51 protein-coding genes (2 of these 51 cut by a window edge) are annotated in these 57671 nt (G+C 56.5%); 40 read left to right on the forward strand and 11 right to left on the reverse strand.

Going from position 1 to position 57671, the window contains the following annotated elements:
• A protein-coding gene (locus EQV97_RS23045) for an MFS transporter (RefSeq protein WP_240890122.1) crosses the window boundary here: on the forward strand, positions 1-458 show its end. Its footprint begins 1417 nt before the window's first position; the window shows 458 of its 1875 coding nt (coding positions 1418-1875); its start codon lies beyond the left edge, outside the window; the stop codon is at positions 456-458.
• Positions 459-502: 44 nt separating this feature from the next.
• Here the strand turns inward: EQV97_RS23045 and EQV97_RS23050 are convergent, their stop codons facing one another.
• From EQV97_RS23050 to EQV97_RS23070, 5 genes are all read right to left on the reverse strand, one after another.
• Complete coding sequence (locus EQV97_RS23050) at positions 503-1429, reverse strand: GGDEF domain-containing protein (protein WP_240890123.1); 927 nt, start codon at positions 1427-1429, stop codon at positions 503-505.
• A gap of 375 nt (positions 1430-1804) precedes the next feature.
• Positions 1805-2545, reverse strand: a complete 741-nt coding sequence (locus EQV97_RS23055; protein WP_225569105.1) for a YciK family oxidoreductase — start codon at positions 2543-2545, stop codon at positions 1805-1807.
• Positions 2546-2722: 177 nt separating this feature from the next.
• Positions 2723-3394, reverse strand: a complete 672-nt coding sequence (gene mupP, locus EQV97_RS23060; protein WP_122838019.1) for an N-acetylmuramic acid 6-phosphate phosphatase MupP — start codon at positions 3392-3394, stop codon at positions 2723-2725.
• A 4-nt stretch (positions 3395-3398) separates the two neighbouring features.
• Positions 3399-4097, reverse strand: a complete 699-nt coding sequence (gene ubiG, locus EQV97_RS23065; RefSeq protein WP_045060585.1) for a bifunctional 2-polyprenyl-6-hydroxyphenol methylase/3-demethylubiquinol 3-O-methyltransferase UbiG — start codon at positions 4095-4097, stop codon at positions 3399-3401.
• A gap of 56 nt (positions 4098-4153) precedes the next feature.
• Positions 4154-5488: a TRZ/ATZ family hydrolase gene (locus EQV97_RS23070; RefSeq protein ID WP_240890124.1), complete on the reverse strand. Its 1335-nt coding sequence runs from the start codon at positions 5486-5488 to the stop codon at positions 4154-4156.
• A gap of 107 nt (positions 5489-5595) precedes the next feature.
• Between EQV97_RS23070 and mtnA the strand changes: the two genes are divergently transcribed.
• From mtnA to EQV97_RS23200, 26 genes are all read left to right on the forward strand, one after another.
• The gene (mtnA, locus tag EQV97_RS23075; RefSeq protein ID WP_122838021.1) at positions 5596-6672 is read left to right on the forward strand and encodes an S-methyl-5-thioribose-1-phosphate isomerase; all 1077 of its coding nucleotides are present in this window, start codon (positions 5596-5598) and stop codon (positions 6670-6672) included.
• A 587-nt stretch (positions 6673-7259) separates the two neighbouring features.
• Positions 7260-9917: a DNA gyrase subunit A gene (gyrA, locus tag EQV97_RS23080; RefSeq protein ID WP_045060588.1), complete on the forward strand. Its 2658-nt coding sequence runs from the start codon at positions 7260-7262 to the stop codon at positions 9915-9917.
• Positions 9918-10163: 246 nt separating this feature from the next.
• Positions 10164-11249 carry a 3-phosphoserine/phosphohydroxythreonine transaminase gene (serC, locus tag EQV97_RS23085; RefSeq protein ID WP_240890125.1) on the forward strand — a complete coding sequence of 362 codons (1086 nt, stop codon included), beginning with the start codon at positions 10164-10166 and terminating at the stop codon, positions 11247-11249.
• Positions 11249-12343, forward strand: coding sequence for a prephenate dehydratase (gene pheA, locus EQV97_RS23090; RefSeq protein ID WP_007908404.1), 1095 nt, complete (start codon positions 11249-11251; stop codon positions 12341-12343). Before serC ends, pheA begins: the two co-directional genes overlap by 1 nt.
• Before the next feature lie 12 nt (positions 12344-12355).
• On the forward strand, positions 12356-13468 hold the full coding sequence (hisC, locus tag EQV97_RS23095; RefSeq protein ID WP_122838022.1) for a histidinol-phosphate transaminase: 1113 nt from the start codon (positions 12356-12358) through the stop codon (positions 13466-13468).
• A 28-nt stretch (positions 13469-13496) separates the two neighbouring features.
• The gene (locus EQV97_RS23100; RefSeq protein WP_240890207.1) at positions 13497-15704 is read left to right on the forward strand and encodes a bifunctional prephenate dehydrogenase/3-phosphoshikimate 1-carboxyvinyltransferase; all 2208 of its coding nucleotides are present in this window, start codon (positions 13497-13499) and stop codon (positions 15702-15704) included.
• Positions 15701-16390 carry a (d)CMP kinase gene (gene cmk / locus EQV97_RS23105; RefSeq protein ID WP_045060592.1) on the forward strand — a complete coding sequence of 230 codons (690 nt, stop codon included), beginning with the start codon at positions 15701-15703 and terminating at the stop codon, positions 16388-16390. The genes EQV97_RS23100 and cmk overlap by 4 nt, the downstream gene beginning before the upstream one ends.
• 119 nt (positions 16391-16509) lie before the next feature.
• The gene (gene rpsA / locus EQV97_RS23110) at positions 16510-18204 is read left to right on the forward strand and encodes a 30S ribosomal protein S1 (protein WP_045060593.1); all 1695 of its coding nucleotides are present in this window, start codon (positions 16510-16512) and stop codon (positions 18202-18204) included.
• Positions 18205-18544: 340 nt separating this feature from the next.
• Positions 18545-18823 (forward strand): hypothetical protein, encoded by a 279-nt coding sequence (locus EQV97_RS23115; RefSeq protein WP_045060271.1) that lies wholly within the window; start codon positions 18545-18547, stop codon positions 18821-18823.
• 151 nt (positions 18824-18974) lie between these two features.
• Entirely contained in the window at positions 18975-19271 is a 297-nt protein-coding gene (ihfB, locus tag EQV97_RS23120) for an integration host factor subunit beta (RefSeq protein WP_003218804.1), read from the forward strand.
• 27 nt (positions 19272-19298) lie between these two features.
• Positions 19299-19535 (forward strand): LapA family protein, encoded by a 237-nt coding sequence (locus EQV97_RS23125; protein ID WP_045060269.1) that lies wholly within the window; start codon positions 19299-19301, stop codon positions 19533-19535.
• 228 nt (positions 19536-19763) lie between these two features.
• Positions 19764-20840, forward strand: coding sequence for a dTDP-glucose 4,6-dehydratase (gene rfbB / locus EQV97_RS23130; protein ID WP_225569109.1), 1077 nt, complete (start codon positions 19764-19766; stop codon positions 20838-20840).
• The gene (rfbD, locus tag EQV97_RS23135; protein ID WP_225569110.1) at positions 20837-21730 is read left to right on the forward strand and encodes a dTDP-4-dehydrorhamnose reductase; all 894 of its coding nucleotides are present in this window, start codon (positions 20837-20839) and stop codon (positions 21728-21730) included. Before rfbB ends, rfbD begins: the two co-directional genes overlap by 4 nt.
• On the forward strand, positions 21727-22617 hold the full coding sequence (gene rfbA, locus EQV97_RS23140; RefSeq protein ID WP_225569111.1) for a glucose-1-phosphate thymidylyltransferase RfbA: 891 nt from the start codon (positions 21727-21729) through the stop codon (positions 22615-22617). Before rfbD ends, rfbA begins: the two co-directional genes overlap by 4 nt.
• Before the next feature lie 383 nt (positions 22618-23000).
• On the forward strand, positions 23001-24047 hold the full coding sequence (locus EQV97_RS23145; protein ID WP_225569112.1) for a Wzz/FepE/Etk N-terminal domain-containing protein: 1047 nt from the start codon (positions 23001-23003) through the stop codon (positions 24045-24047).
• Positions 24048-24271: 224 nt separating this feature from the next.
• On the forward strand, positions 24272-25573 hold the full coding sequence (locus EQV97_RS23150) for a flippase (protein WP_240890126.1): 1302 nt from the start codon (positions 24272-24274) through the stop codon (positions 25571-25573).
• Complete coding sequence (locus tag EQV97_RS23155; protein ID WP_225569114.1) at positions 25558-26373, forward strand: glycosyltransferase; 816 nt, start codon at positions 25558-25560, stop codon at positions 26371-26373. Before EQV97_RS23150 ends, EQV97_RS23155 begins: the two co-directional genes overlap by 16 nt.
• Positions 26366-27583: a putative nucleotide-diphospho-sugar transferase gene (locus EQV97_RS23160; RefSeq protein WP_240890127.1), complete on the forward strand. Its 1218-nt coding sequence runs from the start codon at positions 26366-26368 to the stop codon at positions 27581-27583. Before EQV97_RS23155 ends, EQV97_RS23160 begins: the two co-directional genes overlap by 8 nt.
• Before the next feature lie 146 nt (positions 27584-27729).
• Positions 27730-28998 (forward strand): hypothetical protein, encoded by a 1269-nt coding sequence (locus EQV97_RS23165; RefSeq protein ID WP_225569116.1) that lies wholly within the window; start codon positions 27730-27732, stop codon positions 28996-28998.
• Positions 28999-29035: 37 nt separating this feature from the next.
• Positions 29036-30070, forward strand: a complete 1035-nt coding sequence (locus EQV97_RS23170; protein ID WP_045060273.1) for a polysaccharide biosynthesis protein — start codon at positions 29036-29038, stop codon at positions 30068-30070.
• Positions 30071-30073: 3 nt separating this feature from the next.
• The gene (locus EQV97_RS23175) at positions 30074-31192 is read left to right on the forward strand and encodes an NAD-dependent epimerase/dehydratase family protein (protein ID WP_225569117.1); all 1119 of its coding nucleotides are present in this window, start codon (positions 30074-30076) and stop codon (positions 31190-31192) included.
• 21 nt (positions 31193-31213) lie between these two features.
• On the forward strand, positions 31214-32344 hold the full coding sequence (gene wecB, locus EQV97_RS23180) for a UDP-N-acetylglucosamine 2-epimerase (non-hydrolyzing) (protein WP_240890128.1): 1131 nt from the start codon (positions 31214-31216) through the stop codon (positions 32342-32344).
• 14 nt (positions 32345-32358) lie between these two features.
• Positions 32359-33612 carry a glycosyltransferase family 4 protein gene (locus tag EQV97_RS23185; RefSeq protein ID WP_240890129.1) on the forward strand — a complete coding sequence of 418 codons (1254 nt, stop codon included), beginning with the start codon at positions 32359-32361 and terminating at the stop codon, positions 33610-33612.
• A complete protein-coding gene (locus tag EQV97_RS23190; protein WP_240890130.1) occupies positions 33612-34580 on the forward strand; it encodes an SDR family oxidoreductase in 969 nt (322 codons plus the stop codon). The genes EQV97_RS23185 and EQV97_RS23190 overlap by 1 nt, the downstream gene beginning before the upstream one ends.
• Positions 34577-35611 (forward strand): glycosyltransferase family 4 protein, encoded by a 1035-nt coding sequence (locus EQV97_RS23195; protein WP_240890131.1) that lies wholly within the window; start codon positions 34577-34579, stop codon positions 35609-35611. Before EQV97_RS23190 ends, EQV97_RS23195 begins: the two co-directional genes overlap by 4 nt.
• A gap of 99 nt (positions 35612-35710) precedes the next feature.
• Positions 35711-37705 carry a nucleoside-diphosphate sugar epimerase/dehydratase gene (locus EQV97_RS23200; RefSeq protein ID WP_240890208.1) on the forward strand — a complete coding sequence of 665 codons (1995 nt, stop codon included), beginning with the start codon at positions 35711-35713 and terminating at the stop codon, positions 37703-37705.
• A gap of 127 nt (positions 37706-37832) precedes the next feature.
• On the opposite strand, the gene rfbC is transcribed toward EQV97_RS23200, so the two are convergent.
• Positions 37833-38378, reverse strand: a complete 546-nt coding sequence (gene rfbC, locus EQV97_RS23205) for a dTDP-4-dehydrorhamnose 3,5-epimerase (RefSeq protein WP_225569122.1) — start codon at positions 38376-38378, stop codon at positions 37833-37835.
• A gap of 314 nt (positions 38379-38692) precedes the next feature.
• Complete coding sequence (locus EQV97_RS23210; RefSeq protein ID WP_240890132.1) at positions 38693-39796, reverse strand: acyltransferase; 1104 nt, start codon at positions 39794-39796, stop codon at positions 38693-38695.
• A 500-nt stretch (positions 39797-40296) separates the two neighbouring features.
• Between EQV97_RS23210 and EQV97_RS23215 the strand changes: the two genes are divergently transcribed.
• The 3 genes from EQV97_RS23215 (at position 40297) to fabF (ending at position 42926) form a co-directional block, all read left to right on the forward strand.
• Positions 40297-40632, forward strand: coding sequence for a helix-hairpin-helix domain-containing protein (locus EQV97_RS23215; RefSeq protein ID WP_240890133.1), 336 nt, complete (start codon positions 40297-40299; stop codon positions 40630-40632).
• 202 nt (positions 40633-40834) lie between these two features.
• On the forward strand, positions 40835-41629 hold the full coding sequence (locus EQV97_RS23220; RefSeq protein ID WP_240890134.1) for an SDR family oxidoreductase: 795 nt from the start codon (positions 40835-40837) through the stop codon (positions 41627-41629).
• Between the two features lie 22 nt (positions 41630-41651).
• Positions 41652-42926, forward strand: a complete 1275-nt coding sequence (fabF, locus tag EQV97_RS23225; RefSeq protein WP_122838044.1) for a beta-ketoacyl-ACP synthase II — start codon at positions 41652-41654, stop codon at positions 42924-42926.
• Here the strand turns inward: fabF and EQV97_RS23230 are convergent.
• Complete coding sequence (locus EQV97_RS23230) at positions 42923-43480, reverse strand: TetR/AcrR family transcriptional regulator (RefSeq protein WP_122838045.1); 558 nt, start codon at positions 43478-43480, stop codon at positions 42923-42925. The genes fabF and EQV97_RS23230 overlap by 4 nt on opposite strands.
• A 187-nt stretch (positions 43481-43667) precedes the next feature.
• On the opposite strand from EQV97_RS23230, the gene EQV97_RS23235 reads away from it, so the two are divergent.
• Positions 43668-44519 (forward strand): DUF1989 domain-containing protein, encoded by an 852-nt coding sequence (locus EQV97_RS23235; RefSeq protein WP_240890135.1) that lies wholly within the window; start codon positions 43668-43670, stop codon positions 44517-44519.
• Between the two features lie 57 nt (positions 44520-44576).
• Here the strand turns inward: EQV97_RS23235 and EQV97_RS23240 are convergent, their stop codons facing one another.
• Both EQV97_RS23240 and eat read right to left on the reverse strand, forming a co-directional pair.
• Positions 44577-44744: a DUF2897 family protein gene (locus EQV97_RS23240; protein ID WP_122838047.1), complete on the reverse strand. Its 168-nt coding sequence runs from the start codon at positions 44742-44744 to the stop codon at positions 44577-44579.
• A gap of 229 nt (positions 44745-44973) precedes the next feature.
• Positions 44974-46338, reverse strand: coding sequence for an ethanolamine permease (eat, locus tag EQV97_RS23245; protein ID WP_240890136.1), 1365 nt, complete (start codon positions 46336-46338; stop codon positions 44974-44976).
• Between the two features lie 405 nt (positions 46339-46743).
• On the opposite strand from eat, the gene kdpF reads away from it, so the two are divergent.
• From kdpF to EQV97_RS23275, 6 genes are all read left to right on the forward strand, one after another.
• Positions 46744-46833 carry a K(+)-transporting ATPase subunit F gene (gene kdpF, locus EQV97_RS23250; protein ID WP_007899818.1) on the forward strand — a complete coding sequence of 30 codons (90 nt, stop codon included), beginning with the start codon at positions 46744-46746 and terminating at the stop codon, positions 46831-46833.
• A gap of 8 nt (positions 46834-46841) precedes the next feature.
• Complete coding sequence (kdpA, locus tag EQV97_RS23255) at positions 46842-48536, forward strand: potassium-transporting ATPase subunit KdpA (RefSeq protein WP_122838049.1); 1695 nt, start codon at positions 46842-46844, stop codon at positions 48534-48536.
• A 10-nt stretch (positions 48537-48546) separates the two neighbouring features.
• Positions 48547-50604: a potassium-transporting ATPase subunit KdpB gene (gene kdpB, locus EQV97_RS23260; protein WP_240890137.1), complete on the forward strand. Its 2058-nt coding sequence runs from the start codon at positions 48547-48549 to the stop codon at positions 50602-50604.
• Positions 50605-50766: 162 nt separating this feature from the next.
• Positions 50767-51312, forward strand: coding sequence for a potassium-transporting ATPase subunit KdpC (gene kdpC / locus EQV97_RS23265; RefSeq protein WP_122838051.1), 546 nt, complete (start codon positions 50767-50769; stop codon positions 51310-51312).
• A 122-nt stretch (positions 51313-51434) separates the two neighbouring features.
• Positions 51435-54086, forward strand: coding sequence for a sensor histidine kinase KdpD (locus tag EQV97_RS23270; protein ID WP_240890138.1), 2652 nt, complete (start codon positions 51435-51437; stop codon positions 54084-54086).
• A 36-nt stretch (positions 54087-54122) separates the two neighbouring features.
• Positions 54123-54821: a response regulator gene (locus tag EQV97_RS23275; protein ID WP_122838620.1), complete on the forward strand. Its 699-nt coding sequence runs from the start codon at positions 54123-54125 to the stop codon at positions 54819-54821.
• A 143-nt stretch (positions 54822-54964) separates the two neighbouring features.
• Here the strand turns inward: EQV97_RS23275 and EQV97_RS23280 are convergent, their stop codons facing one another.
• The gene (locus EQV97_RS23280; RefSeq protein ID WP_240890139.1) at positions 54965-56011 is read right to left on the reverse strand and encodes a patatin-like phospholipase family protein; all 1047 of its coding nucleotides are present in this window, start codon (positions 56009-56011) and stop codon (positions 54965-54967) included.
• Positions 56012-56234: 223 nt separating this feature from the next.
• Between EQV97_RS23280 and EQV97_RS23285 the strand changes: the two genes are divergently transcribed.
• The 3 genes from EQV97_RS23285 to EQV97_RS23295 all read left to right on the forward strand — a co-directional run.
• Complete coding sequence (locus tag EQV97_RS23285; protein ID WP_045058957.1) at positions 56235-56513, forward strand: hypothetical protein; 279 nt, start codon at positions 56235-56237, stop codon at positions 56511-56513.
• Between the two features lie 45 nt (positions 56514-56558).
• Positions 56559-57326: a CHAD domain-containing protein gene (locus EQV97_RS23290; protein WP_240890140.1), complete on the forward strand. Its 768-nt coding sequence runs from the start codon at positions 56559-56561 to the stop codon at positions 57324-57326.
• 281 nt (positions 57327-57607) lie between these two features.
• A protein-coding gene (locus tag EQV97_RS23295) for an acyl-CoA thioesterase domain-containing protein (RefSeq protein ID WP_225569132.1) crosses the window boundary here: on the forward strand, positions 57608-57671 show its 5' end (the start). It continues 734 nt past the right edge of the window; only the first 64 of its 798 coding nucleotides appear in the window; the start codon lies at positions 57608-57610; its stop codon lies beyond the right edge, outside the window.

Genomic DNA, 57671 nt, shown 5'->3' on the forward strand with positions numbered 1-57671 from the left:
GCGGGGCGGTACGGCGGCCGATTCGTTTTGTGATGTACTACAAGATCTACAACCTGCCGGTGCTCAATTTCATCTTTCGCACAGCCGGGACGATCCCGATCGCCGGGCGCCAGGAAGATATCCAGATCTACGAGAAGGCCTTCACGCGCATTGCTCAATACCTGAAGGAGGGCGAGCTGGTGTGCATCTTTCCGGAAGGCAAGCTGACCGTCGATGGCGAAATCAACGAGTTCAGGGGCGGTTTGACGCGCATACTCGAAGAAACGCCGGTGCCGGTGATTCCGCTGGCGTTGCAGGGGTTGTGGGGGAGTTTCTTCAGCCGCGATCCGGGCAAGGGGTTATTTCGTCGATTGTGGTCGAGGGTGACCCTGGTGGCCGGGGCCGCAGTGCCCGTCGAGGACGCCGAGCCGGCCAAGCTGCAACACCTGGTGGGCGAGCTGCGTGGTGCGGTGCGCTGAATCAGTCGCCGCGGGCCGCGTGATCAGCGTGCCCGCAGGCGAACTCAGCCGGCCATGGCCAGCCGGTTACGGCCTTCGCGCTTGGCCACGTACAGCGCGCTATCGGCCCGGCGCAACAGGCTCTCGGCGGATTCGCCGGGCAGCAAGGTCGAACAGCCGAGGCTCACCGTCAATTCAATGGATTTACCGTCCGCCAGGTACTCCTTGGCCTGGGTGGCAAAACGCAGGCGCTCGCCGACCATGGCCGCCGCTTCACGGCCGGTGTTGGACAGCAGAATCAGAAACTCCTCGCCGCCGTAGCGGAACACCATGTCCACATTGCGCAACTGGCCCTTGATCGAGGCAGCAACGGCCTTGAGCACTTCATCACCCGCACTGTGCCCGTGAGTGTCGTTGATGCGCTTGAAATGGTCGATGTCCAGCATCAATAGCGACAGCGGCTGCAAATGCCGGCGCGACATGTCGATTTCCCGCTGCAGCGTCTGGTCCATGGCGACACGGTTGCCGGTGTCTGTCAGTGGATCACGCAAGGCGCTCTGCGTGGCCACGCGGTAGAGCAGGGCGTTGCGCATCGGAAACAGCAGTGCAGACAACAGTGATTCGAGGTTGCCCTGCTCCTGTTCGGTGAAGCGCTGATTGCGGCGGAACGTCAGCTCGCCCAGATGTTCGCCCTCATGGCTCAGGCTGTAGCTGATGGAGTGGTGGCCGCGCTGGCCGAATTCCAGGCGCAGGTCGCTGGCCTTGTGCTGGTAGCTCAAGGCATCGAGCGGTACGAGTCGCTGGATCTCCCGGAAGAAGAGCCCGAGTATGCGCTGTGGCTCCAGGCTGGTTTGCAGTTGCAACACCAGTTGCTGGCGTACTTGCGCAAGACTGATGGGCCTTTCCAGAATCCGTGGCTGTTGACCAAAGCCCAGGCGTTGCAATTTGGCACTGTCGAAGTCCATTGCGTTGGTCTGGGAAGGTGATTTCATATTGCATGCGCCCCTGAGCAGTAAGACTGTCTTACAAGCTGGGTGAGAGCGGCTTGTGGGCTGCGCGTCATACTGATCCGTCAGTCCCGTAGGACATCTGTGCCAAGTCTAGTCCGCTTTGCCGACGATTAGTAACCTATCGACTGGAGCCCTGCCCCTATCTGCTATCACTCGCGTGTCTGAGCAAAATTAGAGCGAAACTCATGCCATTCGGTTCATTTGAATAAAAATTACTTTAAATCAACAGGTTGTCCGCTGGCTAAGGCGTTTGGTCAGGAACCGGCGACGGATGTTTGACTTAAAATAGGCTCAGTTGCGTGGCCCGACAGGTGCCGCGGCGAAAAGCCGGCGCGGCACGCAAGGCGACGTGCGGTATCACTGGGCGTTAAAGGCCTGCCCGTTGATACCCGAACTGTCCGGCCCCATCAGGTAGAGATAGACCGGCATGATCTCCTCGGGGGTCGGGTTGTTCAGCGGGTTTTCCCCAGGATAAGCCTGGGCGCGCATGCTGGTGCGGGTTGCGCCCGGGTTGATGCTGTTGGAACGCACCGGTGCAACGGTATCGACCTCGTCGGCCAGCGTTTGCATCAGGCCTTCGGTGGCGAACTTGGACACACCGTAAGCGCCCCAGTACGCCCGGCCCTTGCGCCCGACGCTGCTGGAGGTGAACACCACCGAGGCGTCCTGGGACAGCTTGAGCAGCGGCAGCAGGGTGCTGGTAAGCATGAACATGGCATTGACGTTGACTTGCATGACGCGCATGAAGTTTTCGCCCGACAGCTGTTCGATCGGCGTACGCGGGCCAATGATCGAGGCGTTGTGCAGCAGGCCGTCGAGGTGGCCGAACTCGGTTTCGATCATCGCCGCCAGTTCATCGTATTGATGGGGCAGGGCGGTTTCGAGGTTGAACGGGATGACGGCCGGTTGCGGGTGGCCAGCGGCTTCGATCTCGTCGTAGACCTGGGTCAGGTTGGCTTCGGTCTTGCCCAGCAGCAGTACGGTTGCGCCATGGGCTGCGTAGGTTTTCGCAGCCGCAGCGCCAATGCCGCGCCCTGCACCGGTGACCAGAATGACCCGGTCCTTGAGCAATTCAGGGCGGGCGGAATAATCAAACATAAAAAACCTCGACTAAAACAAAAACAGATCGCGGCGCGGCCATCGCGGGCAAGCCCTCTCCCACAAGGATTGAAGGTGGCCACACATTTCGTATCCACCAACAAAAACCTGTGGGAGCGGGCTTGCCCGCGAAGGCGTCAGCATTCACACCACATCCCCAGAGTCTGGAACCAGCTTTCAACAGCTGCAGAGGGCGCTATCAAGTACCTTGCGCAACTCCAGCGGATGATCCACCACCACATCCGCACCCCAGTGCCGCGGGTTGTCGTCTGGATGAATGTAGCCGTAGGTGACTGCTGCGGTGCGGGTCCCGGCATCACGGCCGGACTCGATATCGCGCAGGTCATCGCCCACGAACAGCACGCTGGCCGGGTCCAGGTCGAGCATCTTGCACGCAAGGATCAACGGCTCCGGGTCCGGCTTGCTGTTCTTCACGTGATCCGGGCAGATCAGCAGTGCCGAACGCTCGGCCAGGCCCAGCTGCTGCATGATCGGCTCGGCGAAGCGCACCGGCTTGTTGGTGACCACGCCCCAGATCAGGTTGGCTTTCTCGATGTCGGCCAGCAGCTCGCCCATGCCGTCGAACAGCTTGCTGTGCACCGCACATCCCTTGAGGTAGCGCTCGAGGAATTCCAGGCGCAGCGCTTCGAAGCCGGGCGCCTCCGGGTCCATGGCAAAGGTCGCTGCGACCATCGCCTTGGCGCCACCGGAGATTTCGTCGCGGATGTACTTGTCATTGATGGCCGGCAGGCCGCGCTCGGCGAGCATGGCCTGGCAAATGGCAATGAAGTCCGGCGCGGTGTCGAGCAGCGTGCCATCCATGTCGAAAAGGACCGCTCTGATACGCATCGGCTTACTCCTCGCGCAGGGTCTGGATCATGTAGTTGACGTCCACGTCGGAAGCCAGTTTGTAGTGCTTGGTCAGCGGGTTGTAGGTCAGGCCGATGATGTCCTTGACCGTCAGGCCGGCCATGCGGCTCCAGGCACCCAGTTCCGAGGGGCGAATGAATTTCTTGAAGTCATGGGTGCCGCGAGGCAGCAGCTTCATGATGTATTCGGCGCCGACGATGGCGAACAGGTAGGCCTTGGGATTGCGGTTGATGGTGGAGAAGAACACCTGGCCGCCGGGCTTGACCATGCGGTAGCAGGCGCGGATCACCGACGACGGATCCGGTACGTGCTCGAGCATTTCCAGGCAGGTAACGACGTCGAACTGCTCGGGCATTTCTTCGGCCAGGGCTTCGGCAGTGATCTGCCGGTATTCGACGGTGACACCCGATTCCAGCTGGTGCAATTGAGCGACTGCCAGCGGGGCTTCGCCCATGTCGATGCCCATGACCGTCGCGCCGCGCTGGGCCATGGCCTCACTGAGAATGCCGCCGCCGCAACCGACGTCGAGGACTTTCTTGCCGGCCAGGTTGACACGTTCGTCAATCCAGTTGACCCGCAGCGGGTTGATATCGTGCAGCGGCTTGAACTCGCTCTCGCGGTCCCACCAGCGATGGGCCAGGGCTTCGAATTTGGCGATTTCGGCGTAGTCGACGTTGCTCATGGTTCAATCCTCTAAACTTGAAAAATCCTGTTGCCCCGGAATCTGTTCCGGGGGGCTTACGATTCGGTGCGGCCGCTGATGCGCTGGCCCCAGGCCTTGGCGGTGGCACACAGGTGCTCTTCGTCAAGGCGGGTCAGGCGACGGTCGTCGAGCAATTGCTTGCCGGCGACCCACAGGTGTTTCACGCAGTCGCGACCGGTGGCATATATAAGCTGCGAAACCGGGTCATACACGGGTTGTTGCGCCAGCCCGGACAGATCGAACGCCACGATGTCCGCCGCCTTGCCGACTTCCAGCGAACCCACTTCGGCATCGATCCCCAGCGCCCGGGCGCCGTTGAGCGTGGCCATGCGCAGCGCACGATGGGCATCCAGGGCGGTGGCCGAGCCGGCGACCGCCTTGGCCAGCAACGCAGCGGTGCGGGTCTCGCCGAGCAGATCCAGGTCATTGTTGCTGGCGGCACCATCGGTACCCACGGCGACATTGACCCCCGCCTGCCATAAACGCTCCACCGGGCAGAATCCGCTGGCCAGCTTGAGGTTCGACTCGGGGCAGTGAATAACGTTGGTATTGCTTTCTACCAGCAGTTGCAGGTCTTCATCGCTGATCTGGGTCATGTGCACCGCCTGGAAGCGCGGCCCCAGCAGTCCCAGGCGAGCGAGCCGGGCCAGCGGGCGTTCGCCGCGCTGTTCTACCGACTGCTGCACTTCAAAAGCTGTCTCATGCACGTGCATGTGAATGGAGGCATCGAGCTCTTCGGCGATCACGCGGATTTTCTCCAGGTTTTCGTCGCCCACCGTGTAGGGTGCATGGGGGCCGAAGGTGATCCTGATGCGCTCATGGTGCTTGAGGTCGCCAAACAGCTCCACGCCCTGACGAATGGCTTCGTCCGCCGTGCTGGCGCCGGGAATGGGGAAGTCGAGGATCGGAATGGCAATTTGCGCGCGAATACCGCTGTTGTGCACGCGCTCGCTGGCAACCTTGGGGAAGAAGTACATGTCAGAGAAGCAGGTGATGCCGCCTTTGATCTGTTCGGCGATTGCCAGGTCGGTGCCGTCACGCACGAAGTCTTCATCGACCCACTTGGCTTCGGCGGGCCAGATGTGGTTTTCAAGCCACGTCATCAGGGGCAGGTCATCGGCCAGGCCACGGAACAGCGTCATGGCCGCATGGCCGTGGGCATTGATCAGGCCCGGGCTGAGCAGCATGTCCGGCAATTCCCGTACTTCGCGGGCCTCAAGCTTCAATGCTGCGCTGCGTGGGCCGATAAATACGATGCGCCCTTCGCGGATGCCGATGGCGTGCTCCTTGAGGACTACGCCAGCGGGTTCGACGGGTACCAGCCAGGTCGGCAGCAATAACAGGTCGAGCGCAGCGGCAGTGTTCGGCATCGAGGATCGGTTCCAGGGCTTTTGTAAAGGATGGCGAAGTATACCCGAGCGTCTTGGCGGGGGGATCGCTATAATCGGCGGCTTTGTTTCTGAGTGCGGGGTGAATAATGCGCGATCGACTGTTGGCTGCGGAGAAAGTGAAGGCCATCGATTGGCGCGATGGCGCCCTGTACCTGCTGGATCAGCGTGTTCTGCCGTTCGAGGAAACCTGGATCGCCTATACCGACGCCGCCGGTGTCGCCGAGGCCATTCGATCGATGGTGGTGCGTGGCGCTCCGGCGATTGGCATCAGTGCGGCCTATGGCATCGTGCTGGCGGCGCGCGCCCGGGTTGCCCAAGGCGGCGACTGGTATGCGGCGCTGGAAGAGGATTTTGCCCTGCTGGCCGACTCTCGACCTACTGCGGTCAACCTGTTCTGGGCCCTGGGGCGCATGCATGACCGGCTTGATCGCGTGAAGAGTCAGGCTGACCCGCTGGCGGCACTGGAAGCTGAAGCCATTGCCATTCACGAAAGTGATCGCGAAGCCAACCTGACCATGGCGCAACTGGGTGTGGACCTGATCCGCAAGCACCAAGGTAACGCCCAGGCGATCCTCACCCATTGCAACACCGGCGCGCTGGCCACTGGCGGGTTCGGCACGGCGCTGGGGGTGATCCGCGGTGCGTTCATCGAAGGCATGGTCGAGCGCGTCTATGCCGACGAAACCCGGCCATGGCTGCAGGGCTCCCGGCTGACGGCCTGGGAGCTGGCCAATGAAGGCATCCCGGTGACGGTCAATGCCGACTCGGCGGCAGCGCATATCATGAAGACCAAGGGCATTACCTGGGTCATCGTCGGCGCTGACCGGATCACGGCCAATGGCGATGTGGCGAACAAGATCGGCACCTATCAGCTGGCGGTCAATGCCATGCACCACGGCGTGCGCTTCATGGTGGTGGCGCCGAGTTCGACCATCGACATGCAACTGGCGAGCGGCGACGACATTCCGATCGAGGAGCGTGACGGGCGCGAGTTGCTGGAAGTCGGCGGCAAGCGGGTCGGGGCCGATGTCGATGCGTTCAACCCGGTGTTTGACGTGACGCCTGCGGACCTGATCGATGCGATCGTGACTGAAAAAGGCATTGTCGAGCGTCCGGACACCGCGAAGATGGCGCAGTTGATGTGCCGCAAGCGTCTGCATTGATTATTCGTGGCGTTCCACGGGACGCCATCGCCAGCAGGCTGGCTCCCACAGGGTTTGTGATCGATTCAGATCAGTGCGGGGCCAGCCTGCTGGCGACTAGGGTTTGAAAGTCAGTAAGGCTGGTTCTCACAGGGTTTGTGATCGATTCAGATCAGTGCGGGGCCAGCCTGCTGGCGACTAGGGTTTGAAAGTCAGTAAGGCTGGTTCTCACAGGGTTTGTGATCGATTCAGATCAATGTGGGAGCCAGCCTGCTGGCGATTAGGGTCTGAAAGTCAGTAAACCTTCGTAATTCGGCGCCTGATTCTGCATTTTCAGCAGCTCTGAGCCTCTCTCGTCTCCTTCAAGCCCGCCACCAGTCAACTAACTACACTCCATGCGCATCAGGGGGATAGGTGCGTGGCGGCTCTTGTGATAACATTCGGCGGTTTCCAAGGTAGCCCGATGCGGCTGCCTTTACTGCGCAGATCCATGTCATAACTCGTGATTTGTCGTAAGTCGGTGCATGGCACTCAGCCTGCAGCGGCGAGCTTCGTTCGTCCCATATGGATGTGACGAGGTTTCACCAGAAAAAGGAATCAGGCTTCTCATGGGCGAACTGGCCAAAGAAATCCTCCCGGTCAATATCGAAGACGAGCTGAAGCAGTCCTACCTCGACTACGCAATGAGCGTAATTGTCGGGCGGGCACTGCCGGATGCGCGCGATGGCTTGAAGCCCGTGCACCGGCGTGTGCTGTTCGCGATGAGCGAGCTGGGCAACGACTTCAACAAGCCGTACAAGAAATCTGCCCGTGTTGTCGGTGACGTGATCGGTAAGTATCACCCGCACGGTGATACCGCGGTGTACGACACCATCGTTCGGATGGCGCAGCCATTCTCGCTGCGCTACCTGCTGGTAGACGGCCAGGGCAACTTCGGTTCGGTGGACGGCGACAACGCCGCGGCCATGCGATATACCGAAGTGCGCATGACCAAGCTGGCGCACGAGCTGCTGGCTGACCTGCATAAAGAAACCGTGGACTGGGTGCCGAACTACGACGGCACCGAAATGATCCCGGCGGTCATGCCAACCCGTATTCCCAACCTGCTGGTCAACGGCTCCAGCGGTATCGCCGTGGGCATGGCGACCAACATCCCGCCACACAACCTCGGTGAAGTCATCGACGGTTGCCTGGCCCTCATCGACAACCCTGAGTTGACCATCGATGAGCTGATGCAATACATCCCAGGTCCGGACTTCCCGACCGCCGCGATCATCAACGGTCGCGCCGGCATCATCGAAGCCTACCGTACCGGTCGCGGGCGCATCTACATGCGTGCCCGCTCCACGATCGAAGACATCGACAAGGTCGGTGGTCGCCAGCAGATCGTCATCACCGAACTGCCCTACCAGCTGAACAAGGCCCGCCTGATCGAGAAGATCGCCGAGCTGGTCAAAGAGAAGAAGCTCGAAGGCATCACCGAACTGCGCGACGAGTCCGACAAGGACGGTATGCGCGTCGTGATCGAGCTGCGTCGCGGCGAAGTGCCTGAGGTGATCCTTAACAACCTCTACGCGCAGACCCAGCTGCAAGCAGTGTTCGGTATCAACATCGTCGCGCTGATCGACGGCCGCCCGCGGATCCTGAACCTCAAGGACCTGCTGGAAGCCTTCGTTCGTCACCGTCGCGAAGTCGTTACCCGTCGTACCGTGTTCGAGCTGCGTAAAGCCCGCGAACGTGGTCACATCCTGGAAGGTCAAGCGGTTGCCCTGTCGAACATCGACCCGGTCATCGCCCTGATCAAGGCTTCGCCGACACCATCGGAAGCCAAGGAAGCCCTGATCAAAACTGCGTGGGAATCTTCCGCCGTGGTTGCGATGGTCGAACGCGCCGGTGCTGACTCTTGCCGTCCAGAGACCCTGGACCCGCAATACGGCCTGCGCGAAGGCAAGTACTTCCTGTCGCCAGAGCAGGCGCAAGCCATCCTGGAACTGCGCCTGCACCGCCTGACCGGTCTGGAGCACGAGAAGCTGCTGGCCGAATACCAGGAGATTCTCAACCAGATCGGCGAGCTGATCCGCATCCTCAACAGCGCCACGCGCCTGATGGAAGTGATCCGCGAAGAGCTGGAAGTGATTCGCGCCGAATACGGCGACGTGCGTCGCACCGAAATCCTCGATGCCCGTCTCGACCTGACCCTGGGTGACATGATCCCGGAAGAAGAACGTGTCGTGACCATCTCCCATGGTGGCTATGCCAAGACCCAGCCATTGGCTGCGTACCAGGCCCAGCGTCGTGGCGGTAAAGGCAAGTCGGCCACCGGCGTCAAGGATGAGGACTACATCGCTCACCTGCTGGTTGCCAACAGCCACACCACGCTCCTCCTGTTCTCCAGCAAAGGCAAGGTGTACTGGCTCAAAACCTACGAAATCCCGGAAGCGTCCCGCGCTGCCCGTGGTCGTCCGCTGGTCAACCTGCTGCCGCTGGACAGTGATGAATACATCACCACCATGCTGCCGGTCGAGGAATACACCGAAGGTCACTTCATCTTCATGGCGACTGCCAAAGGCACCGTGAAGAAGACCCCGCTGGAATCCTTCAGCCGTCAACGCAGCGTTGGCCTGATCGCGCTGGAGCTGGACGAAGGCGACGTATTGATCAGCGCCGCGATCACCGACGGCGAGCGTGAAGTCATGCTGTTCTCCGACGGCGGCAAGGTCACTCGCTTCAAGGAATCCGACGTACGTGCCATGGGCCGTACAGCCCGCGGCGTGCGCGGCATGCGCCTGCCAGAAGGGCAGAAGCTGATTTCGATGCTGATCCCTGAAGAAGGCAGCCAGATCCTCACCGCTTCGGCGCGTGGTTACGGCAAGCGCACGGCGATTTCCGAGTTCCCTGAGTACAAGCGTGGTGGTCAGGGCGTCATCGCCATGGTCAGCAACGATCGCAACGGCCGCCTGGTTGGCGCGGTTCAGGTGCTCGATGGCGAGGAGATCATGCTGATTTCCGACCAGGGCACCCTGGTTCGTACCCGAGTCGACGAAGTATCCAGCCTGGGTCGTAACACCCAGGGCGTGACCCTGATCAAGCTGGCCAGCGACGAAACGCTGGTAGGCCTGGAGCGGGTTCAGGAGCCGTCGGAAGTCGAGGGCGAAGAACTGGAAGAAGGTGAAGAAGGTGCAGTGTTCGACGGTGAAGTCGTGATCGACGACGCTGGTGAAGACCAGCAACTCGATGCCGCTGCTGACGAAGAACCGCAGGAATAAGCGGGCACACAGGGGGGCGGATGAAAATTCGCCCCCTTGTTGTTTGTCTCTCTGGAATTAATGATGCCTGTAGGAGCGAGCTTGCTCGCGATGGACGTCAACGATGACGCGGGTTTTCTGATTAAACCCGGCGTCTTCGAATCCATCGCGAGCAAGCTCGCTCCTACAGTTGATCGCGCCAGCCATTCGCGGGACGATCACACCGTACTATTGCGTGACTACCACCAAATCAGAGCGAGATTGGATGTGAGCAAGAGAGCCTATAACTTCTGTGCCGGTCCTGCGGCGCTTCCTGAAGCTGTCCTGAAGCGCGCTCAGGGTGAACTCCTTGATTGGCATGGCAAGGGCCTGTCGGTCATGGAAATGAGCCATCGCAGCGATGAGTTCGTGTCCATCGCCACCAAGGCCGAGCAGGATCTGCGTGATCTGCTCAATATCCCCTCCAACTACAAAGTGCTGTTCCTGCAGGGGGGCGCCAGCCAGCAATTCGCCCAGATTCCGCTGAACCTGCTGCCGGAAAGCGGCTCTGCCGACTACATCGACACCGGTATCTGGTCGCAAAAAGCCATCGAAGAAGCTTCGCGCTACGGTCACGTCAACGTTGCCGGTACTGCCAAGCCCTACGACTACTTCGCCATTCCTGGCCAGAACGAGTGGCAGCTGTCCAAAGACGCGGCCTACGTTCACTACGCCCCGAACGAAACCATCGGCGGCCTGGAATTCCAGTGGATCCCGGAAACCGGCGACGTCCCACTGGTTGCCGACATGTCCTCGGACATCCTCTCGCGTCCAATCGATGTGTCGCGCTTCGGCATGATCTACGCCGGCGCCCAGAAGAACATCGGCCCGAGCGGTATCGTGGTCAACATCGTTCGCGAAGACCTGCTCGGGCGCGCCCGTTCCCTGTGCCCGACCATGCTCAACTACAAGGTCGCTGCCGACAACGGCTCGATGTACAACACCCCGCCGACTCTGGCCTGGTACCTGTCCGGCCTGGTGTTCGAATGGCTCAAGGAGCAGGGCGGCGTCGAGGCCATCGGCAAGCTCAACGAAGTGAAGCAGCGCACGCTGTATGACTTCATCGATGCCAGCGGTCTGTACAGCAACCCGATCAACAAATCCGACCGCTCGTGGATGAACGTGCCGTTCCGCCTGGCGGACGACCGTCTCGACAAGCCGTTCCTGGCCGGTGCCGACGAACGTGGCCTGCTGAACCTCAAGGGCCATCGTTCCGTGGGCGGCATGCGCGCCTCCATCTATAACGCCGTCGATATCGTTGCGGTCAACGCACTGATTTCGTACATGGCAGAGTTCGAGAAGGAACACGGCTAATGTCTGAGCAAGAACTCAAGGCACTGCGCGTTCGCATTGACGCCCTGGACACCAAGGTCATGGAGCTGATCAGCGAGCGTGCACGGTGTGCCCAGGAAGTTGCGCGAGTAAAGATGGCCTCCCTGGCCGAAGGCGAAGTGCCGGTGTTCTATCGTCCTGAGCGTGAAGCCCAGGTGCTCAAGCGCGTGATGGAGCGTAACCAGGGGCCGCTGGGCAACGAAGAGATGGCGCGGTTGTTTCGCGAAATCATGTCCTCGTGCCTGGCCCTCGAGCAGCCGCTGAAAGTGGCCTACCTCGGCCCTGAGGGTACGTTCACCCAGGCAGCTGCCATGAAACACTTCGGCCACGCAGTGATCAGCAAGCCGATGGCGGCGATCGATGAAGTGTTCCGGGAAGTGGCGGCGGGGGCGGTGAATTTTGGCGTGGTGCCGGTGGAAAACTCCACCGAAGGCGCGGTCAACCACACCCTTGACAGCTTCCTGGAACACGACATGGTGATCTGTGGCGAAGTCGAGCTGCGCATCCACCACCACCTGCTGGTCGGTGAAAACACCAAGACCGACAGTATCAGCCGCATCTATTCCCATGCCCAGTCCCTGGCCCAGTGCCGCAAGTGGCTTGATGCGCACTACCCGAACGTTGAGCGCGTGGCGGTTTCCAGCAACGCCGAAGCGGCCAAGCGGGTCAAGGGCGAGTGGAACTCGGCGGCGATTGCCGGTGACATGGCCGCAGGCCTGTACGGGCTGACGCGCCTGGCTGAGAAAATCGAGGATCGCCCGGACAACTCCACGCGATTCCTGATGATCGGCAACCAGGAAGTGCCGCCGACCGGTGATGACAAGACCTCGATCATCGTTTCCATGAGCAACAAGCCGGGCGCGCTCCACGAGCTGCTGGTGCCTTTCCACGACAATGGCATCGACCTGACTCGAATCGAGACGCGTCCTTCGCGCAGTGGTAAATGGACCTATGTGTTCTTTATCGACTTCGTCGGCCATCACCGTGATCCGTTGATCAAGGGTGTACTGGAAAAGATCAGTCAGGAAGCCGTGGCGCTTAAAGTGCTGGGCTCCTACCCCAAAGCAGTTCTCTAAGGGCGATAGCACATGAGTGGTAACTTCCTCGCTCTGGCACAGCCGGGCGTGCAACAACTTTCGCCTTACGTTCCGGGCAAGCCCGTGGACGAACTGGCACGCGAGCTGGACATCGATCCGGCCAGCATCGTCAAACTGGCGAGCAACGAAAACCCGCTGGGCGCCAGTCCCAAGGTCCTGGCCGCGATCCGCGAAGCGCTGGCCGAGCTGACCCGCTATCCGGACGGCAACGGTTTTGCCCTCAAGACCCTGCTGGCCCAACAGTGCCGCGTCGAACTGGATCAGGTGACCCTGGGCAACGGTTCCAACGACATCCTCGAACTGGTTGCGCGGGCTTACCTGGCGCCGGGCCTGAACGCGATATTCAGCGAGCACGCGTTTGCCGTTTATCCGATCGTGACCCAGGCCGTTGGCGCCGAGGCGCGAGTGATCCCGGCGAAAGACTGGGGGCACGACCTGACGGCCATGCTGGCGGCGATCGATGCCAATACCCGAGTGATTTTCATCGCCAACCCGAACAACCCGACCGGCACCTGGTTCGGCGCCGAAGCCCTGGATGAATTCCTCCAGGACGTTCCGGAGCATGTGCTGGTCGTGCTGGACGAGGCCTACATCGAATACGCCGAAGGCAGCGACCTGCCGGACGGCCTCGACTACCTGGCGGCTTACCCGAACCTGCTGGTGTCGCGTACCTTCTCCAAGGCCTATGGCCTGGCGGCGCTGCGCGTTGGCTACGGGTTGTCTACCGCCGTAGTGGCCGATGTGCTCAATCGGGTGCGCCAGCCATTCAACGTCAACAGCCTCGCCCTCGCCGCGGCCTGTGCGGCGTTGCAGGACAGCGACTACCTGGCTGAAAGCCGACGCCTGAACGAAGCCGGCATGCAGCAGCTGGAAGCGGGTTTCCGTGAGCTGGGACTGAGCTGGATCCCGTCCAAAGGCAACTTCATCTGCGTGGACCTGGGTCGCGTCGCGGCGCCGGTCTTCCAGGGGTTGCTGCGTGAAGGCGTGATCGTGCGGCCGGTGGCCAACTACGGCATGCCGAACCACCTGCGCATCACCATCGGCTTGCCTGCCGAAAACAGCCGCTTCCTCGAGGCGCTGACCAAGGTTCTGGCCCGTGGTTGATGTCACTGCACTGCAACCTGCGGCGCCTATGATCGGGCGCCTGGTGGTGGTCGGCCTGGGCTTGATCGGTGGTTCCTTTGCCAAGGGGCTGCGCGAAAGTGGCCTGTGCCGTGAAGTGGTGGGGGTCGATCTTGATCCGCAGTCGCGCAAACTGGCGGTTGAGCTGGGTGTGGTGGATCGCTGCGAAGAAGACCTGGCGCTGGCCTGTCAGGGCGCCGACGTGATCCAGCTCGCCGTGCCGATCCTGGCCATGGAGAAAATGCTCGTCCGGTTGGCCGGCATGGACCTGGGCCAGGCGATCCTGACCGATGTCGGCAGCGCCAAGGGCAACGTGGTGCGTGCGGCCACCGAGGCGTTCGGCGGCATGCCGTCGCACTTCGTGCCGGGGCATCCGATTGCCGGTTCCGAGCAGAGCGGGGTGGAAGCCTCCAATGCCGAGCTGTTCCGTCGTCATAAAGTCATCCTGACGCCGCTTGCGCAAACGGATCCGGCCGCTTTGGCGGTGGTCGATCGCCTGTGGCGCGAACTGGGTGCCGATGTCGAGCATATGCAGGTCGAGCGTCACGATGAAGTATTGGCGGCTACCAGCCATTTGCCGCACCTGCTCGCATTCGGTTTGGTCGATTCATTGGCCAAGCGCAATGAAAATCTTGAGATCTTCCGTTACGCTGCCGGCGGTTTCCGCGATTTCACGAGAATCGCGGGCAGCGACCCGGTCATGTGGCACGACATCTTCCTCGCCAACCGCGAAGCTGTCCTGCGCACACTCGATACATTTCGCAGCGACCTCGACGCCTTGCGCGACGCGGTCGATGCAGGGGATGGGCACCAATTGTTGGGCGTATTCACTCGCGCCCGGGTTGCCCGCGAACATTTCAGTAAAATCCTGGCCCGCCGGGCTTATGTGGACGCTATGAACTCCAACGACCTGATTTTCCTGGCACAACCTGGTGGCCGCCTGACTGGGCGGATTCGAGTACCAGGCGACAAATCGATTTCCCACCGTTCGATCATGCTCGGCTCCCTCGCCGAAGGCGTCACCGAAGTGGAAGGTTTTCTCGAGGGTGAAGATGCCCTGGCGACCTTGCAAGCCTTCCGTGACATGGGCGTCGTGATTGAAGGTCCGCACCATGGGCGCGTGACCATCCATGGCGTCGGCCTGCATGGCCTCAAGCCTGCACCAGGCCCGATCTACCTGGGTAACTCCGGTACTTCGATGCGCCTGTTGTCCGGCCTGCTGGCTGCGCAGGACTTCGACAGCACCCTGACCGGCGATGCCTCGCTGTCCAAGCGCCCGATGAACCGCGTCGCCAACCCGCTGCGCGAAATGGGCGCAGTGATCGAGACGGCGGCTGAAGGTCGTCCGCCGATGGTCATTCGCGGTGGCAACAAGCTCAAAGGCCTGACCTACACCATGCCAATGGCCAGTGCCCAGGTTAAATCCTGCCTGCTGCTCGCTGGTCTGTACGCCGAAGGCAAGACCACCGTCACCGAGCCGGCACCGACTCGCGACCATACCGAGCGCATGCTGCGTGGCTTCGGCTACCCGGTCAGCGTCGAGGGTGCTACCGCGTCGGTCGAATCCGGGCACAAACTGACCGCTACCCACATTGAAGTGCCGGGCGATATCTCGTCTTCGGCGTTCTTCCTGGTGGCAGCGTCGATCGCTGAGGGCTCTGAGCTGGTGCTCGAGCACGTCGGCATCAACCCGACCCGTACCGGCGTGATCGACATCCTGCGCCTGATGGGCGCCGACATCACCCTGGAGAACCAGCGTGAAGTGGGCGGCGAGCCGGTGGCGGACCTGCGCGTTCGTGCAGCTAAGCTCAAGGGTATCGAGATTCCGGAAGCGCTGGTTCCACTGGCGATCGACGAGTTCCCCGTATTGTTCGTCGCAGCTGCGTGCGCCGAAGGTCGGACCATCCTGCGTGGCGCCGAAGAACTGCGGGTCAAGGAGTCGGACCGCATCCAGGTCATGGCCGACGGCCTGTTGGCGCTGGGCGTGAAATGCGAACCGACCCCGGACGGCATTATCATCGACGGCGGCCTGATTGGCGGCGGCGAAGTGCACGGTCACGGCGACCACCGGATCGCCATGGCCTTCAGCGTTGCGTCGCTGCGCGCCACCGCGCCGATTCGCATCCATGATTGCGCGAACGTCGCGACCTCGTTCCCCAACTTCCTCGCGCTGTGCGCGCAGGTCGGCATCCGCGTTGCTCAAGAGGCTCAGTCGTGAACATCAAGCCACCGGTCATTACCATCGACGGCCCAAGCGGGTCGGGCAAGGGCACCATCGCCGGCATACTGGCCAAGCGCCTGGGCTGGTGCCTGCTGGATTCCGGTGCGCTGTACCGCCTGTTGGCTTTTGCCGCACGCAATCACGGTGTCGACCTGACCAATGAAGAGTCGCTGAAGCTGCTGGCCGCTCATCTGGACGTGCAGTTCGTCGGCGCAACCGAGGGTCATCCACAGCGCATCATCCTCGAAGGTGACGATGTGACCGATGACTTGCGCAACGAACAGGTCGGCGCCTGGGCTTCCCAAGTGGCCGCCTTGCCGGCCGTGCGCGATGCCCTGCTGCAGCGCCAGCGGGCTTTTCAGGAAGCGCCGGGGCTGGTAGCCGATGGCCGCGACATGGGTACGGTGGTTTTTCCGGACGCGCCATTGAAGATTTTCCTCACCGCCAGTGCCGAGGAGCGTGCGCGCCGTCGATACTTGCAGTTGAAGGGGAAAGTCGATGGTGTTAGTCTGTCGAGTCTGCTAGATGAGATACGTGTCCGCGACGAGCGTGACACCCAGCGAGCGGTAGCCCCGCTCAAGCCGGCGGCTGACGCCATACAGCTGGATTCCACGGAATTATCCATCGACCAGGTGCTGCAACGCATCATGAGCGAGATCGCCATTCGCGATATCGCCGGGTGACCAAGAAGCGCAACAGGGGACCAGTCATAGTCCTGCAGTGCTTCTTTAAATGAACGTAACCCACGTCGTCTGGGATGTGGAGATGGGCGTATTCTTCGCCCTTATACTCAGGAATTAAAATGAGCGAAAGCTTTGCGGAACTCTTTGAAGAAAGCCTAAAAACCCTGAACCTTCAGGCAGGCTCCATCATCACCGGTGTTATCGTTGATATCGATTACCAAGCTCGCTGGGTAACCGTTCACGCTGGCCTGAAGTCTGAAGCACTCATCCCGCTTGAGCAGTTCTACAACGACGCTGGCGATCTGACTATCAATGTCGGTGACGAAGTTCACGTTGCTCTGGACTCGGTAGAAGACGGTTTCGGTGAAACCAAGCTGTCCCGTGAAAAAGCCAAGCGCGCCGAGTGCTGGATCGTTCTGGAAGCAGCCTTCGCAGCTGAGGAAGTGGTCAAGGGCGTTATCAACGGTAAGGTTAAAGGCGGCTTCACTGTCGACGTTAACGGCATCCGTGCGTTCCTGCCAGGTTCCCTGGTTGACGTCCGTCCTGTGCGCGATACCACGCACCTGGAAGGCAAAGAGCTGGAATTCAAGGTCATCAAGCTTGACCAGAAACGCAACAACGTTGTCGTTTCCCGTCGTAGCGTCCTCGAAGCCGAGAACTCCGCTGAGCGTGAAGCTCTGCTGGAATCCCTGCAGGAAGGCCAACAAGTCAAAGGTATCGTCAAGAACCTCACCGATTACGGCGCATTCGTCGATCTGGGTGGCGTCGATGGCCTGCTGCACATTACCGACATGGCTTGGAAACGCATCAAGCATCCATCGGAAATCGTCAACGTTGGCGACGAGATCGATGTCAAGGTTCTGAAGTACGATCGCGAACGCAATCGTGTTTCCCTGGGCCTGAAGCAGCTGGGCGAAGATCCATGGGTTGCTATCAAAGCCCGTTACCCAGAAAGCACTCGCGTTACCGCTCGTGTAACCAACCTGACCGACTACGGCTGCTTCGCTGAGCTGGAAGAAGGCGTTGAAGGCCTGGTACACGTTTCCGAAATGGACTGGACCAACAAGAACATCCACCCTTCGAAAGTCGTACAAGTCGGCGACGAAGTGGAAGTTATGGTTCTGGACATCGACGAAGAGCGTCGTCGTATCTCCCTCGGCATCAAGCAGTGCAAATCTAACCCATGGGAAGATTTCTCTGGCCAGTTCAACAAGGGCGATAAAATCTCCGGCACCATCAAGTCGATCACCGATTTCGGTATCTTCATTGGTCTGGACGGCGGCATCGACGGTCTGGTTCACCTGTCCGACATCTCCTGGAACGAAGTGGGCGAAGAAGCCGTTCGCCGCTTCAAGAAGGGCGACGAGCTGGACACCGTTATCCTGTCGGTTGACCCAGAGCGCGAGCGCATCTCCCTGGGCATCAAGCAACTGGAAAGCGATCCGTTCTCCGAGTACGTTCAAGAGAACGACAAAGGCGCAATCGTTAAAGGCATCGTGAAAGAAGTTGACGCTAAAGGCGCCATCATCACTCTGGCCGACGATATCGAAGCGACTCTGAAAGCCTCCGAAATCAGCCGTGACCGCGTTGAAGACGCGCGCAACGTTCTGAAAGAAGGCGAAGAAGTAGAAGCCAAGATCATCAGCGTTGACCGTAAGAGCCGTGTAATCCAGCTCTCCATCAAGTCGAAAGACGTTGAAGAAGAGAAAGAAGCAATCCAAAGCCTGCGCGACAAGCCAGCTTCGGACACCGCTGCTCCTGGTCCTACCACTCTGGGCGACCTGTTGCGTGCACAAATGGAAAAACAGAACTAAGTTCTGTCAGACCATAGAAAAAGGGCGACTTCGGTCGCCCTTTTTTGTGCCCGCAATTCAGTAACCCCCCCCCTATCCCCCAATTCCCCCTCAATCCCGAAATATCCCCAATCCCCCCCGTAGGAGCTGCCGAAGGCTGCGATCTTTTGATCTTTTGATCTTTTGATCTTTTGATCTTCTGATCTTTTGATCTTTATCGGCCCCACGCGCATCATCCGCTGAACCAACACCCCCACCAAACTGTCCCTTTCTTTAACAGGATCAATCGCTTATTTGCAGCTACTCTAGAGCATAGGGCGCAAGCACCCTCCGGTAGGGTGCCTGACTAATAAGGAAGTGCATGAACAAGCTCATGGTCGCCATAGCAGTACTGGCACTGGCAGGCTGCACCACCAGCGCCAAGACCCATGCGGTGCGTGGTGTCAGCGGGATAGAGATCGATTGCTCTGGCCTGGGCTCGGGTTGGGAGAAATGCCGCAAGCGCGCCGACAAGGAATGCAAAGCGGCAGGCTACAAGGTTATTGCAAGGTCGGATGACGCCAAGGACGAGGATGAATACCCATTCGGTTTTAATCCCGCAGGCTACCTGACACGCACCATGCTGGTGATTTGCAGGTGACAGAACAAGCGGCCCGCCAGCTTGAGACGCCCGCAAATAGGGCGACTCAAAGCCGGTAACGATATGTCAAATCTTGGACTGTTCAAATGGCTCCGAGCGTGCTAAAACCTTTGAAGCGCTGATCTAGCTGCTTGAAAAAGAAGGGAAAAATATGACGAAGTCGGAGTTGATCGAACGAATTGTCACCCATCAAGGGCTGCTCTCATCCAAGGATGTAGAGCTGGCCATCAAGACCATGCTTGAACAAATGTCCCAATGCCTGGCCACCGGGGATCGAATCGAGATCCGGGGTTTTGGCAGCTTCTCATTGCACTACCGCGCACCGCGGGTAGGGCGCAATCCCAAGACCGGGCAGTCGGTTAGCCTGGATGGCAAGTTCGTTCCGCATTTCAAGCCGGGGAAGGAGCTGCGGGATCGGGTGAATGAAGATGAGGAGGAGGGGGTTTGACAGCCTTTGATTTTCAAGGAGTTGCTGATGCGTAACTTGAAGCGCGTGGTGCTGGCAGTATTTGTCCTGTTGCTGGTTCTTGCGACTCTCGCATTCGTGCTCGAGAACCAGCAATCGGTTTCCTTGCTGTTCCTTGGTTGGTCAGGACCTCAGCTACCTGTTTCACTGGCGATGCTTTGCGCCCTACTGATGGGTATGTTGATCGGGCCATTCCTGGGTTGGTTCATCAAGCGCAAATCCGTACGGTCCAAATATCCCGGTTGAGCATGGCCGGTGTCGAAAAATGTGTTTTCCTTTAGCCGCTGCTTGTCTACATCCATTAGTAAAAAAGTCATTAAGCTGTAAAATGCTTCGCTTGTCCGAAAGCGGCTGGTTCCGAGGTCGGGCAGACTGACTCTGCAAGTAGCCTCGGTTCATTGCCGGCTTTTGCATTAATGGATTAGACAGTGCTCGGTTGGCGGCCCTGTCAGTAACTCAAGGGTATGTTTTCGCGTGAAAATTCTCGTAACCGGCGGCGCCGGATTCATTGGTTCGGCGGTGATCCGTCATATCATCTCCAAGACTTCCGACTCTGTCGTGAACGTCGATAAGCTCACTTATGCCGGTAACCTTGAGTCTTTGGCAGGGGTCAGCCAAGACGCCCGGTATGCATTCGAGCGCGTTGATATTTGTGACCGTGACCAGGTCGATAGGGTTTTGCGCGAACACCAGCCGGACGCGATCATGCACCTGGCCGCAGAGTCTCATGTCGATCGTTCCATCTCCGGTCCGTCTGAATTCATCCAGACCAATATCATCGGCACATACACCTTGCTGGAAGCCGCACGGCATTACTGGCTGGCGCTAGAAGATACGCGTAAAGCCAGTTTCCGTTTTCATCATATTTCAACTGATGAAGTATATGGAGACCTGGAAGGTCCCGAAGATCTTTTCACCGAAACGACACCCTACCAGCCGAGCTCGCCGTACTCCGCCAGCAAGGCCAGTTCCGATCACCTGGTCCGTGCTTGGGCGCGCACATACGGTCTGCCAACACTGGTGACCAATTGCTCGAACAACTACGGCCCGTGCCACTTCCCCGAGAAATTGATCCCGCTGATCATCCTCAATGCGCTGGAAGGAAAGCCTCTCCCTGTTTACGGTAAAGGCAATCAGGTACGTGACTGGCTTTACGTCGAGGATCATGCCCGTGCACTTTATAAAGTCGTCACCGAAGGCGTAATTGGCGAGACGTATAACATCGGCGGACATAACGAAAAGCAAAACATCGAAGTGGTGCACACTTTGTGCGCATTGCTCGATGAACTGCGTCCAGACTCCGCACATCGTCCGCATGCCAGCCTGATCACCTACGTTCAGGACCGTCCTGGGCATGACCAGCGCTACGCTATCGATGCCAGCAAAATCCAGCGGGAGCTGGGCTGGACGCCGGAAGAGACCTTCGAAACCGGCATTCGCAAGACGGTTGAATGGTATCTGGGTAATGCGGAGTGGGTAGAGCACGTTAAAAGCGGAAGCTACCAGCAGTGGATCGACCAGAACTACTCGGATCGCTCGGGCAAAGCATGAAAATCCTCCTGTTGGGCAAAAACGGTCAAGTCGGATGGGAGCTCCAACGTTCCCTCGCTCCACTGGGTGAGCTGATCGCACTGGATCGTCAAACACATGATGGCTTGTCGGGCGACCTTTCTGATCTCGACGCATTGCGCGCGACGATTCGTCAGGTCAAGCCTGACATCATCGTCAACGCCGCCGCGTACACCGCCGTGGACAAGGCAGAGTCGGAAACGGAATTGGCAGACACGGTTAACGGTCTGGCAACTAAGGTCATGGCAGAAGAAGCTGCAGCGATGAGTGCCTGGCTGATTCACTACTCCACCGATTACGTCTTCAACGGGGAGGGTTCTACGCCTTGGCAGGAAACTGATGCCGTCGCCCCCGTAAATCATTACGGCTCCAGCAAGTTGGCGGGAGAGCAAGCGGTCATTGAATCCGGATGCAAGCATCTGATATTCCGCACCAGTTGGGTATACGGTGCTCGTGGAAGCAACTTTGCCAAGACCATGCTTCGACTGGCTAAAGATCGCGAAACATTAAATGTCATCGCTGACCAGATAGGGGCGCCCACGGGCGCCGATCTGATTGCAGATGTGACGGCGTTAGCGATCCAGCAAGTTGTGCTGCGCCCAGAACTGTCAGGTCTATACCACTTGGCAGCAAGCGGTGAGGTTTCATGGCATGGCTACGCAACTTACGTGATCGAATTCGCCAAGGCCAACGCCGAACAGCTCGCTGTCAAAGCTGTAGATCCCATAAATACTACTGAGTACCCAACGCCTGCACGCCGTCCTTTGAATTCGAGACTGAATACTCGGAAGCTGCGTGACAATTTTTCTTTGCACTTGCCGGATTGGCAAAGTGGCGTATCCCGAATGCTTATGGAAGTTTTGAACAAATGACTACAACAAATCGTAAAGGAATCATTCTCGCAGGCGGCTCAGGCACTCGGCTCCACCCACTTACGTTGGGTGTTTCGAAGCAAATGCTACCGATTTACGATAAGCCGATGATTTTCTATCCTTTGTCGGTACTAATGCTCGCGGGTATGCGTGAAATTCTGATCATCTCGACTCCTGAAGATCTTCCATGTTTCAAAAAACTTCTGGGTGACGGCAGTCTTTACGGTATCAAACTCACCTATGCAGAGCAGCCTAGCCCTGATGGCCTGGCACAAGCTTTCATCATCGGTGAAGAGTTCATTGGTAAGGATCCTTGCTGCCTGATTCTGGGAGATAATATTTTCTACGGTCAGCACTTTTCCGACAACTTGCGCTCAGCCGCCTCCCAGCAACATGGCGCGACGGTGTTCGGCTACCATGTTTCCGATCCGGAACGCTTTGGTGTTGTCGAGTTTGATAAGTCTGGTCGCGCTTTAAGCATCGAAGAGAAGCCGCTTAAGCCAAAATCCAGCTACGCAGTCACTGGTTTGTACTTCTACGATAACGAAGTCGTGGAAATTGCAAAGAGCATTCAACCTTCTGAGCGTGGTGAGCTGGAAATCACCGATGTAAATCGTGCCTATCTTACGAAAAACGCCCTGAATGTTGAAATGCTGGGCCGGGGCTTTGCTTGGTTGGATACAGGGACACACGACTCCCTGCTTGAGGCAAGCCACTTCGTGCATACAATTGAGCAACGGCAGGGCCTGAAAGTCGCTTGCCTCGAAGAAATCGCTTACAACAGCGGTTGGATCACGGCCAACCAGTTGGCCGCTCAAGCAGCGGCATTGAAGAAAACGGGCTATGGTCAGTATCTGCAGAAATTGCTGGATAATCCTTCCCATTGAATCGAGAGACTTGATGTCTGAGCGGTTATCCAAGTCGCTAAGCACCTACGTATGCAGTAATCCATCCCTGTGACAAGGTTCCCTGGGATAGATTACTGCACCGGTAGATGATGGTGATGTCTTGGAGAAGAAAAGTTCAGGATATGTATTGCCTGTATCGATGCTGATCTGCGGGAAGCAACAGAACCTGCTACTGATCTCAAATCATCAAGTTTTACCGATTTTTGGAGGATGCCAGTGCGCGACTTCCATTGTTCGATTCTCGCCCGCAAGGAATCTGATGGCAGTGCGTCAGATGGGGGAGGCAGAAGCTGATAAATGGATGCTGAAGAGGATGACATTTGCATCCAATCCACCGAAATATTGAAAAGGTTAAACCTGATATGGCGAACAACCCGGCAAACACGCAGGGCATGAATGAGATCAACCTGTATGAACTGGTTGTGGCGTTGTGGGCTCAAAAATTTTTGATCGTGGGCGTTGCCTTGATCGTAACACTGGCAGCTGCAACGTATGCATTCGTCAGTAAGCCTGTCTATGAGGCCCGCGTTTATCTCCAGCCGCCTACCTTGAACGGAATTGCCGATTTTAACTACGGGCGGACCAGAGACTCAGAACTGACACCTTTTACGATCAAAGATGTCTATGACGTGTTCACACGTTGCCTGCAGAGCGAAACATTGCGTCGCGCCTTTTTTAAGGACACTTACCTGCCTTCACTCTCAGAGTCCGAGCGCGGTGGTTCGCAAGATGTACTGTATTCCAAATTCTTGAGAGAGCTGACTATCGGTTTTCCTACCAAGGAGCAGCCAGATCGCTATTCAATCGCCGCAGAGGGTGAGGACGCCGCCCAAGTCACTGAGTGGGTGAAAACATTTGCAGCCAGGGCGGGTAGTGCTGCCGAGAACGAAATGATAAGAAACACTACGCGCGAAGCGGAGGTCCGGGCCCGGAACCTCGGTCAGCAGATCAGCACCATTCAGGAGACCGAGAGCCGAATCCGCCAGGACTCTATTACGCGATTGCGAGAAGCGCTTACGATTGCCGAGGCAATTGGTCTGCAAAACCCACCCATTATCTCTAGCAACCTGTCTGCTGAGGTGTCTGCGGCAATGGATGGACAGTTGACTTACATGCGTGGTAGCAAAGCGCTCAAAGCTGAAATCGAAAACCTGGAAAATCGTAAGTCTGATGACCCCTTCATCGAAAAGCTGAGAGCGTTGCAGATCAAGCAAAGTTTTTATCAAGATCTGCAGGTTAGTCCAGAGACCGTTTCTGTTTACCGGCAAGATGGTCCTATCGAACAACCAGACCGCCCCATCAAGCCAAAGAAAGGCCTGATCATTCTTCTGGGACTGCTGCTGGGCACGGTACTAGGCGTCATGGTTGCATTGATTCGTTATTTGGTACTGACCAAAAAGGGTGCCTAGTTTTGTCATAGCTTCACGCAATTATCCAACTCTTAGAGAAGATACTGAAGAGGTCCCGGTATCGCGTGAGAATGTTTGGCCGGCGAGGCGGGCCTGTTAGATTGGCAGGGATCTGACAAAATAAGGTTTACCGCCGACTCGGCGGTGATCCGGAGGAATGCAATCCACGCCGGGACTCTGGAGTCGTTCGGAGGCCGCATGATTTCATTACGTGAGCTATTAGAATGTCTCTTAGAAAGAATACATTGTGGAACTTGCTAGGCAGTGGAGCCCCATTTTTGTTGGGGGCTGTGACGATACCCTTCTTGCTGAACAGCGCGGGTGTTGAGATATTCGGAATTTTAACTCTTGTCTGGGTTTTGATAGGCTATTTTAGCTTGTTTGATTTCGGTCTCGGTCGTGCGTTAACTCAAACCGTTGCTAAAAAACTCGCCGGTGGGACGAACGAAGAAGTTTCAAGAATTATAAATCTCGGTCTTGTCATGGTTTTGGCGGCTGGAGTTTTTGGCGGGGTACTGCTTGCGTGTACAGCATTTCCCTTAGGGATGCGATGGTTGAGTGTCAGCCCTGAGTTACAGCATGATGTTGTCATATCTCTCTTGATAGCCTCTGTGGGCATACCTTTGACTACACTGACGTCCGGTCTAAGGGGGGTGCTGGAAGCCTATGAAGAGTTTGGCAACGTCAATCTTTTGAGAGTGTTGCTTGGGTTGGCAAATTTTGGCATGCCGGCTATCACAGTGCTGATTTGGGGGCCGATGTTAGAATGGATGGTAGCGAGTCTGGTCTTGTCTAGATTTATCGTTTTCTTGGCACACGCCTACTTGGTTCGTCAGAAAACAAAATTCTATTGGATCAAACCGAAATCCCATCCTGAAGAGGTGAGGGGGTTGCTGACGTTCGGTTCTTGGATGACCTTGTCGAATCTCATCAGCCCTTTAATGGTAACTGCGGACAGATTTGTTATTTCATCTGTTGTGGGCGCCAGTTTGGTGGCTTATTACACTGTGCCATTTGAAGTTTTGATCAGGTTTTTAATACTTCCAGCGGCGTTAACTGCTGCGCTGTTTCCCAAGTTGTCGGCGCTGATTGCGGTAGATATCGCGGCTGCGGAAAGGCTTTTCAAAAAATCTGCATTGCTCATCGCGGTTGTGATGTTGGTTATATGTTCTGTTGCATCCGTAGGGTCACTGTGGGGAATGACGCTGTGGCTGGGGCAGGATTTTGCCGAGCACTCCTGGCGTCTCGCATCGATATTGGCTGTCGGGATTCTGTTCAATTCCATCGCACAAGTTCCTCATGCCGCCGCGCAAGCGGCAGGAAATGTGAAGGGCACGGCACTCGTGCATTTGGCAGAATTTTTTATATATTTCCCCTGCCTATTTATCTTTGTGCATAATTTCGGCCTGATTGGAGCGGTTGTGGTCTGGGTGATGAGGGCATTCATTGATATGTCTTTAATGTTTGTGCTAGCGCGCAATGTGTTTTCAGGGAACAAGAAGGGGGCCATATGCGCCGCGAAGTAGCCATAGGGATAGTTGTATACAACGCTGGTGAAAATCTGCTGGGTCGGCTGAAGATGGCCGTGGAGGCAGGTCACAGCGTATATATATTCGACAATTCACCTTCTAATGATTCTGTAAAGCAGCTAGCCAAGAATCAAGAAGGTATCGAGTATTTTACATGTGGCAATAATGTCGGTCTGGGGTATGGCATTTCTACAGTTTGTGCTCAGGCGGAGGCAGATAATTTCCAAGCATTGATGTTTTTCGATCAGGATACGGGATTCAGCAAAGAAACTTTGGATTTCGTAGAGCAATTTTATTCAGATAAAAAACATCTTGTTTCGGAATACAGCGCCTTCTTATTCAACGCCAAAAATGTCGACAAAGACGCTACGAATGACGGACTGAGAGATGTTCTTTTGGCCATCAATAGCGGAAGCCTTTATTTTTTAAAGAACCTTAAAAAATTGGGATGGCATGACCATAGCTATTTTGTTGATGGTGTTGATTATAAGTTTTGCCTTGATTCCTCCAAGAACAACATGAAGATCGGGGAGTGCTCATACACGCCAGGTTTTGATCATGTCACGGAGCAAGAAGACAGTATTTACTCATTCCTAGGAAAAGAATATCAGTTCAGGCCATATTCGTTCAAGCGTATCGTGGATACTTCTGTTTCCAGCGTCAGGTTGATTACATACTCGCTGCTGAATGGTGAGTGGAAATTTTTGAAGGTTTTCGTTCGGTTGTTTTCTATTTACCTCGTTACTCAAGTTTATGTGCGGGTTGCCAATTTCTGGAGGCGTAATAAAAATGTCTAATTCAGACAGCGTAGAAAATACAGGTTACAAAGTTTTCACCGTCTGTAATTTGGCTTATTTGCCGAAAGCTTTGGTGTTGGCTGAGTCGCTCGCGGCTTTCAATCACCCGAAGCTGAAGATCTTTATATTTGATAAGAAAATTGAAGGCGATCTGCCGCATGATTTGGCAGATTTTGAATGGGTTGAGGATCTTGGTTTAGAAAACTTCAGTCATTACGCATTTAAATATGATATTACCGAATTTAGTACTAGCCTGAAACCCTGGTTAGCGCTAAGGCTGCTGGAGTCAGCGCAGAAAGTAATATTTTTGGATCCTGATACGTGCTTGTTTAACTCGCTTGATCCTATTCTGAATCTTCTTGATGAAGAAGAGATAATTCTTACGCCGCATTATGTAACTCCTCATCCGGAAGGTGATGTGGGTATGATGCGTTTTGGCTCGTTTAACTTGGGGTTTTTTGCAGTTAATAGTTCGTCGGAGAGTGTCAAATTCCTGAATTGGTGGAACGAGCGCTGTCTTGATCTTTGTTATTTTGAAACTCAATTTGGATTATCAACTGATCAAAAGTGGGTGAGTATTGCTCCGTGTTTTTTTCCGAAGCTGCATATCTCTTTTGATCTTGGTTTTAATGTGGCCTTCTGGAATGCGCATGAGCGCGTAGTTTCCGTAAATCCGCAGGGCGGGTATTTGATTAATAACGAATACCGTCTGATTTTTTTCCACTTCAGCTCCTTTGACGAAAAAAATCCAGATTTATTGAGCAAGCGCGAATTTGCCGACAGAGAGACTGGGCGAACTGACTATTCTGAACTGGCCCATCGCTACAATAAGTCATTGCAGCGTTTGAAAATTCCGATTTCGAAAACCAGATATGGTTTTGACTATATGTCTAATGGCGATTATGTATCGCCAACTTTGCGACGTGCATATGCGAGTGTTTTGAATGATCTGCCTCGTGGTCATGATCCGTTTGATTCGAATGGACCTGTAGCAGCATTTGCAAAGAAGAACTATTTGATCAGCGACAAGTCGGGGTACCAACCGACTGGTTTTGGTGATATTGAAAGTAACAAAAGCAAGTTTTTGATAGTTAACAAGCTAATGAAAATGGCGCTTTACGCTTTAGGGCCAAACCGATTCATGAATTTTTCCCGCCTGCTTGTATATCTTTCGAGCTTCAGGCTGAATCGGGATATGTGGAAACTGTAACTGCAGGTGGCTTTCAGTAGTGAGGGTTGGTTAAGTAGCGCCGGCTTTTAAGACTGTTAAGTAAGGCTGAACGCGCCTGAGGGGGGAAGCCCCCTCTTTAAGCTCAGTCCTACAGTTTTTTATATCTGAATCGCGCGGATCTGACATTGAATATTCAAACTGAAATTTCCAAGGCACCGAAGCTGGGCATTTTATCAATTTATTTGCTGTGGATTGCCTGTCTGTTTGATCCGATAGGCCAGATTTATCACATCAAGTTTGCGGCGATAGCTCTTGTCTATGTTGTTCTTGGATTAACAGTTGTCCTGGAAAGCGCGAGAATGCGCTTGGATGCATTTTATATTTTTGCATTTGTTTTATTTGTACTTTATCTACCCGCCTATGGCTTGTTAATGGCAGTCTTGCGAGGGGGTGTATCTGGCGTATTCATAGATACATCTTACATCTCAGCTGCTGTTTATATGGTTTGTTCACTGTTGTATCTAGCGCCAGGTTATCTATGGTGGGCCTATCGCGCACTCGTGGTATCGCTGCGGCTTTTATGTGCTGTAATTCTAGTTAGCTTCCTATTTATTGCTACAGGTACGTTCACTGACTTCGTCTACTTTTTTGTTGCTAATGGTGTGGCTTACGTTGGTGAGAGAGAATACGCAGGTGTAGCGTTCTACTATATATATTTTATAGCATCGCCAATGCTAATTTTTCTACTTTGTCATGAAACATGGAAGATGTTGGACAGGCCTTCTCTCAAAGCTGCTGTGTTTCTAATGCTTCCTGTATTTGCATTATTTCTGTCAGGTACCCGTGCGAGCATAATTTTATCTCTGTGCGCTCCTGTTTTTGTATGGATGTGGCACCGGTTTGGACGAGGTGCCATCGCGTTGATATTGTTATCGATCATCTTGGCTTTTATCGCTTTAGTGTTTATCGATGTACCTATCGTAAATGAGATGTTTGGAGCCGGGGAACAGAGTAATGCGACGAAGATAGGATATCTGGGAAGTTATGGCGAAATTTTCGCCAGTCCTCAGGTGGTATTGTTCGGTCAGGGATTCAACGCACATGTGTGGTCACCGGTTCTACAGAACATGTTGCCAGAGGGGGCTAGTAAGACAGAGCTAACGTACGTAGAGCTCCTTCGAGTATTTGGTTTGTTCGGGACCGCGATGCTGGTTTTCCTGCTTGCATTTCTGTCGCTCAGCGGAAAGGTAGCGAAGTCTGGGTATCCATGGATTGCCCCTTCGATATTTCTATATTCTGCGATATCAGCGATCAATCCATACATATTTTCCTCAAATGGGATGCTTTTGATTGGTTTCGCGACTGCGGCCATTGCATTTGCGCCGTCTGTAACCACGCTGGATTCATTGCCTGGTGAGAGTGATAATGGAACGCTTGCCTCTGATGGGCTATGATTATGCCGGCAAATATTGACTTTATAAGGGCTTGGTGATGTTCGAAAATAAAACGCTGCTTATCACTGGAGGTACGGGTTCCTTTGGGAATGCCGTTCTGAAAAGATTTCTTTCTACAGATATCAATGAAATTCGGATCTTTAGTCGGGATGAGAAAAAGCAAGATGATATGCGCAAGCGCTATGCCAGTCCGAAACTGAAATTTTATATAGGCGATGTTCGTGATTACCAAAGCGTTTTAAACGCTACTCGCGGGGTGGACTATATTTTCCATGCCGCAGCACTGAAGCAAGTGCCTTCCTGCGAGTTCCACCCGATGGAAGCTGTTAAAACCAACGTGATCGGCACTGATAATGTGCTTGAAGCTTCGATTCAGAACGAAGTCAAGCGTGTAGTGTGCTTAAGCACAGATAAGGCCGTGTATCCAATTAACGCAATGGGTATTTCGAAAGCGATGATGGAAAAAGTCATGGTCGCAAAATCTCGAAATGTCGATGAAACCAAGACTGTCATATGCGGCACGCGTTATGGAAATGTAATGGCCTCGCGCGGTTCGGTTATTCCGTTGTTTATTGACCAGATAAGAGCAAGCCAAGCGTTGTCCATTACCGATCCAAATATGACACGCTTTATGATGACGTTGGCCGATGCGGTAGATCTTGTATTATATGCGTTTGAACATGGTAATAATGGCGATCTCTTCGTCCAGAAGGCGCCAGCTGCCACAGTAGAGACTCTCGCGCTTGCGTTGACTTCAATGTTAGGACAGCCCGAGCATCCTATTCAGATAATAGGTACCAGGCATGGTGAGAAGCTGTACGAAGCTCTATTAAGCCGCGAAGAAATGGCCTGTGCGGAAGACATGGGTGAATATTTTAGAGTGCCACCTGATTTGCGTGATTTGAACTACAGCAAATTCGTAGAGCAAGGCGAAGAAAAAATTTCCACGATGGAAGATTATAATTCGCACAACACCGAGCGCTTGGACGTTGAAGGTATGAAGAAACTGTTGTTGAAACTCGATTTCATGCGTGCCATCCAGCGCGGCGAACATGCAGTGCCTGAGGAATAAAGAATGAGAGTCTTGATTACCGGTGCGAATGGATTTGTAGGCAAAAACCTTATTGCTCACTTACAGGAGCGCAAAGACGTTGAGGTGCTCCGATTTTGCCGAGAAGACAATGTAGCCAGTCTGGACTCGCTCGTATCTGAAGTGGATTTCATTTTCCATTTGGCCGGTGTCAATCGCCCCGAGCATGTTGAAGAATTCAAGGTCGGCAACGCCGATCTGACTCAGGCGCTATGCTCAGCACTAAAGTCCAGTGGTCGTAAGGTCTCTGTTCTATATACTTCATCAATCCAAGCTGAGTTTGGCAACCCGTACGGTGACAGTAAGCGTGAGGCTGAAGAAGCGTTGCTCAATCTGTCGGCCACTTCTGGCAATCACGTACATCTGTTCAGGTTGCCGAATGTATTTGGTAAATGGGCTCGGCCTAATTATAATTCTGCTGTAGCAACTTTTTGTCATAATGTCGCGCATAACTTGCCAGTTGTTATCAACAATGCTGATGCGACAATTTCCCTTGTCTATATCGATGATGTCATTAAAAAGTTCATTTCCGTGATGGATGGGGCGGAGTCCGCTAGTCCATTTTTGCAGGTTGAGCCTAATTACAGTATCACAGTCGGCGATCTTTCATCACAAATCCACGCTTTCAAAAATAGCAGGGAGTCGATGATAACCGAGCGCGTCGGTACTGGTCTGGTCCGCGCTCTATATTCGACGTACCTCAGCTATCTGCCACCCGAATCTTTTACTTACCAAGTTCCTAAGCATGGAGACGCTCGCGGAGTATTCGTGGAGATGCTCAAAACCAAGGATTCTGGTCAGTTCTCATACTTTACTGCGCATCCGGGTATAACCCGCGGCGGCCATTACCATCACACAAAAACCGAAAAATTTCTTGTTATCACCGGTAAGGCTTGCTTCCGATTTCGCCATATAGCTTCGGCTGAGTTTTATGAATTGTACACTGATGGCGAAACACCAGAAATTGTAGAAACCGTACCTGGCTGGAGTCATGATATTACCAATGTTGGCGAAACCGAAATGATCGTGATGCTGTGGGCTAACGAGATCTTTGATCGTGAGTTTCCGGACACCTACACAATGCCAGTGGGCACCGAAGCCTGATCGAATTAGGAATTTATCACAATGAAAAAGTTGAAGATTGTTACTGTTGTTGGCACCCGTCCAGAAATCATTCGCTTGTCGCGTGTTATCTCAGCGCTGGATAAGTACTGTGATCACGTTCTAGTGCACACAGGTCAGAACTACGATTACGAATTGAATGAGATTTTTTTCCAAGACCTTGGGATCCGTAAACCCGATCATTTCCTAAACGCAGCAGGCAGCAGCGGTGCTGAAACCATCGGGAATGTGATCATTGCTGTGGATCGAGTGCTTGCCGCTGTTCAGCCAGAGGCGTTGTTGGTGTTAGGTGATACCAATAGTTGCATGGCTGTCATCCCTGCCAAGCGACGTAAAATTCCAACTTTTCATATGGAAGCCGGCAATCGTTGTTTCGATATGCGGGTGCCTGAAGAAATCAATCGGCGAATCGTAGATCATACGGCTGACATTAATCTTACTTATAGCACTATCGCTCGCGATTACTTGCTAAAAGAAGGTCTGTCTCCTGATATGGTCATTAAGACCGGTAGTCCAATGTTTGAAGTGCTGAATTATTATCGCGATGGCATAGAATCTTCTGACGTGTTGGCACGTTTGGGCCTTGAACGCGGTAAGTTTTTTGTAGTTAGCGCGCACCGTGAAGAAAATATCGATTCTGATAAAAATCTTCTGAAGCTCGTCGATGTTCTAAATACCGTGGCGGTGAAATTTGGTTATCCCGTCATTGTTTCGACTCATCCGCGCACTCAAAAGCGAGTTGATGCGATGGGTATTGTGTTCCACGACAACGTAAAATTGCTTAAGCCATTGGGCTTCAAAGATTACAACAAGCTGCAGTTGGAATCCAAGGCGGTACTTTCTGATAGCGGTACAATCAGCGAAGAGTCTTCGATACTTAATTTCCCGGCATTGAATATCCGTGAGGCCCACGAGCGTCCAGAAGGCATGGAGGAAGCTGCAGTGATGATGGTCGGGCTTGAAGTTGAACGGGTGTTGCAAGGGTTGATGGTATTGGATGCACAAGCCTCTGGGGTGGAGCGAACGTTGCGCTTGGTTGAAGACTACAGCATGCCCAATGTGTCTGAAAAAGTAGCCCGGATCGTACATAGTTATACTGACTATGTGAATCGCATCGTCTGGAAACGTTACTAATTCGAGTTGTGATCATGCCTGAGAAGAAACTGAGAATCCTGGTAGTAACGCAATATTTTTGGCCAGAAAATATGCGTATAAACGACTTGGTTCGCGATTTTACCGACAAAGGGCATTCGGTCTCCGTGCTCACGGGGCTGCCTAATTATCCTGAAGGGACCGTATTTGCTGAGTTTCAGGCGGCGCCTGAGCGTTTCGGGGATTACCATGGTGCCGAAATTGTCAGGGTGCCAATGTTGCCGCGGGGTAAACGCAGTATCAGTTTGGCACTGAATTATCTCAGTTTCTTCACCAGCGCATCAGTTGTCGGGGCGTGGAAATTGCGGGGTAAAGAGTTCGATGCAATTTTCGTGTATGCGGTATCTCCGATCATGGCAGCCATACCCGCGATAGTAATTGGCCGACTGAAGAAAGCTCCGGTGTTCGTTTGGGTCCTGGACCTCTGGCCTGAGACGCTCAGGGCTGTCGGCGTGTTGAAAAAGCCTGCATTGCTGGCAGTGGTTGGTAAAATGGTTTCATGGATTTATAACCGTACTGATTATTTGCTACTGCAGTCCCATGGGTTTTTTGAAAATGTGCAGAGATACTGTACAAGAAATATTGCTTCCGAGCGTCTAGTCTATTTTCCGAGTTGGGCCGAAGACGATTTTTCCGCAGTGGACAATCGAACTACCTCCTTGCTTTCACGTGATGAAACAGCATTCACTGTCGTGTTCGCGGGCAATCTGGGTGAAGCGCAAGATCTTCCTGCTGTGCTAGACGCAGCTGAATCCTTAGTTAACAAGGTTTCTGTGCGTTGGGTAATTGTCGGCGATGGGCGTATGAGTGAGTGGCTAAGTCAACAGGTCCATTCCAGAGGGCTTGGAAACGTTTTGCTGCTAGGTCGACATCCTCTCGAGGAAATGCCGGCTCTATTCGCGTGTGCGGATGCTTTGCTCGTCTCACTCAAAACCAATGACGTATTCGAAAAGACCATTCCCGGAAAGGTGCAGGCTTATCTTGCCTCAGGCAGGCCGTTGCTAGGCATGATAAATGGTGAGGCGGCACGAGTGATTGGGGAGTCGGGCGCCGGTCTGACATGCTCTTCCGGCGATTCGAACGGTCTGGCGGAAATAACGTTGGCTCTTGCCCAATCAGACGCGAGTCAATTAAGGGCAATGGGTGAATCAGGGCGTCAGTATTACTTGGATAACTATTCAAAGAATCGACTTTTAACCCAACTGGAAGATCTTTTTAGAACTGCCACTTTAAGAAAGGCCAGCCAATGATGCAACACTCAATCTTATTGACCGGGGCGTCTGGTTTTGTAGGCGGTGCTATTCTTAAACGTTTAATCAACGAAAAGACGCATAGTGTTTCTGCCGTTGTCCGAAAAGAATCGCAGCTCAACGTACAGGACGTACCTACACTGCGAATTGGCTCGTTTGATGGCGACACTGCGTGGACAGGAGATCTCACAAAGTTCGATGTGATTATTCACTCCGCGGCGCGAGTTCACGTCATGAATGATGTCGAATCGGATCCATTGGCTGCGTTTCGTAAAGTGAATGTCGCTGGTACGTTGAATCTTGCTCGTCAGGCGGCTGCCGCTGGTGTTCGACGATTTATCTTTATCAGTTCAATCAAGGTCAATGGCGAAGGAACGAAACCAGGTGGTTTCTACACCGGCGACGATGCTCCTGCTCCTGCCGATCCGTATGGCATTTCAAAAATGGAGGCAGAGCAGGGCCTGCGCCAACTGTCGACGGAAACCGGAATCGAAGTGGTCATTGTCCGCCCTGTTCTCGTCTACGGACCAGGCGTCAAAGCGAACTTTTTAAGTATGATGCACTGGTTGGATAAGGGAATTCCCTTACCTTTTGGCGCGATACATAATAGCCGTAGCCTCGTCGCGCTGGATAACCTGGTCGATCTCGTCGTGACCTGCATTGATCATCCTGCTGCCGCCAATCAGACGTTTCTTGTGAGCGATGGAGAGGATTTATCTACGACCCAATTGTTGACCAGAATGGCCAAGGCACTTAACAAGCCAGCGCGACTGATTCCAGTTCCCAGTTGGATGCTTGAAGGAGGCGCAGCGATGCTGGGCAAGAGAGCACTTTCCCAGCGTCTCTGTGGATCTTTGCAGGTAGATATTACAAAGACTCGTAATCTTCTGGGCTGGACCCCACCAGTGAGCGTCGATGAAGCATTGGCGGCAACCGCATTAAATTTTAGGGACAATCAACAACAATGATTTACTTGTGGCTAGTACCTGCTATCGCCTTGCTTTCCTTGTCGCTGACTGCAGCCTTACGTCGTTATGCGCTAAGTCGCAGCATTATCGATATCCCTAATGCCCGGAGTTCGCATTCAATCCCAACGCCTCGTGGTGGGGGAGTGGCGATCGTCATCGCTTTCCTCATATCGCTGCCTGTTCTTGGTTATGTGGGACTGGTTGAATGGTCTGCGCTGATTGCTGTAGGCGGCGCGGGTATTTTGGTCGCTGTGATAGGATTTATGGATGACCATGGTCACATAGCTGCCAGATGGCGGTTACTGGGCCATTTTGGCGCTGGGATATGGGCACTGGTGTGGATGGGAGGGTTTCCTCCCATAGTTATCTTCGGAATGAGCATGGAGCTTCGTTGGTTTGGGTATGTGCTGGCTGCCATCTACCTGGTCTGGCTTTTGAATCTTTACAATTTCATGGACGGAATTGATGGGATTGCCAGCATTGAAGCTTTGTGTGTTTGCCTTGGCGCATGTTTCCTGTATTGGCTCAACGGTACTCCGGCGCTGATATGGGCACCGCTGGTATTGGCCATGGCGGTTTTGGGGTTCCTCTACTGGAACTTTCCCCCCGCACGCATTTTCATGGGGGATGCCGGTAGTGGGTTCCTTGGCATTGCGTTGGGAGTGCTGTCGATTCAGGCCGCCTGGGAGTCGTCCGCTTTGTTTTGGTCATGGTTGATTCTTCTCGGCGTATTCATAGTCGACGCTACGTTCACGCTATTGCGCCGCTTGATACGAGGTGACAAGGTCTATGAAGCTCATCGCAGTCACGCTTACCAGTTTGCATCGCGGCGATTTGGCAGGCATTTGCCAGTGACTATCGCTGTGGGTGCAATAAATTTGTTCTGGTTGCTACCTATTGCTTTATGCGTGACTTACTGGGGGCTGGACGGCGCCTGCGGCCTTGTGATGGCCTACATTCCATTGATCATTATCGCTGTGAAATTCCATGCAGGGGCGCTTGAGAGCTCGGTCTCTTCCTCTGCCAGTTAAGCTATGCGAATTGATTTAACGAGTGTTGTAGTTGTCCGAATGGGTACAATGATTGCGTCATATCCAGTTTAGGAGCGGGACAAGGTGTTTGAAGCGTTTATGGAGAGGGTACGGGCTCTGTTGCTGGGGCTGCCACGCCGCCAAAAGCGACTGATACAGGTTTCGGCCGACGTCGTCCTGGTTTGGGCTGCCCTCTGGTTGGCGTTTGTGGTCCGACTTGGTATCGATGAAATGGTAAATCCGTTTCTCGCGCACACCTGGCTCTTCCTCATCGCTCCGGTGGTGGCGATACCCTTGTTCATCCGCTTTGGGATGTATCGGGCGGTGATGCGCTATTTTGGCAACGATGCACTGATCGCTATCATCAAGGCTGTAAGCCTGTCGTCGCTGATCCTAGGCGTCATCGTTTACTGGTACAGCAACCATCAGAATATCGTGCCTCGTTCAATCATCTTCAACTACTGGTGGTTGAGTCTTATCATGATTGGCGGATTACGTCTTGCGATGCGCCAATACTTCTTGGGAGACTGGTTTACGGCAGTGCAGCACGTGCCTTTTGCCAGCAGAGATGACGGTCTTCCAAGAGTGGCAATTTACGGGGCGGGCGCTGCAGGAAATCAGCTTGTTGCGGCTCTACGCATGGGCCGGGCGATGCGTCCGGTAGCATTCATTGATGACGATAACAGCATTGCCGATCGAATCATCTCGGGCCTGCACGTGTACAAGCCCAAGCACATTCAGAGAATGATCGATGTTACAGGTGCGCAGGAGGTCCTTCTTGCGATCCCGTCATCTAACAGGGGCCGTCGTCGTGAAATCCTGACCTTCCTCGAAGGCTTTCCACTGCACGTTCGAAGTGTACCGGGCTTCATGGATCTGGCCAGTGGCAGGGTCAAGGTCGATGACATACAGGAAGTGGATATTGCTGACTTGCTCGGTCGTGACTCCGTACCCGCGCAGGGAGAGTTGCTTGAGCATTGCATCAAAAGTCAGTCTGTTCTGGTTACCGGAGCGGGTGGTTCAATTGGATCGGAACTCTGCAGGCAGATTTTGGCTTTAAGGCCAACAACGCTTTTACTTCTTGATCATAGTGAGTTTAATCTCTATAGCATTTTGTCGGAGCTAGAGCAGCGCGTTACACGGGAATCGCTACCGGTTCGACTGTTACCAATCCTTGGTTCCGTACGCAATCCAGAAAAATTACTGGACGTAATGAAAACCTGGCACGTTGATACGGTTTATCATGCCGCGGCCTACAAACATGTGCCAATGGTGGAGCACAACATCGCCGAAGGCGTTCTTAATAATGTGATCGGTACACTCAACACCGCTCAGGCTGCTCTTCAGGCCGGGGTTGCTAACTTCGTTTTGATCTCTACGGACAAAGCTGTGCGGCCCACCAATGTGATGGGTAGCACCAAGCGTCTCGCGGAACTGACGCTGCAAGCGCTCAGTCGCGAGGTGGCCCCAGTACTTTTTGGTGATACTGGTAATGTGTCGCGGGTCAATAAAACCCGATTTACCATGGTCCGCTTTGGTAATGTTTTGGGATCTTCAGGTTCAGTGATTCCGTTGTTTCACAAACAGATCAAGTCAGGCGGGCCACTGACTGTTACTCACCCGAAAATCACCCGTTATTTCATGACCATTCCCGAAGCGGCGCAGCTTGTAATTCAGGCGGGGTCAATGGGGCAGGGTGGCGACGTTTTTGTGCTCGACATGGGTGAACCCGTGAGAATTGTAGAGCTGGCAGAAAAGATGATTCATCTATCTGGCTTGAGTGTCCGTTCCGAGAAGAACATTAATGGCGATATCTCCATCGAATTCACTGGATTGCGCCCGGGTGAGAAGCTCTATGAAGAGTTATTGATTGGTGACAACGTTGTTTCTACTCAGCACCCTATGATCATGAGTGCCAATGAAGATCATCTACCGTGGGAAGTGCTCAAAACCAAGTTGGCAGAATTGCTCTTGGCAGTTGAGCACGACGACTACACGCGAGTCCGGCAGTTGCTGCGCGACACCGTCAGCGGATACGCTCCTGATGGAGAAATTGTGGACTGGATCTACCAGCAACGCCGACTCGAGCCGTGACCTGTTAAAAGTTGCAACAAGGTCGTTTAGCAATAAGCGCGGCACTGTACGATGTTTCAAGCAGCTTCCTGGAAGCTGCTTTTTCTGAGACTTGAACTATTATCTCACAACGTCAGGGCCGCACTGCTTAGGGAAACAGATCCGCTTCCTGCAGGGTTTTACCTGCTTGGTCCTTAGCCGACAGTTGTGGGGTTTCATTGAGCTGCCAATCGATTGCCAGAGTCGGATCATTCCAACGAATGCAGCGCTCGGCGGAGGGGGTGTAATAATCAGTAGTTTTGTAAAGAAACTCGGCGAAGTCGCTCAGGACAATGAAGCCATGTGCGAAGCCTTCCGGAACCCAAAGCTGACGGTGATTTTCAGCCGATAGTCGAACGGCTACCCACTTTCCGAAATGCGGTGAGCTACGCCGAATATCCACCGCCACATCAAGAACCTCTCCAACTGTGACACGCACCAGCTTGCCCTGAGTGTTCTCAAGCTGATAGTGCAAGCCGCGAAGCACACCTTTTTGCGAGCGGGAATGATTGTCCTGAACAAATTTTGTGTTTAGACCAGTCGCCTCTTCGAAAGCCTTGGCGTTGAAGCTTTCATAAAAGAAGCCGCGCTCGTCACCAAACACCTTGGGTTCGATAATCAGAACACCGGGTAAGTCAGTGGTGACTACATTCATTGGTTTTCTCCAGATTTAGTGAAAAGTAAGAGACTTCGGTCCGTACTGACCAAAATGTACATATTAGAGCAAAGCCTGCGTCAGGTAATCGTATATGTGAACTCACCGAGATACGCGATTGCCTATTTTCAGCTGGATCTACCAGTGACGCCACTTCGAACCCTGTTTGTTTAGTTGAGGTGCCGGTGGTGCGGGCGTGTTGGGTGATTCCGGCGCCGCCAGCGTGGTAGAGACAGGAACCGTCAAACTCTGAGTACCTTGTGGATTTTTCTGTGTTCGATTTGTCACCGCGATCATCGCCGACTAAGCATCCCTCAATGCGCTACAGGCGTATGTGAAGAATGTCGGTCGTCCGTAGTCTGGTCAGACGGCACGATAACCTGTTCACGCATAATCGATTTGGAACGTGCCCATGCTTTCAGGAGAGGCTCTTCCAGGTAGCGCCAGGAAACGTCGGCGATAGGTATGGCCACGATGATGCCAACCACAAGCAATTGCTTGGAGTCGAATCCGTTCGAATACATTAAAGCTGCAATAGGATAGTGGTACAGATAAAGTCCGTACGATATTTTTCCGAAGTACCGCATTAGGCTATTATCGAAAATATTGTTATAGATTGAGTCGTAGTTGATCGTGAAATACAAAATCGCAATCATCGTCATGACCGATACTACTGTTTTTGGTGGCAGTGTCGTGTATGGCTGGGCATAATGGAATACGAAGGCCACCATCACAAGAATAGCCGGGCAAAAAATCAGGAGGCCGGAGAATCGGTTCTTGAAAAGCCCAACAATGAATTTGTAATCTTTTATAAGTGGAATTAGCGACCCAAGAAGAATTCCATCGAACTGCAAAAATCTGTCGCCAGCCATCCGCAGAATCCAGATTGTGATGATAGCCGCGCAGATTAAAACTGCCAGTAGCGATTTTGTCTTAATTCCACATTTCGCAAGCGTTAGCAAAATAATTGGCCATGCGATATAGAACTGCCACTCTACCGCCAAGGTCCACGTATGCTGGAGGAAAGGGATGGGATGCAAATCTTGTGCTAAGTAAATATTCGCCATGAAAATCATGCTGAGCATGCTCGTCATGTCGGCTGTTTCATTTGCTGGATAGCTGTATTTTCCAAAGCAGTAGTAAATCGCCAAGTAAAGTACGCACACGGCGAGAAATGCAGGGATTAATCGGACGATGCGATTGAGATAGAACTTGACGATATTTATGGTATTTGTTCTTTTGATCTCATTAAAAATTTGGGAAGAGATTAAAAAACCGCTCATTGTGAAAAATATATCGACGCCGATGTCGCCACTCAAAGGGATACCAAGCGTGTGATAAACAAATACTACTAAAACTGCGAATCCACGCAGCCCGTCAATTGGTGTTATTCGTGACTTTTTGGCAGTATCATTCATCAGTTAACATATCTTCCATTTTTTTCAGAATGAGTTGTCAAAACCTCCTACCTTAATTCATCGCGAATGATGCCATCTTATGGATGCATTGAGAAGCGGAGCGTCCGGCTACGGAACGGCATACGCATGGAAGTCAAAAGAATGTCAATGATGGCGCTCCTCAGTCTGTCGGGTCGGATTGAAGTCGCTGATCGATCGTCAGTATCTTATTGGAGTCATCAACGCGCTGTCTTGGTGGTGAGGGGAGATTTCATTGTTGTTTAGAGAGATATATTTTCCACTTATGCGTCGGAACGCATCATGGCGAGCTCGCTGCTGAGGTAATTTGCAGCACGGCATCCGGGATCAGCTAAGCGCTTTAAATGTGGGGTGATTAAGGGTTAACAATTATCTCACATCCCGCAACAGACACACTTTTGACAGGCTCCATACATCGCCTAAATTTGGAAGGCAGCTTCGGAGAAGCTGCTTTCCCAAATCGATGACATGGAGCTTCAACTATGCGTACTGGCTATCTCTCTTCTCTGGTTTTTGCATTCCTCACCAGCCTTTCCCTCGCCAGCCATGCGGCCCCTGCGCCGAAAGCCGAGACTGGCGCGACCACCGCAACTCAGGAAATCGCCCCTCAGCCACAGGCCGTCAAGGTCGATCTCAACACCGCCGATGCAATCACTCTACAGCGTGACCTAGTGGGTATAGGCGAAGCCAAGGCCCAAGAGATTGTTGCGTATCGTGATATGAACGGTCCATTCGCTACGGTGGACGAACTGCTCGAAGTCAAAGGGATTGGTAAGGCGATCCTGGATAAAAACCGCGAAAGGCTGGTGCTGAACTAAGCTTAACAGCGAGCTTGCAAGGCCGGTCATTGACCGGCCTTTTTGCATTCTGGCCATCGTGATTGTGCTCGCCTTTCGTCGACCCCTTGAAGATTATGACTATCATATTATCTTTAGATTATGCATATAATAAAATGGTCGCCAGTTAGCGAGCGCCATTCTCGGCCTTCCACCACTCTGAAATCCCCACAGGAGTACACCGATGACCTCCCCCCAATCTCAAGGAACAGCCCTCATCACCGGCGCCTCTTCTGGCATCGGTGCCATCTACGCCGAGCGCCTCGCCGCCCGTGGCTTCGACTTGCTGCTGGTAGCCCGCGACCAGGAACGCCTGGAAGCTGCGGCGACCAAACTGCGCGCAAGCCACGGTGTGCAGGTTGAAGTGCTGAAGGCAGACCTGACGCAAAAAGACGATGTGCTGAAGCTTGAACAACGCCTGCGCAGTGACTCCAGCATCAGCCTGCTGTTGAACAATGCCGGTGTCGCGGCGGATGGGCTGTTGGCCAATTCGGACCTGGATCAACTTGAGCGCCTGATTCAACTCAACATAACCGCCGTCACCCGGTTGGCTTCAGCAGCGGCAGCCGGTTTCGCCAAGGCGGGTCGTGGCACGATTATCAATATCGCCTCGGTCGTGGCGCTGTTTCCTGAGCGCTTCAACGCGACTTACAGCGCCAGCAAGGCATATGTGTTAAGTCTGACCCAGTCCTTGAATGCGGAACTGGATGGTACAGGCGTCAAAGTCCAGGCCGTTTTGCCGGGTGTAACCCGCACTGAGATCTGGGAGCGCTCCGGCATTGATGCATCGCAGATCCCGGCGGACATGGTGATGGAGGCGGGGGAGATGGTTGATGCTGCTCTGGCAGGGCTGGACCAGGGGGAGCTTGTCACCATTCCCTCGTTGCCCGACGCGGCCGATTGGGATGCCTTTTTAGCGGCGCGTCATGTGATGGCGCCGAATTTGTCCAAGAGCAAAGCTGCCGCACGTTACAAGTGAGGCGGCTTGAGGTGTTTGCAGTATGAGTGATCGTCGAGTGGTTGTAACAGGCATGGGCCTGGTGTCGCCTTTGGGCACGGGTGTCGACGCGGTTTGGGCGCGGCTGCTGGCGGGGCAGTCCGGGTTGCGCACGTTGCCGGACGCTGTGGTGGCCGATTTGCCGACCTCGGTAGGTGGTGTGGTGCCGTTGCTGGCTGATGATGCCGAGGCGGGGTTCGACCCGGATCGGGCGACGCCGCCCAAGGAACAGAAGAAGATGGACCGCTTTATCGTGTTTGCGATGGAAGCGGCGCGTCAGGCGCTGGAACAGGCCGGTTGGCAGGCGCTGGATGCCACTGCACAGGAGCGCACGGCGACGATCATCGGCTCGGGCGTGGGTGGTTTCGGGGCGATTGCCGATGCGGTGCGTACCACGGACAGTCGTGGGCCGCGGCGTCTGTCGCCGTTTACCATTCCGTCGTTCCTGGTCAACCTTGCGGCCGGCCATGTGTCGATTCGGCACGGCTTCAAAGGCCCGTTGGGTGCTCCGGTGACGGCGTGTGCGGCCGGGGTGCAGGCGATTGGTGATGCAGCGCGGCTGATCCGCTGTGGCGAGGCGGATATTGCGGTGTGTGGTGGAGCGGAAGCCTCGATCGATCGCGTCAGTCTTGCCGGTTTTGCGGCGGCGCGGGCCTTGTCCAGCGGCTATAACGATACGCCCGAGCGCGCTTCGCGACCGTTCGACAGTGGCCGTGACGGATTTGTCATGGGCGAGGGCGCCGGCCTTCTGGTGATCGAATCCCTGGAACATGCCCTGGCCCGTGGTGCCAAGCCCTTGGCGGAACTGGTGGGTTACGGTACCAGCGCGGATGCTTATCACCTGACCGCCGGCCCTGAAGATGGCAGCGGTGCGCGCCGGGCAATGGCCTTGGCATTGGCGCAGGCGGGTATCACTCCGGATCAGGTGCAACACCTGAATGCTCATGCGACTTCAACGCCGGTCGGCGATCTCGGGGAGCTGGCGGCGATCAAATCGTTGTTCGGCACCGAGAACAAGATCGCGGTCACAGCGACCAAGTCGGCTACCGGGCATCTACTGGGTGCAGCGGGCGGGATCGAGGCGATTTTCACCTTGTTGGCGATTCGTGATCAGGTGGCGCCGGCCACGCTCAACTTCGACAACCCGGACCCGGTCACCGAAGGCGTGGACATTGTCCATGGCCAGGCGCGGCCGATGGCGATCGAGTACGCGCTGTCCAACGGCTTCGGCTTCGGCGGGGTCAATGCCAGCGTGCTGTTCAAGCGCTGGCAGGGCTAGTCCCGGGACTGCTTCAAGTGTTGGCGTGTGACGTCGAGGATCCGCTGGGCCAGCCCGGGGTTCTCGACGCTGCGTGATAACAGCAGTGCTCCTACCAGGGTCGACATGATGACAATGCTGCGGTCGTCGGCATGTTCGCCCTCCAGCGTGCCTTGCACTTGTTCAAGCCTGGCGTTGAGGACGGCATCAGTGGTCGGGCTCGGCTGACCGCGCAAGCCCAGCTCGGAGGACATGGTCGGCAGCGGGCAGCCTTGGTGGGGCGAAGTCTGGTGCCACTCGGACAGATAACTGTCGATGAACGCGTCCAGTGGTCGTTCCTCAGCGAACAACATGGCGCAGTGCGCGTCGAGTTCTTCGCCGGCCGCCTGCAGGGCCTTCTCCACCAGTTCGTCCTTGGACGAAAAGTGGGAATAGAAGCCGCCGTGGGTCAGGCCCAATGCTTTCATCAGGGGTTGCAGGCCGGTCGCGCCAATACCGTCACGTCGGAAGCGTGCGGCAGCTTCCTTGATGATGCGTTGATGGGTTTGGGCTTTGTGATCCTGCGAGTAACGCATCTGAAAATCTCCACGGCAATACTTCATCTTAACCAAGGAAGCTTAGATGGTGACTGTCTTCTATTCCTAAAAAACCACCCGGATGCTTCAAAGCGCAACCTGGCATGAATAGTGTTTGCTCGCCTGCAGACTTTTACCAATCCGGGACCGCTGAGCCTTGGCGGTCCACCTGAGCGAGGAGACGATCATGTTCAAAGATTACCCAGCGGCCTATCAGGTCAGCAAAGGTGCGGCTTTGCAGGTGGACACCGCGTTTTACAATCGAATTCGTGAGGCGCAGGACGCTCGCACGCTGATCGAGCAATTTGAGGTGCCGATTCGCACCGGGCGCGCATGGCATGTCCCGGCTGGGCATGTGTTTCGAGTTACCACACCGGTCGGCCCGCAAGTGGGTGATTTTAACGTCTGGAATGCCAACGATCCCCGCGAACGCCTATGGGCGGCCCGCACCCGGCAGCTCCAAGGTGCCCATGTCAGTACCCATGACCGGCTGTGGTCGAACCTGCCCTTTTTGCGGCCATTGGTGACCATCACCGATGACAGCCTGGCCGCTTACGGCGTCGACGAACACGGTGGCCGCTTGCACGACCTGCTGGGCACGCGTTGCGATCCCTATGTGAACAAAATGCTCACGGGCGAGGATTTTCACCATCATTGCCATTCGAACCTGACCCGTGCCGTGTTACCCCATGGTCTGACCGAGTTTGACGTGCACGACGTATTGAACATTTTCCAATGCACGGGCCTCAATCATGACGACATGTACTTCATGAAAGCCTGTCCGGCGCAGAAGGGCGACTACCTGGAATTCTTTGCCGAGATTGATCTGCTGTGTGCGCTGTCGACCTGCCCGGGAGGGGATTTGTCTTTGCCGATGTGGGGGCCGGACGCGCAGGATCCGTTGAGCGTATGTCGTCCGCTTGGAGTGGAGATTTATCGGTTGGAAGATGAGTTGCTGGAAGGTTGGAGCCAGCCCGAGCGTGCTGCATACAACGGGATTCACGGCCTGCACATCGCCAAGGCAGACTGGGAAAAATAAAAAAGATCACAGCCCCGGTAGGAGCTGCCGAAGGCTGCGATCTTTTGATCTTAAGGTTCAGCGATCTTTCGCTTCCTTGGCGTCCATGTCCGCATTGCGTTCGGCGACGCGTTTACGTTGCTCGTCGGTGAGTTCGACCTTGTGGGCAGTGTCACGCAGCATCATCAGACCACCGACGATCGAGCCGATTGCAACAACCAGAATCAACCAGGCATACCAGGGCATAGGGCTCTCCTTGAGGGGCAGGCCGGCAGGCGGATTTCGCCGGCCTATCGTGCATACCACTTTGAGCGATTGTTCTTCGCAGTGGTTCCATTGTAGGCCTGTTATGGCGGGCACGTAGGAGCTGCCACAGGCTGCGGTCTTTTGACTTTTGCGTCATTACGAACGCCGAAGATCAAAAGATCGTCCGATCGCGGCCCGAACCTCCGGCAGCTCCTACCGGGAGGACGGCTTACAACCCCGTCAGCATCGCATCGGCCGGTGCATCGGCGCGCAGTTGTGCCGTCAGCATGAAGTACACGAACCCCACCGCCATGAAGCCGAGGAAGATCAGCCCGATCAAGGTGTTGAACCAGGCCATCGCCACCAGGCATACCAGCGCCAGCAGCAGCGCAATCATCGGTACCAGCGGGTAGCACGGCGCGCGGAATGTGCGCTCCAGGTTCGGCTCGGTTTTACGCAGCTTGAACAGGCTGAGCATGCTCATGATGTACATGACGATTGCCCCGAATACCGCCATGGTGATCATCGCAGCGGTGAGGGTCATCCCGCCGAGGTTGATCAGGCCATCGCTGTAGATCGCCGCGATACCGATCACACCACCTGCAAGAATCGCGCGGTGTGGAGTCTGGAAGCGTGACAGTTTGGCCAGGGACTTTGGCAGGTATCCGGCGCGCGCCAAGGCAAAGAACTGGCGCGAATACCCAAGGATGATGCCGTGAAAACTCGCCACCAGGCCGAACAGGCCGATCCACACCAGCATGTGCAGCCAGCCGGAGTTTTCGCCGACCACGGTTCTCATGGCTTGCGGCAGCGGATCGTTGATGTTGGACAAGGTGCGCCAGTCGCCAACGCCACCGGCAAAGAACATTACGCCCATTGCCAGCAACACCAGGGTCAGGATGCCGCTGATGTAGGCCTTGGGAATGGTGCGCTTGGGGTCCTTGGCTTCTTCGGCGGCCATGGCTGCGCCCTCGATGGCGAGGAAGAACCAGATGGCGAACGGGATGGCGGCAAACATGCCGGCGATGGCCGGGGCGCCGAATACATCCGAACCGGCCCAGCCATTGAGTGCGAAGTTGCTGAAACTGAACGCCGGTGCGACCACCCCCATGAACACCAGCAGCTCGGCAACGGCCAGTACGCAGACGACCAGCTCAAAAGTCGCGGCCAGTTTCACCCCGAGGATGTTCAGCCCCATGAACACGATGTAGGCACCCACCGCCGCATGCTTGGGATCGAGCGCCGGGAATTGCACGTTAAGGTAAGCGCCAATCGCCAGGGCAATGGCCGGTGGGGCGAAGACGAATTCGATCAACGTCGCCAGCCCGGCGATCAATCCGCCTTTTTCGCCGAAGGCCCGGCGGCTGTAGGCAAAAGGCCCACCGGCGTGGGGAATCGCGGTGGTCAGCTCGGTGAAGCTGAAGATGAAGCAGGTGTACATGGTGGCGACCATGAAGGAAGTCACCAGAAACCCCAGCGTCCCGGCGACGCCCCAGCCGTAACTCCAGCCGAAATACTCTCCGGAAATCACCAGCCCGACCGCAATGCCCCACAGGTGCAGAGTACCCAGCGTGGGTTTAAGTTGTGTGTTCATGCGTTTGCTCCCTGAACGGTTTGGAAAGCTCGGGGGAGGGCGTGTGCAGTGGGCGTGCCAGTGTGGTAATTGCCGTCGTAAAGGGCGAAAAAACGTCGCACCAAGGATGTTTGTTGCTGAATGTGTACTGGTTGTGCGCCAGTGAGGGGCGATGCTGGCAGTTATGCCGCCTTCGCGGGCAAGCCCGCTCCTACAGTTGGGCTGCTTCAGTCCTGACACCGCGAGCCCCTGTGGGAGCGGGCTTGCCGGCGAAGGCGCCAGTACTGGCAGCGCTGTAACGCCCGCATAAACCCACTCTTTACGCTTTCTTTATCCTCCGCCACACCCCTCGATCTCGTTCCTTTACAGCCTCTCTCCCGACAATACCTCCACACGCGGCAATACGCCGTAACACGGAGAACTTCCATGAGCGTTCTGGACGGAGTGTCACTGCTGCTGGCAGTGGGGCTGTTCATTTATCTGTTGGTTGCGCTGTTGCGCGCGGACCGGAACTAGGAGCGGGTATGCACAGTTATGACTATTGGCTGATCCTCGCATTCTTCGCATTGGTGCTTGTGCCTGCGCCGTTTCTGGGTCGGTTCTACTACAAGGTGATGGAAGGGCAGCGCACCTGGCTGACGCCGGTGCTTGGGCCGGTGGAGCGCGGTTGTTATCGGGTGGCGGGGGTTGATCCGCAGGCCGAACAGAGTTGGCAGAAGTATGCGTTGGCGCTGCTGGCGTTCAACCTGGCCGGCTTTGTGCTGTTGTTTGCGATTCTGCTGTTCCAGGACTATCTGCCGCTCAACCCGCAGCAGTTGCCGGGTCAGGAGTGGACTCAGGCGTTTAACACCGCCGTCAGCTTCATGACCAACACCAACTGGCAGTCCTACAGCGGCGAAGCGACGCTCAGTTACCTGAGCCAGATGGTCGGCCTCACCGTGCAGAACTTTGTCAGCGCCGCCACCGGCCTGGCTGTGCTGGTCGCCCTTTGTCGTGGTATTGGGCGCAAGTCCACCAAGACCCTGGGTAATTTCTGGGTCGACATGACCCGTGCCACCCTTTACGGCTTGCTGCCGCTTTGCCTGCTGCTGGCGCTGTTCCTGGTGTGGCAGGGCGTGCCGCAGACTTTCGCTCACTACGTGAATGCCGTAACGATGCAGGGTGTCGATCAGGTGATTCCGCTGGGCCCGGCCGCCAGCCAGATTGCGATCAAGCAGTTGGGCACCAACGGCGGCGGCTTCTTTGGCGTTAACTCGGCGCATCCGTTCGAGAACCCGACGGCGTGGAGCAATCTGTTCGAATTGGCGTCGATCATTTTGATTCCGGTGGCCCTGGTCTTTACTTTCGGCCACTACGTGAAGGACCTGCGTCAGAGCCGCGCGATCATTGCCTGCATGCTGGCGCTGTTCCTCATTGGTGGCGCCACCTCGTTGTGGGCTGAGTACCAGCCGAACCCGAGCCTCAACAACGCGGCGGTGGAACAGACCGCGCCGCTGGAAGGCAAGGAAGCGCGCTTTGGTACCACCGGTTCGGTGCTGTGGTCGGTGACGACGACGTCGGCGTCCAACGGTTCGGTCAACGCGATGCACGACAGCCTCAACCCTCTCAGCGGCATGGTCGCGCTGGTCAACATGATGGTCGGCGAGGTGATCTTCGGCGGTGTAGGGGCCGGGCTCTACGGCATGCTGCTGAACGTGCTGATCGCCGTGTTCCTGGCGGGGCTGATGATCGGCCGCACGCCGGAATACCTCGGCAAGAAACTCCAGGCCAGGGAAGTGCAGTTGCTGGTGGTGACCCTGCTGGTGATGCCGGTCGGCGTGCTGGTGCTGGGCGCGATTGCCGCCAGCCTGCCAGGGCCGGTCGCGGCGGTGAGCAACCCTGGGGCGCATGGTTTCAGCCAGTTGCTCTATGCCTACACCTCGGCCAGCGCCAACAACGGCTCAGCCTTCGCCGGCTTCGGCGCCAACACGCCGTTTCACAACCTGATGCTCGGTCTTGGCATGTTGATCGGTCGCTTCGGCTACATCCTGCCCGTGCTGGCGCTGGCTGGCAGCCTGGCGCTGAAGAAAGCCGCGCCGGTCAGCCCGAACAGCTTCCCCACCCATGGCCCGCTGTTCGTGACCTTGTTGACGGTGACCATTTTGCTGGTGGGTGGCTTGACCTTCCTGCCGACCTTGGCACTGGGGCCTATCGCCGAACACTTGAGCCTGGGTTTCTAAGGAGCTGATGATGAATATGCCCGCAACCAAACCGGCTGCCGTCAAGGCGCCGGAACAACCGAAAACCGCGATCTCGGCCCTGTGGCGCCCGGCGCTGGTGCAAGCCTTCGTCAAGCTTGACCCGCGCCAGTTGCAGCGTGCGCCGGTGATGTTGGTGGTGGAACTTACCGCCATCCTGACCACTGTGCTGTGCTTCATTCCGGATCCGGCAGTGCCGACGTTTGTCGCCGCGCAAATTGCCCTGTGGCTGTGGTTCACCGTGCTGTTCGCCAACTTCGCCGAAGCCTTGGCCGAAGGTCGTGGCAAGGCTCGCGCCGACAGCTTGAAGGCAGGCAGCGAGGGTCTGAGTGCCCGGCGCAAAACCGCCGATGGCAGCTTTCAAATCGTGCCGGCCACCAGCCTGCGCAAAGATGACGTAGTACGCGTCGAAGCCGGGGAAATGATCCCCGGTGACGGCGAGGTGATCGAAGGCATCGCGGCGGTCAACGAGGCGGCGATTACCGGTGAGTCGGCGCCGGTCATTCGCGAGTCGGGTGGGGATCGTTCGGCGGTGACCGGCAACACCCGGCTGGTGTCGGACTGGTTGCTGGTGCGAATCACGGCCAACCCCGGTGAGTCGACGCTCGATCGCATGATTGCCCTGGTCGAAGGTGCCAAACGCCAGAAAACCCCGAATGAAGTCGCCCTCGACATCCTGCTGATCGGCCTGACGCTGATCTTCCTGCTGGTGGTCGTGACCCTGCAACCCTTCGCCCATTTCGCCAATGGCAGCCTGCCGTTGGTGTTCCTCGTGGCGTTATTGGTCACGCTGATTCCGACCACCATTGGCGGTTTGTTGTCCGCCATCGGTATTGCCGGGATGGACCGCCTGGTGCGCTTGAATGTGATCGCCAAGTCCGGTCGCGCCGTGGAAGCGGCGGGGGATGTACACGTGCTGTTGCTGGACAAGACCGGCACCATCACGTTCGGCAACCGTCGCTGCACGGCGGTGTGTGCGGCGCCGGGAGTGAGCGGCAGGGAATTGGCCGAAGGTGCACTGTTCGCCTCCCTGGCCGATGACACGGCGGAAGGCAAGTCCATCGTCGAATACCTGCGTGGCTTGCATCCACAGCCAGAGCCGTCGCCTGAGACCCTGACGAGCGTGCCGTTCAGTGCCGAAACCCGCCTCTCCGGCGTTGACTATCAGGGCCGCGTTTATCGCAAGGGTGCGGTGGATTCGGTGCTGGCGTTTGTCGGCCTGAAACGCGCCGACCTGGCACCGGCGCTGTCCCGGGAAATCGACAAGATCGCCCAAAGCGGTGGCACGCCGCTGCTGGTGTGTGCCGACGGCAAACTGCTCGGCGCGATCCACCTCAAGGACGTGGTCAAGCCCGGCATCCGCGAGCGTTTTGCCGAACTGCGCAAGCTGGGCATTCGTACGGTGATGGTGACCGGCGACAACCCGCTGACGGCCGCGGCGATTGCAGCTGAAGCAGGCGTCGACGACGTGCTGGCCGAAGCCACGCCAGAGAAAAAACTGGCGCGCATTCGGCATGAGCAGAACGACGGTCGGCTGGTGGCGATGTGCGGCGACGGTGCCAACGATGCTCCGGCCCTGGCCCAGGCTGATGTCGGTATGGCAATGAACGACGGGACCCAGGCGGCACGCGAGGCGGCGAACATGGTCGACCTCGACAGCGACCCGACCAAGCTGCTGGACGTGGTGCAAATCGGCAAGGAATTGCTGGTGACCCGTGGTGCGCTGACGACCTTTTCCATCGCCAACGACGTGGCCAAATACTTCGCGATCCTGCCGGCGCTGTTCGCCACGATCTATCCGCAACTAGGCGTGCTCAACATCATGCACCTGAGCAGCCCGCAGAGCGCGATTCTCTCGGCGATTGTGTTCAACGCCTTGATCATCGTGGTGCTGATCCCGCTGGCGTTGCGCGGTGTGCGGGTGCAGGCAGCCAGTGCGGCGGCGTTATTGCGGCGCAACCTGTTGATTTACGGGCTGGGCGGGATTGTGGTGCCGTTTGTGGGGATCAAGGCGATCGACATGCTGTTGACGGCGTTGCATCTGGTTTGACCGCTTGTGTGGGAGCCAGCCTGCTGGCGATGGAAGTTAACGATGACGCGTTCTGTCTGGATGAGCGCGTTGAGCTCAAGTTTTTCGTGAGCAAGCTCGCCCCTACAGGGGCAGTTTGCTCACGAACCACAGAATTTGTTACCGGAATTCGAGGAATCTGAAATGTCCACAATGATCCGCCCGGCTTTGAGCCTGCTCGTTCTCATGACCCTGATCACCGGCGTTGCCTATCCCCTGGTTGTCACCGGTGTGGCCCAGGTCGCATTCCCCAGCCAGGCCAACGGCAGTCTGGTGCAGGACGCCAGTGGCAAGGTGCGAGGCTCTGCACTGATCGCCCAGGATTTCACCGGTGACGCCTGGTTCCATCCACGACCTTCAGCCGGTGCCTTTGCCACGGTTGCCAGTGGTGCCAGCAACTTCGCGCCAAGCAACCCGGCGCTCGCGACCCGGGTGGTCGACGAGGCCAACAAACTGCTGGTGCCCGGCCAGGGACCGGTGCCCTTGGCGCAACTGACCACTTCCGGCAGCGGCCTCGATCCGCACTTGCCTCCTGCGGCGATTGCCTATCAACTGGCGCGTGTTGCGGCGGCGCGTCAGTTGCCGGTGTCGACGGTTGAGCAATTGATGAATGCGCATATCGAGCAACCGCTGGTGGGCCCGCCGGTGGTGAATGTGTTGGCGTTGAATATTGCGCTGGAAAAGCTGTAGATCAAAAGATCGCAGGCTGCGCCAGCTCCTACACGAATCGTGACGGCAACACCGTAGGAGCTGCCGAAGGCTGCGATCTTTTCATGGCAACCCCCATTCCAAGTCGAACAAGGCAATAACATATGAGCAACTCCGGTCGCGCCGACGCACTGCTAGCAGACCTGCCCCGTGACGGGCGTGGCCGGCTCAAGGTTTTCCTTGGCGCCGCCCCGGGTGTCGGCAAGACCTACGCCATGCTGCAGGCGGCCCATACCCAGCTGCGCCAGGGCGTGAAAGTCATCGCCGGGGTGGTCGAAACCCACGGCCGCGCCGAAACCGAAGCGCTGCTCGGCGGCTTGCCGCAGCAACCGTTGGTGCGCTCGGAATACCGTGGCGTGATGCTCGAGGAAATGGACCTCGACGGCCTGCTCGCGGCCAAACCCAAGCTGGTGCTGGTGGACGAACTGGCCCACAGCAACGCCCCCGGCAGCCGTCACGCCAAGCGCTGGCAGGACATCCAGGAACTGCTCTCTGCCGGTATCGACGTGTTCACGACCGTCAACGTCCAGCACCTGGAAAGCCTCAATGACCAGGTGCGTGGCATCACCGGCGTGCAGGTTCGCGAGACGTTGCCGGACTGGGTGCTGCAGGAAGCCTATGAACTGCTGCTGATCGACTTGCCGCCGCGGGAATTGCTCGAGCGTCTGCGCGACGGCAAAGTCTATGTGCCGGAGCAGGCACGGGCGGCCATCGATGCGTTTTTCACCCAGACCAACCTCACTGCCTTGCGTGAACTGGCCATGCAGACTGCCGCCGCGCAAGTCGACAATGACCTGGCCCAGGGCTATCGGCAACTGGGCCAGGATGCGCCGGCTGTGCGCGGTCGGTTGCTGGTGGGGGTCGATGGCGATGAGCAGGCCGAGCGCCTGGTGCGGCATGCCAGCCGGGTCGCCCAGCGTCGCCACCTGCCGTGGAGCCTGGTGCATGTGGACAACGGCAGCGCGGGCGACGAACAGGCACGCCTGCGCCTGCAAAGTGCCCAGCAACTGGCCGAACGCCTAGGGGGCGAGGTGGTGTTGCTGCGAGCTGGCGAGGTCGCGAAGACCCTGATCCAGCATGCCGGCGAACGTCGCGCCAGCCTGATCCTGGTGGGGCAATCCCGGCAGCGTTGGCGCCGGCGCCTGTTCGGGGGTGGCCTGGCGTCGCGGCTGTTGCGCAACGCGCGCGGGCTGGAAATCAACGTGCTCGACAGCGATCACGCGCAACATTCGCCACGCCCGCGTTCGACCCAGCCACTGGTGTGGTTCGACTATGCGCTGGCGCTGGTCGCGACCGTGCTCGCCACTGCCTTGGCCTGGGCCGTAGCCAGTGTGTTGCCGCTGCCCAACATCTCCCTGGTGTTCCTCGCGGCCGTGCTGCTGGTGGCCGTGCGCAGCAGTCTTGGCCCGGCGCTAGCCTGCGCGGCGCTGTCATTCCTGACCTATGACTTCCTGTTCATTCCACCGAATTTTTCCTTCAGCATCCAGCGCGAAGAAGACGTGCTGACCTTGTTGTTTTTCCTGTTGATGGCCGCACTCACCGGCAACCTCGCGGCGCGTCAGCGTCGACAATTGCAGGCGCTGCGCGATACCCAGGAAGAGACCAGCGAACTGCTCGACCTGTCGCGCAAACTCACCGCTGCCACTGATCGCCAGGCGGTAGTCAGCGCGGCGGCGCAGCACCTCAATGGCTGGAGCGACGTACAACTGTGCCTGCTCAATCGCGACGGGCAGGCGGGCTGGAAAGTTGAAACCGGTGGCCCGTTGACCTTCACCGAAGCCGAACGCGCAGCGGCCGACTGGGCCTGGCAACACGATCAACCGGCGGGTGCGGGAACCGGGACTTTGCCGATGGGACGCTGGTGGTGGTGGCCGTTGTCGGTAGAGGACGGACCGCTGGCGCTGCTCGGCGTCTGCGCCAGGGAAGGCCATACCTTGAGCGGCCAGCGCCGCCGCCTGCTGACCGCCTTGAGCCAGCCACTCGCCCAGGCACTGGCCCGTGCGCAACTGGCCCAGGACCTCGAGGCGGCGCGTCTGCACGGTGAAACCGAGCAACTGCGCAGTGCCTTGCTGGCCTCGGTGTCCCACGACCTGCGCACGCCGCTGACCTCGATGCGCGGCAGCATCGACAGCCTGCTGGCGCTCGGCGAAGCGATTCCGCTGGAAGACCGCCGCGAACTGCTCGAAGGCACTCGCGACGAAGCCGAACGCCTCGATCGTTACATCCAGAACCTGCTGGACATGACCCGCCTGGGCCACGGTGCGTTGAAGCTGGCGCGGGACTGGGTGTCGCCGGCAGACATCGTCGGCAGCTCGCTCAATCGCCTGCGTGCGGTGCTCGCGCCGCTGCAGGTCAGCACCGAAGTGCCCCCGGAGTTGCCGCTGCTCTACGTGCACGCGGCGCTGATCGAGCAGGCGCTGGTAAACGTACTGGAAAACGCCGCGCGGTTTTCCCCGCCTCAGGGCCGCCTGCAGTTGAGCGCTGGCGCCAATGAAAGCGAGTTGTTTTTCTCGGTCAGCGACGAAGGGCCAGGGATTCCGGAGGACGAGCGGGCAAAGATTTTCGACATGTTCTACACCGCCGCACGGGGGGATCGGGGCGGGCAGGGCACCGGGCTTGGCCTGGCGATTTGCCAGGGGATGGTGGGCGCTCATGGCGGGCGGATCAGTGTCGCGGACGGGATCGAGGGCCGGGGCACCTGCATCACCCTGCATCTGCCACTGCAAGAACAGCCGGACGTTGAAAGTGAAGCCTGATACCCTTTGGATCTCTCTATGCCGCGATCAGAATTCATGAGCCAGACCGCGACCATCCTGGTCATCGACGACGAACCACAGATCCGCAAATTCCTGCGCATCAGCCTGGTTTCCCAAGGTTATAAAGTGCTGGAAGCCGGAACCGGTACCGAGGGGCTGGCGCAGGCCGCGTTGAGTAAACCTGACTTGCTGGTGCTCGACCTCGGCCTGCCGGACATGGACGGCCAGCAGGTGCTGCGCGAGTTTCGCGAGTGGTCGACGGTGCCGGTGCTGGTGCTGTCGGTGCGTGCCGGCGAGGGACAGAAAGTCGAGGCGCTGGACGGCGGTGCGAATGATTACGTGACCAAGCCGTTCGGCATCCAGGAATTCCTGGCCAGGGTCCGCGCGCTGTTGCGCCAGGCTCCAGCTGGGGAATCGCAGCAGGCGGCACTGAGCTTTGGCCCGCTGACCGTGGACCTGGCCTACCGCCGGGTGCTGCTCGACGGCGCCGAAGTCGCATTGACCCGCAAGGAGTACGCAGTGCTGGCGCAACTGGCCCGGCATCCGGGGCGGGTGATTACCCAGCAGCAATTACTCAAGGATATCTGGGGGCCGACGCACACCGAGGACAGTCACTATTTGCGCATTGTGGTGGGGCATCTGCGCCAGAAACTGGCCGATGACCCCACCCAGCCGCGCTTTATTGTGACTGAGGCGGGGGTGGGGTATCGGTTGCTGGGTGGGGACAGCCTTTAACATTCGTATTGAATGTCCTGGCCCCATCGCGGGCAAGCCCGGCTCCCACAGGTTCGAGGTTGTTCACAAAAATTGTGTATCAACTCATAACCTGTGGGAGCCGGGCTTGCCCGCGATGAGGCCCTGGAATCCTGCACAAGTCTTCAGGGACTGCGACCCTGTTCCTCCTCATACCGATCCAGCGTATCGCGCGCAATTTCCCGCCCCAGCGCGATCAATTCCGGCGCCTTGTAGAACTCGAAGAACCGGCACACCCGCTTCGGCACGTTGATCAGGATATCCGGCGGATACCCGGCAATCTTGTACTGCGCCAACGAAGTCTGCATCACCTCGAAACTCTGGTTGATCAAATCCAGCAGCGACGCCGGCCCGACGTTATCGATAATGAACGACCCGGTGGCGGACTTCGGCGCACCACCGGCCTCCGGAGCGGCGGCCGGTTGCTGGGCTTCAGGCTCGGCGGATTCGATCCACGGATTGATATCCGCCCCTTGCGCCCTCAGTGCTTCTTTCTCCAGCGCCAGCAATTGCTCGGCCTGCGTGCGTCGGAACGGCAACTTCGACCCCAGCGAATTGATCAGGCTGTCGAAACGACTTTTGAACGCAGGCGGGCGCGGGATCACCGGCAGCTGATAATGCCGCTGGTTGGTGGAGTTGAGATTGACCGCGATGATCAGGTCGCAATGGCTCGAGACCACCGGCACGATCGGCAGCGGGTTGAGTATCCCGCCGTCGACCAGCATGCGATTGCCTTGCATCACCGGGGTGAACAGGCTGGGGATCGCCGCCGAGGCGCGCATGGCCTGGTGCAGGCAGCCTTCCTGGAACCAGATTTCCTGCTGGTTGGTCAGGTCGGTGGCCACCGCCGTGTAGGGAATCCGCAGCTCCTCGATGTTGATCTCGCCGACGATCTTGCGAATCTGCCCGAACACTTTTTCGCCGCGAATCGCCCCCAGGCGGAAACTCACGTCTACCAGACGCAACACGTCGAGGTAGTCCAGGCTCTCGATCCAGTTGCGGTAATCCTCGAGTTTGCCGGCGGCGTAGATCCCGCCGACCACCGCGCCCATGGAGCAACCGGCGATGCACGCGATGTCGTAGCCTCGCCGTTCGATCTCCTCGATGACGCCGATATGGGCATAACCCCGGGCGCCACCTGATCCCAGTACCAGTGCGACACGCTTTTTCATGAATCGCCCTCGTCTGACAAGGTTCAACAATGCACCCAACGAGGGGGGCGCTTCAATCGCCAAGGTCGTTCAGGCAGGCGAAGACGTCGTTTTTTCGACACTCCATGGCGGCGCAAGGGTATCTTGCTCAGCGCGACAGTTTCAGCAAGGCGCTCAAGGCACTTTTCAAGCGCCAGACCGTCTTACCTGCACGACTGTTTTCCTATTTTTTGAGGTGTAAGTGATGAAAGCCTGGATCTGTGTACCCTTGATTGCCCTGGCACTGGCCGGCTGTGCCGGCAAGACCGCCTACCGCGACAGCTGCGGCAGTGGCATCGATGCGGCGTGGCATGAGCTGGACCTGGCCAAGGCGGAAGGGTTTGCCGGCACCGTCAGCTACTCCAAGGCGCTGTCGTTGCTGACCGGTGCGAAGACCCAGCAGCAATTCGAGGCATTCGAAGGCTGCACCAAGAAAGCCGAAAAAGCGCGCTTCTACATTCGTGAGTCACGCGCCGGTCGTTGAGGCATGATGCAAGGCTGAGGCGCCATTGGAAAAAAGGAGCAAGCGATGTCCGGGTTGGTTGATCGGTTAGTGGCTCATGTGATGGGCCTTGAAGTCGGTGTGATGGCGAGTCAGGCGCGCCTGGAGGCACGCACCGACCCTGAGGCCCTGCACGATCTGCGCACTACGGTGCGCCGTCTGCGCAGCCTGCTGCGGCCCTTGCGCGGCTTGCCCGGCGTCGCTCAGCTGGAAGCGGCGGCGTCGCGGGTCGGCGACCTGACCACGCCGCTGCGCGACCGCGAGGTGTTGGCGGCGTACCTGCTCTTGCACGATCAACCGCAAGCGGCGCAACGGCGCATGGCGCAAATGGCCGAGGCGTATCCTGCAGTCGCCGCCAGCGCCGAGCTGGCGCAACTGCTGCAGATCCTCGACGCGTTTCCGCGATTCCTGCGGGCGTCCCAGCGCCAGGGACTGCTCAAGGGCCTGCGCCCAAACATCGAAAAGCGCCTGGCGAAACAGTGGAAAAAACTCGACACCGCCCTGCACGATCCCGCCCACGACCGCCATCGCCTGCGACTGCTGATCAAGCGCGTGCGCTATGGGATCGAGGCCTATCCTGAACTGGACCGCTTGCCCAAGGCCGCACTGCCGCGCCTGAAAGCTGCGCAAGCGGCCCTGGGTGACTGGCACGACTGCTGGCAGTGGCTGGCGCGCGCCGAGCACGAGGCCGATCTGCAACCCTGCATCAGCACCTGGCAAACCACCATGGCCAAGGCCGAAAGCCGCGCCGACCGGGTGCTGGACAAGCTCAGTGGGGACTGCTTCAAGTCCTGACAACCGGCATCGCTACCGCGAGCTGCGACCTCCTGACTCGGCATCCCACCCCCCCCGTAGGAGCTGCCGCAGGCTGCGATCTTTTGACGTTGATCTTTGACGTTGATCTTTGGCGTCATCGCTGTCGCCCAAGATCAGATGATCGCAGCCTGCGGGCGGCAGCTCCTGCGGGATATGCGTGCGTCTCGGCCTATCTGTCGGTGGATTTGTCCGGAATAAGCCCTGTATCGCCTCCCGCGTCTGGTTAACATCCCTGCATCCCCATCTGCTCCGAGGTTTTCATGCGCTTCTCCGATCTGCTTGACGCTGTTCGCAGCCAACCGCTGGAACTGAGTATTCCAGCCG

This window comes from Pseudomonas sp. TMW22090 (assembly GCF_022496665.1).
Lineage (GTDB): Bacteria > Pseudomonadota > Gammaproteobacteria > Pseudomonadales > Pseudomonadaceae > Aquipseudomonas > Aquipseudomonas gregormendelii.

Excerpts from the sequence above, each read along its gene's own strand:
- eat (WP_240890136.1), bottom strand. The coding sequence starts at position 46,338 with ATGAACACACAACTTAAACCCACGCTGGGTACTCTGCACCTGTGGGGC.
- ihfB (WP_003218804.1), top strand. The coding sequence starts at position 18,975 with ATGACGAAGTCGGAGTTGATCGAACGAATTGTCACCCATCAAGGGCTG.
- EQV97_RS23100 (WP_240890207.1), top strand. The coding sequence starts at position 13,497 with ATGATCGGGCGCCTGGTGGTGGTCGGCCTGGGCTTGATCGGTGGTTCC.
- EQV97_RS23175 (WP_225569117.1), top strand. The coding sequence starts at position 30,074 with ATGAGAGTCTTGATTACCGGTGCGAATGGATTTGTAGGCAAAAACCTT.
- EQV97_RS23195 (WP_240890131.1), top strand. The coding sequence starts at position 34,577 with ATGATTTACTTGTGGCTAGTACCTGCTATCGCCTTGCTTTCCTTGTCG.
- rfbD (WP_225569110.1), top strand. The coding sequence starts at position 20,837 with ATGAAAATCCTCCTGTTGGGCAAAAACGGTCAAGTCGGATGGGAGCTC.
- wecB (WP_240890128.1), top strand. The coding sequence starts at position 31,214 with ATGAAAAAGTTGAAGATTGTTACTGTTGTTGGCACCCGTCCAGAAATC.
- EQV97_RS23230 (WP_122838045.1), bottom strand. The coding sequence starts at position 43,480 with ATGCGTTACTCGCAGGATCACAAAGCCCAAACCCATCAACGCATCATC.
- EQV97_RS23185 (WP_240890129.1), top strand. The coding sequence starts at position 32,359 with ATGCCTGAGAAGAAACTGAGAATCCTGGTAGTAACGCAATATTTTTGG.
- EQV97_RS23160 (WP_240890127.1), top strand. The coding sequence starts at position 26,366 with ATGTCTAATTCAGACAGCGTAGAAAATACAGGTTACAAAGTTTTCACC.
- EQV97_RS23210 (WP_240890132.1), bottom strand. The coding sequence starts at position 39,796 with ATGAATGATACTGCCAAAAAGTCACGAATAACACCAATTGACGGGCTG.
- gyrA (WP_045060588.1), top strand. The coding sequence starts at position 7,260 with ATGGGCGAACTGGCCAAAGAAATCCTCCCGGTCAATATCGAAGACGAG.
- kdpF (WP_007899818.1), top strand. The coding sequence starts at position 46,744 with ATGAGCGTTCTGGACGGAGTGTCACTGCTGCTGGCAGTGGGGCTGTTC.
- fabF (WP_122838044.1), top strand. The coding sequence starts at position 41,652 with ATGAGTGATCGTCGAGTGGTTGTAACAGGCATGGGCCTGGTGTCGCCT.
- mupP (WP_122838019.1), bottom strand. The coding sequence starts at position 3,394 with ATGCGTATCAGAGCGGTCCTTTTCGACATGGATGGCACGCTGCTCGAC.
- EQV97_RS23115 (WP_045060271.1), top strand. The coding sequence starts at position 18,545 with ATGAACAAGCTCATGGTCGCCATAGCAGTACTGGCACTGGCAGGCTGC.
- rfbC (WP_225569122.1), bottom strand. The coding sequence starts at position 38,378 with ATGAATGTAGTCACCACTGACTTACCCGGTGTTCTGATTATCGAACCC.
- EQV97_RS23290 (WP_240890140.1), top strand. The coding sequence starts at position 56,559 with ATGTCCGGGTTGGTTGATCGGTTAGTGGCTCATGTGATGGGCCTTGAA.
- EQV97_RS23125 (WP_045060269.1), top strand. The coding sequence starts at position 19,299 with ATGCGTAACTTGAAGCGCGTGGTGCTGGCAGTATTTGTCCTGTTGCTG.
- kdpB (WP_240890137.1), top strand. The coding sequence starts at position 48,547 with ATGAATATGCCCGCAACCAAACCGGCTGCCGTCAAGGCGCCGGAACAA.
- EQV97_RS23050 (WP_240890123.1), bottom strand. The coding sequence starts at position 1,429 with ATGAAATCACCTTCCCAGACCAACGCAATGGACTTCGACAGTGCCAAA.
- pheA (WP_007908404.1), top strand. The coding sequence starts at position 11,249 with ATGTCTGAGCAAGAACTCAAGGCACTGCGCGTTCGCATTGACGCCCTG.
- EQV97_RS23070 (WP_240890124.1), bottom strand. The coding sequence starts at position 5,488 with ATGCCGAACACTGCCGCTGCGCTCGACCTGTTATTGCTGCCGACCTGG.
- mtnA (WP_122838021.1), top strand. The coding sequence starts at position 5,596 with ATGCGCGATCGACTGTTGGCTGCGGAGAAAGTGAAGGCCATCGATTGG.
- rpsA (WP_045060593.1), top strand. The coding sequence starts at position 16,510 with ATGAGCGAAAGCTTTGCGGAACTCTTTGAAGAAAGCCTAAAAACCCTG.
- EQV97_RS23235 (WP_240890135.1), top strand. The coding sequence starts at position 43,668 with ATGTTCAAAGATTACCCAGCGGCCTATCAGGTCAGCAAAGGTGCGGCT.
- EQV97_RS23145 (WP_225569112.1), top strand. The coding sequence starts at position 23,001 with ATGGCGAACAACCCGGCAAACACGCAGGGCATGAATGAGATCAACCTG.
- EQV97_RS23240 (WP_122838047.1), bottom strand. The coding sequence starts at position 44,744 with ATGCCCTGGTATGCCTGGTTGATTCTGGTTGTTGCAATCGGCTCGATC.
- ubiG (WP_045060585.1), bottom strand. The coding sequence starts at position 4,097 with ATGAGCAACGTCGACTACGCCGAAATCGCCAAATTCGAAGCCCTGGCC.
- EQV97_RS23270 (WP_240890138.1), top strand. The coding sequence starts at position 51,435 with ATGAGCAACTCCGGTCGCGCCGACGCACTGCTAGCAGACCTGCCCCGT.
- EQV97_RS23215 (WP_240890133.1), top strand. The coding sequence starts at position 40,297 with ATGCGTACTGGCTATCTCTCTTCTCTGGTTTTTGCATTCCTCACCAGC.
- EQV97_RS23220 (WP_240890134.1), top strand. The coding sequence starts at position 40,835 with ATGACCTCCCCCCAATCTCAAGGAACAGCCCTCATCACCGGCGCCTCT.
- EQV97_RS23190 (WP_240890130.1), top strand. The coding sequence starts at position 33,612 with ATGCAACACTCAATCTTATTGACCGGGGCGTCTGGTTTTGTAGGCGGT.
- EQV97_RS23275 (WP_122838620.1), top strand. The coding sequence starts at position 54,123 with ATGAGCCAGACCGCGACCATCCTGGTCATCGACGACGAACCACAGATC.
- EQV97_RS23170 (WP_045060273.1), top strand. The coding sequence starts at position 29,036 with ATGTTCGAAAATAAAACGCTGCTTATCACTGGAGGTACGGGTTCCTTT.
- EQV97_RS23155 (WP_225569114.1), top strand. The coding sequence starts at position 25,558 with ATGCGCCGCGAAGTAGCCATAGGGATAGTTGTATACAACGCTGGTGAA.
- kdpC (WP_122838051.1), top strand. The coding sequence starts at position 50,767 with ATGTCCACAATGATCCGCCCGGCTTTGAGCCTGCTCGTTCTCATGACC.
- EQV97_RS23150 (WP_240890126.1), top strand. The coding sequence starts at position 24,272 with ATGTCTCTTAGAAAGAATACATTGTGGAACTTGCTAGGCAGTGGAGCC.
- EQV97_RS23285 (WP_045058957.1), top strand. The coding sequence starts at position 56,235 with ATGAAAGCCTGGATCTGTGTACCCTTGATTGCCCTGGCACTGGCCGGC.
- EQV97_RS23200 (WP_240890208.1), top strand. The coding sequence starts at position 35,711 with ATGGAGAGGGTACGGGCTCTGTTGCTGGGGCTGCCACGCCGCCAAAAG.
- EQV97_RS23280 (WP_240890139.1), bottom strand. The coding sequence starts at position 56,011 with ATGAAAAAGCGTGTCGCACTGGTACTGGGATCAGGTGGCGCCCGGGGT.
- EQV97_RS23055 (WP_225569105.1), bottom strand. The coding sequence starts at position 2,545 with ATGTTTGATTATTCCGCCCGCCCTGAATTGCTCAAGGACCGGGTCATT.
- rfbA (WP_225569111.1), top strand. The coding sequence starts at position 21,727 with ATGACTACAACAAATCGTAAAGGAATCATTCTCGCAGGCGGCTCAGGC.
- hisC (WP_122838022.1), top strand. The coding sequence starts at position 12,356 with ATGAGTGGTAACTTCCTCGCTCTGGCACAGCCGGGCGTGCAACAACTT.
- kdpA (WP_122838049.1), top strand. The coding sequence starts at position 46,842 with ATGCACAGTTATGACTATTGGCTGATCCTCGCATTCTTCGCATTGGTG.